The following is a 55,572-nucleotide window of genomic DNA, read 5'->3' as shown; positions in this document are numbered from 1 at the left end:
GGCCTCCTCGGGGGACAGGTCGGTGTGCAGGGCGCAGCCGGCCAGCAGAGCGGGCCCGCCGGCACCGTCGAAGAGTTCGTCGCCGAGTTTGCGGACCGGCACCACCAGGCGCCGCGCCAGTCGCAGCGCGCCGGCCACCCGTAGCCGACGCAGCAGACCCAGCCCGCCGCGTACCGGTGGGAACGGCGAGGTGATCGCCTCCAGCATCGGCTCGGCCACGTCGAGCCAGTCGGTGTACGCGTCGAGCCAGCGCTTGCCGTCACCGGGGGCAAACTGCTCCAGCGAGGCGGCCGTGACGTCCGGATTCCGGTTGATCACCGCGGACCGGCCGTCCGGCAGCAGGTGCGCCAGCACGTCCGGCGCATGCCGCCAGGACAACCCGTGCCGACCCAGGTCGAGGCCGCCCAGCACCGGTGAGGCGTACCCGAGGGGGTAGAACGAGCTGTACAGGTCGCTCAGGTAGCCGGGCGCGGTCACCTCGGCGGAGCGGACCGCGCCCCCGGGCACCGCGGTCGCCTCCAGCACCACCACCTCCCAACCGGCGTCCGCCAGCAGGTTGGCCGCCACCAGGCCGTTGTGGCCGGCCCCGATGACGACGGCATCCGCGCTCTGCGCGGAGGTGGTTGTCATCGGATCCGCCTACCCGGCGCGCAACCGGGCGAAACGCGTTTGCCTCGCCGAGGCCGGGGCATCCAGCGCCGCATGTACACGGTTGCGCAGCTGGTGGGCGGGGTGTGGGGCGCGGGCGGCGACGGTGGCGAACTGGTCGTGCGTGATCCGGCGGACGACTCGCCGGTCAGCACGGTGCCGGTGGCCACGGCCGACGAGGTCGGCAAGGCGACCCAGGCGGCACGCAACGCGGCGGCCCAGTGGGCGGCGACCGCGCCCGCCGAGCGGGCCGGAGCGCTGCACCGGGCCGCGGACGCGGTGGAGGCGGTCATCGAGGAGCTGTCGGCGGCCGTCACCGCGGAGATGGGCAAGCCGTTGGCGGACGCCCGCGGCGGCGTCGAGGCGGGCGTTGGCACCCTGCGACAGTACGCGGAGCTGGCCCCGCTACGCGGCGGGCGGACGCTGAACGGCGAAGCGGACGCACTCGACTTCCTGACCCCGCAGCCGCGCGGTGTCGTGGCCGCGATCACGCCCTGGAACGACCCGGTGGCGGTCTCCTGCGGACTGCTCGGCGCTGCCCTGGTCACCGGAAACGTGGTGCTCTACAAGCCGAGCGAACGGACACCGGCGACGGGCTGGCTGCTGGCGCGGGCGCTGGATCAGGCGTTACCGGCCGGCGTGTTGTCGCTGCTCACCGGCGGACCCGAGGTCGGTGCGGCGCTGGCAGCCCAGGAGGTCGACGTCGTGGCGCACGTGGGCTCCACCGCCACCGGGCGGGCGATCGCCGCCGCGGCGGCCCGCACCGGCGCGAAGGTGCTCCTGGAGAACGGGGGCAGCGACCCGTTGATCGTCGACGCGGGCGTCGACCCGGAGTGGGCGGCCGGTCAGGCCGCGCTCGGCGCGTTCGCCAACGCTGGGCAGATCTGCGTGGCCGTGGAGCGGATCTACGTGCACCGGGAGGTGGCCGAGGACTTCGTCGCCGCCCTGGTGCGGCACGCCGACGCGCTGCGGGTCGGGCCGGGGCGGGACCCCGGCACCGAACTGGGCCCGCTGGTCGACCGGCGGCACCGGGACCACGTGCACGGTCAGGTGGCCGCGGCGGTGGCGGCCGGCGCACAGGTCCGACTCGGCGGTGCGGTCCCGGACGGCCCGGGAGCGTTCTACCCGGCCACCGTGGTCACCGACTGCCGGCACGACATGCCGCTGGTGCGGGAGGAGACGTTCGGGCCGGTCGCCCCGGTGGTGGTGGTCGACTCCTTCGAGGAGGCTCTGCGCTGCGCAGCGGACTCCCCGTACGGGCTGGCCGCCACCGTGTTGACCGCGTCGATGGGTCACGCACAGCGGGCCTGGCGGGAGCTGCCGGTCGGCACCGTCAAGGTCAACGCGGTGTTCGGGGGCGCTCCGGGCGGTGCCGCGCACCCGCGCGGGGCCAGTGGGCAGGGCTTCGGGTACGGCCCGGAACTGCTGGACGAGTTCACGGCCACGAAGGCGGTGCACATCGAGGCGCCGGGCGGCGGCCACTGGTGAACGGTACGGGCGGACGCAGGGGTGGCGCGTCCGCCCGTACCGCGTCGGTGTGCCCCGGTGCGGTGGTGGTCAGCCCCCGCGAGCCTTGCGGGTGGCCCGGTCGTTGGCCTTCTCGATCGCCTTGACCAGGTCGGGCTTGGTCATGCTGGACCGGCCGGGTACGTCGAGTTTGCGGGCCACCGACATGAGGTGGTCCTTGGTGGCGTTGGCGTCCACTCCACCGGCGGTGGGGGCGCGCCGTTCCGGCCCGCCACCGGCGGCCTGCTGGTCGCTGGGGCCCTTGCGGCCCTTCGGCTCCCAGTGGTCGCCCACCTTCTCGAACTGGTGCTTCACCGCGGCGAAGGCGGTGCGGTGTGACCGCTCCCCCTCCCCGTAGGTCTCGACCGCCGAGTCGTGCGTCTTCTCCCAGGTGCGCTGCGCCTTCTCCGGGGAGCGTCGCAGCGTGCTGGGCAGGTCCTCGCGCCCGGGCATCTCGTCCTCCTCCGTGTCGACAGGGTCACCCTGACCGTTCCCCCGCGACGCGGCGGCAAACCATACGCGGCACCCGCGCGGCGCTGGGCGGGTTTGTCGATTTCGCGATCCGGGTACCGGCGGGCCAGGCCCGACCGGACGACCGGTCATCCGGTGGCCGGGGCGCAGGGAGCGGGCATGACGACCACAGAGCCCGGTACGACGCTCGACGGCGCACCGGGCAAGCAGGTGCCCCGACGGATGCGGCAGCTGAGCTGGCGGACCTGGCGTGGGGTGCTGGTCCGTAGCGTGCAGAACTTCGTCACCGACAACTGCTCCGACTGGGCGGCCGCGCTGACCTACTACGGGGTCCTGGCGCTCTTTCCGTCCGCCATCGTGGTGGTCGCCCTGGTCGGTCTGGTCTCCACCGGCGAGCAGACCCTGGACACGGTGGTCGACCTGGCCAACCAGGTGGGTGCCGGGTCGGTGGTGACCGACGACGACGGCGGCGTGGTCGGGGTGATCCGGTCCGTGGTGCTGCAGCAGAGCAACGCCAAGGTGCTGCTGAGCTTCGGCCTGCTCGGCGCGCTGTGGTCCGCGTCGGGCTTCATCGGCGCGTTCACCCGGGCCTCCAACGCGATCTACGGGGTGAGCGAGGGCCGGCCGGTCTGGAAGCTGCGACCGTTGCAGATCGGCCTGGCGGCGGTCACGTTGGTACTGCTCGCGGTGGTCGCCCTCGGTCTGATCGTCAGCGGCCCGGTCACCGACGCGGTCGGCGACCTGATCAACGCGGGGGGTCTGGCCCGTACGGTGTGGAGCGTGGCGAAGTGGCCGGTGCTCGCCATGGTGATGATGGTGTTGCTGTCCCTGCTGTTCTGGATCGCCCCGAACGTACGCCAGCCCCGCTTCCGCTGGCTCACCCCCGGCGGCGCGGTGGCTCTGTTCTCCTGGGCGGCGGTCTCCTTCGCCTTCGGCCTCTACGTGGCCACCTTCGCCTCGTACAAGACGACCTACGGCAGCCTCGGCGCGGCCATCGCGTTCCTCGTCTGGCTCTACCTGTCCAACTCGGCGCTGATGCTGGGGGTGCAGATCAACGCCCAGGTGCAGCGTGGGCGGCAGTTGCAGGCCGGTGACCCCGACCCGGAGGACCCGGTGCTGCCGCCACGCAAGCCCGCCGACGACTGACCCCGGTTCGGGGCCGGATGTCCGGTCCGGGGCCGGGCCGAGGGCCGGTTCGTGGCCCGGTGCCGGTTTACCGGGCAGGGGGCCGGGTAGCGCAGAAGGCATGGAGCGTGGCAACAGCAAGCACGGACCGAGGATCGACGAACAGATGAGTCAGGAGGTCAGCGGCCTCGTGCAGGGGCCGGGGACCGGCGGCTCTCGGGTCGATGAGTCGCGGGTGCCGGAACCGGCTGGCGAGGACCAGCCGGAGACGACCACCGCCCCGGCCGGCGACCTGCGCACCGGCACCCCACAGGGAATGAGTTCCACGGACGTCGAGCAGCGCAGCCGGCTCGGCCGGTTCATCTCGATGAGCGCGCTGCCGGGCGACCGCCTGATGCTCATCGCCAGCGCCCGCGAGAACGAGGCGCCGGACGACATCGTGGCGGCGCTGGAACGACTGCCCGAGGGCACCCTCTACCAGACGGTCTCCGAGGTGTGGGCCGCGCTCGGCAACAAGAACGAGACAACTCGCTGGTGAGAAGAATCGCCCCCCGATTCGATGACCGCCAGCGGCTGAAGGAGGTTCTCTCATGAGTGGCGTTACCGAACATGTGGAAGTTTCCGTGCCCGTACGCACCGCGTACGACCAGTGGACGCAGTTCGAGCAGTTCCCCGAGTTCATGGAGGGCGTGCAGGAGGTCCGGCAGCTCTCCGACACGATGACCCACTGGACGGTGGACATCGCCGGGGTGAAGCGCGAGTTCGACGCCGAGATCACCGAGCAGCTTCCCGACGAGCGGGTCGCCTGGCGCTCTACCGACGGCACCCAGCAGGCCGGCGTGGTGACCTTCCACCGCCTCGACGCGGACAAGACGCGGGTCACCCTGCAGCTTGAGTTCGAGCCGCACGGGGTCGTCGAGCAGGCCGGCGACAAGCTCGGCATCGTCGACCGGCGCGCCAAGGGCGACCTGGAGCGGTTCAAGACGTACATCGAGCGGCGCGGTCAGGAGACCGGCGCCTGGCGCGGATCGGTGGACCGCCCGCAACCGTGATCCTGAGCAGTGACACCGATGGCCGCCAGAATCCTGGCGGCCATCGCCGTTCCCGAGCCTGGTCGCGTGGCGCCGTTTGCGATCATCGCGCCCGGGTACGGCTGTAGACATGACCGACGACAACATCAGGGTGTGGCGGGACGAGGAGCGGCTTCCGTTGGAGGAGCTGGAGCGTGCCGTTTCGGGCTCCAGCCTCGACGGGGAAGCCGACGACGTGACCGGCAACGACGCCGGCGAGGAGGCAACGTTCGGGCACGGACCGGCCGCGTCGGACCGCGACGGGGCGGTCCGGGGCAACAGCCGGGAGGACACCGACCCGCAGCGCGCCTACCGTCCGTCCACCACCGGCCGGACCGGGCCGGACGTCTGAGTTTCCCGCCCGATCTGGGCGGGCAACGCCTGCGCGGGCGGACCGGCGGTGGGTCGGCGCGCGCCCCACTCGTGGAGCACGATCAACGCCAGCGCGAGTACCAGCAGGGCCGAGCCCAGCACCTGCACCGACGTGTTGCCGATCAGCACGCCCAGTCCGGCCGGGACGAGCGCCGCGCCGAGGCCCGAGGCGCCGATCTGCATCCCGATGGCCCGGTCCGCGTGCGCAGCGCCGACCCGTTCGGCGGTGGTGAGGGTGAGCAGCGGGAACACCGGCGCGGCGGCGAAACCGACCACGACCAGGCCGAGCACCGCCAGCACGGCCGGCCCGGGTACCGCGATCAGCGCCGCGCCCACGGCCATTCCGACCAGGCTGACGCGCAACACCAGCCCGGCCCCCAGTCGCTCGGCCACCACACCCTGCACCACCCGGCCGACGAAGAGGCTGCCCCAGTACGCGGAGACGCAGCCGCCAGCCAGCGCCGCGCTGAGCCCCCGCCCCTCGGTCAGCAGCAGGAACGCCCACAGGCCGGCGGACACCTCGATGGCCACGTACAGCGCGAAGGCGAGCAACCCCGACCAGACGGCCGGCAGTCGTAGCGTGTCCCGAACCGGAACCCGGACGACCGGTGCCGCGCCGTCCGCGCTGGTCGGGCCCGTTTCGACGGCGGCGCCCACCTCGGTGCCGGCCGTGGCGGACGCCTCGGTGCTCGCCGGGACGCCGCGGTGCCAGGCCCGCACGGTGAGCACGAACGCGGCGGCCAGAACGAGTTGGGCGGCAGCCACGATGCCGTACCCCCAGCGCCAGGCGAGCCCGGCGCTCAGCACCCCGGTCATGATCAGCGGGCCGATGGCCACGCCGAGGCCGAAGAAGGCATGCAGCCAATTCATGTGCCGGGCCCCGAAGGCCCCGGCGGCGTACGCGTTGAGCCCGGAGTCGACCGCGCCGGACCCGAGCCCGAGCAGCAGCGCACAGCCCACCAGCACCGCCAGCACGGGGCTCACGGAGTAGCCGGCCAGCGCGAGGCCAGCCAGCACAGTGCTGCCGGCGAGCAGGGCACCGACGCCGACCCGGGCCAGCGTGAAGCCTGCCAGCACGCTGGAGGTGAGATAGCCGACGGTGCCGGCGGTGAGCACCCACCCGACGGCCTCGGTCGGTACGCCGAAGTCGCTCCGGGTCGAGGGCCAGGCGACGCCGAGCAGCCCGTCCGGCAGACCGAGGCTGACGAACGCGAGGTAGGCCAGCAGGAGCTGCGTGGCGCGGGGGCGCGCGGGCGTGGTCGACACGAGACATCATCCTGCCGCAGGCGCACCCTAGTGCCGTAGGTGTCCAATCGCGCGCGGCGGAAAGAAATCGTGTCCGGACGGTCGAGAAAGCGGACAGCTCATCCAGAATCGGCCGATCGGAGGACGGCAAGCCGGCCGATTCGCGTAAGAATTTCGGGATGCATCAAGGCTCCGGAATCCTCTCGACGCGTCAGCGCCGGCTCGCCTGGCTCGGCTTCCTGCTCGCCGCGCTGCAGGCGCCCGTGTCCGCCAAGCTCGTCGCCGACGAGTCGTGGCTGTTCAGCCTCTGTGTCGCGCTGATGGTGGCAACCGTGATCATCGCTGATGACGCGGCGCGGCGACGCCCGGCCGACGCGACAAGCGACTAACCCCCGCTGCCCGGCCGGGCCTCGTGACCCGGTCGGCCCCGACTGCGGCGGCGTTCCTTCATCTCCGCCTCGTAGAGGTGGCGTCGCCCGCCCACCAGTTCGTCGCGGGCCTGCTGGTCCAACTCCCGGAACAGCGCGTGGTAGCCGTCGTCGAAGTCCTCGACGATCTGGAACGTCCACCGTCCGGCGATGACGTTGCGACCCAGCAGCTCCGTGTCGATCCGGTCGGCGAGCTGCGGATGCCCGGCGGCGCGGAACTGCTCCACCGCGTCGTCGAGCATGAGGTCGGCGTGGCCGATCAACTGGTGCAACGAGTACAGATGCCCCCGGGCCCGCTCCACGCACTCCAGCGCCTCGCTGAGCTTGCCGAGCGCGGCGACCGTCGCGTCGCTCACCTCGGGCGGTCGCCGGTGCTGCTCGTCCGGTCCGTCCGGCTGTTGTCCCATCGCGTGCCTCCGTGCTGTGTGCCGCCCTGTGCGCGCGGTTCTCCTGGTGCCCCGTCTGTGCCGGATCAACCCCCGCGGCCAGGACTGGTCGTCCAGGTGGCGCAGGCGACACCCGCCGGGCGGCCGAGGTCGACCCGGTGACCCGTCGGTTAACCTCGGTCACCATGCGTGTGCCGTTCACCCGGGTCGTCTCCCGTACCGCCGTCGACTCGGCGCGGTTCACCCTGGCCGCCCTCACCGTCTCCGTGGGCTCCGCCGGGCTCGCCGCCGCCGCCGCGCGACCAGAGCTGCTGGCCCTCGTCGACCAGCACGCGGCCGCCGTGCGGGACAGCCTCGACGGTGACAGCCAGCCGCTGACCGCCGCGGCCCTCGCCGGCTACGCCGAGGGGGTCCGCGCGGCTGCCCTGGAGCACGGGTGGGCGCCGCCGGAGGGGTCGGTGGACTGGAGCCAACCGGAGTGGCTGCTCACCCGCCTGCTCGCGGTCTGCGCGCTGGCCCGCTCGCTCGACCGGGCCTGACGGGGACGGGGAGGGCATCCCGCGTCGTCCGCGGAACACCCTCCCCACCCGCCGTTCCTCTTGCCGCGCTACGAGCGGTACTGCTGGGCTTCGTCCACCTGAGGCATGGCCTGGGTGCGGTCGCCCCCACGGTCGGCCATCTGCCGCTCCACGTCGCTACGCCCGGCCGCATTGGCCTGACGCTGTTGCTGCACCGCCTGAGCTTCCCGGGCCGCCCGCTGCAGCCAGCCGTCCCAGCGGCTCTGCATCGGCTTCACGAGACCGCCACCGACACCGACGACCAGAATGCCGCCCACCGTGGCGAGCACCGCGATCAGCACCGGGGTCGTCACCGTGGTGGCGATACCCACCTGGTTCAGCGCGGCGATGATGCCGAGCGCGATGATGAAGATCGCTGTCAGGTCGGCCAGGACCTTGCCGTACGAGAGTCCTCCCAGCGCCCCGGTGACCAGATCCCGGACGGCGTTGGCGATCGCGGCCGCCACCACCACGATGACGATCGCGATGAACGCACGCGGCAGCCAGGACACCACGCCGCGGATCAGGTCACTGATCGCGTTGGGCCCCCAGACTCCGAACGCGAACTGCAGCGTGAACAGCAGTACCGCGTAGTACGCCAGTCTGGCCAGAATGTCGGAGGCGTCGTACTTCGTTCTCTCCAGGGCCCGTTTGATGCCACCGCGTTCGACCGCCTGGTCGAAGTGCACCCGTTCTAGCACCGTATCCACGATCTTGAGGACGGCTCGGGCGATGAGCCAGCCGACCACGAGGATGACGATGAAGGCCACTGCCTTCGGGATGAAGAGCAGCACCGACCTCCAGGTGTCGGCGATGGCATCGCCGATGTCGGCCTGCCGGACCGCGAGGGTTTTCAGCATGATGTCCCTCCTGTCGCATGGACTGCGCCGGGCGCATACCCGGCTACCGGTCTGGCAGTCCGCGCAACGCGCCGCGTTTTTTGCGGCAGGCCGCCGGACAGGGGCCCTGAACTGCCCGAACGGCCACCGCGACAGGGAAAGCGACGGCCCGCCGCCATGATCGGATGCCTTTTCCGGTCAGCCGACTAGGCTGCGAACATGCCAGGAACGGTTGGGCGAGTCCCCACGCCAGCAACTCCGGTCCCGGGCGCATCCACCGGGCCCGGGACGGCTGCTGACGTGCTCGCCCACGACTGGGCCGGCACCCCGCTGGGTCCGCCCGAGGGCTGGGACGTGGCGATCAGGGCCGTGGTCGACCTGATCCTCGCCTCGCCGATGCCGATGGCCCTGGCGTACGGCGACGACCACGTCCTGCTCTACAACGCCGGCTACGCCGAGCTGCTGGGCACCAAACACCCGAGCGCCCTCGGCCGCCCGGCCGCCGAGGTGTTCGCCGAGATCTGGGCGCTGCCCGGCGTCGGCCAGGTGTTCGAGCGCACGTACCGGCAGGGCGTGCCGTTCCTGGAGAAGGAATCCACCCTGCCGTTGGTCCGTGGGCACTCCGCGACGGTGGAGCAGGCGGTCTTCACCCGGGGCTACTCGCCGGTGCGCGACAGCGCCGGGCAGATCGTCGGCACGTTGACGGTCGCGGCCGAGACCACTCACGTCACCGAGCAGTTACAGAGCCTCAGCGAGGTGGCCGCGGCGCTCGCCGGCACGCTCACCCTCGACGACGTGGCCCGGGTGGCGCTGCGGTACGCGATCACCACCTTCGACCCCGACCAGGTCTCGTTCGCGGTCGACGAGGGCGGCGGCGGCTGGCGGATGGTGCGCCGGGTCCGCGGCGAGTTGCTGGACGAGGCCGACGAGCGGCTTCCCCCGCTCTGGCGACGTGCCCCGGCGGGCTGGACGGCCCCGGTGGTGCAGGCGGCACACTCCGGCGGCCCGTCCTTCCTCAGCGATGGGCAACCGCTGCGGGAGATCGCGGTGGACCGCCACGACCAGAAGATCCGCTCGATGGCGGCGCTGCCCCTGGGCACCTCGGTGGTCCGCGGCGGGCTGGCGGTCGGCTACCAGGGGCCGCACACCTGGTCGCCCGCCGAGCGGGCGCTGTTGGCCGCGTCGGCGGAGTTGATCGGCCAGGCCGCCGAGCGGGCCCGCCGGTTCGAGACCCAGCACGGCACCGCCCAACTGTTGCAACGCAGCATGTTGCCGGAACACCTGCCAGACCTGCCCCGGTTGCGGGTCGCGGCCCGCTACGACCCAGGGGTGGACGGCAACGCCGCCGGCGGTGACTTCTACGACGCGTTCCTGCTGCCCAGCGGCGCGCTCGGCGTGGTGCTGGGCGACGTCGCCGGCCACGACGTGCAGGCCGCCGCGCGGATGGGGCAGGTCCGGGCCGCCTTGCGCGCGCTGGCCCTGGCCGACCCGGCGCCCGACGCGGTGCTGGCCGGGTTGGACCGGCTGGTGACCAGCCTGGGCGCGGAGGCCGGCACGTACGAACTCTTCGTCACCGTGGTGTTCGGGGTGATCGACGCGGAGCGGCGGGAGTTGACCCTGGCCAGCGCCGGCCACCCCGCGCCGTTGATCCGCCGCGGCGACCCGGAAGGCCGCTCGCACGCCGAGTACGTCGACGTGCCGGCTGGTCCCCCGCTGGGTCTGGGCGGCCGGCCGGGCACCATCACGGTCGCGTTCCGCCCCGGTGACACCCTGCTGCTGTTCAGCGACGGGGTCGTGGAGCGTCGGCGGCAGAGCCTCAGCACCGGGCTGGCCACCCTCGGCGACGCCGTCGCCAAGGCCGGCAGCGGCGACCCTCGCGCGCTCTGCGCGGTGGCCACCGCAGCGGTACCGGGCAGCACGGAGGACGACGTGGCCGTGCTGGCAGTGGAGCACGCGCTCAAGCCGAGTCGTTCGGCGAGCATGGAGGTACCCGCCGAGCCGACCGCGCCCAGCCGGGTTCGGCACTGGATGACCGGCCAGCTCACCGATTGGCAGGTGTCGGAGTCGGTGATCGGGGCTGCGGTGCTCTGCACCAGCGAGCTGACCACCAACGCGTTGCTGCACGCCGGCACGGCCGCCCGCGTGGAGATCGACCTCAGCCCCGAGCGGCTTCTGGTCTCGGTCGCCGATTCCGGCACCCGGGGCACCGTGACGCGAACCCGCACCGACACGTTGAGCAGTCGTGGGCGCGGTCTCGGCCTGATCGAGGAGCTCAGTGACGCCTGGGGCACCGACCCGTCGGTCCGCGGCTCCACGGTCTGGTTCGAGATCCTCACCCCGCCAGCCGAGCGCCCCTGAGACCACCCGAACGGGCAGGAGGACGCCCATGCGTACCGACGGGCCCGCCGGGGTTCTCTTCGACGTGGACGGCACCCTGGTCGACACCACCTATCTGCACACCGTGAGTTGGTGGGAGGCGTTGCGCCAGACCGACCAGCCGGTGCCGATGGCGGTGGTGCACCGCTCGATCGGGATGGGCTCGGACCGGCTCCTGGACCATCTGCTCGGCCCTGAGCGGGACCGGGAGGCCGACACGAGGCTGCGCGACGCGCACGACACCCTGTACGCCGAGTACTGGGAACGACTCACGCCGCTGCCCCGGGCGGCGGACCTGCTGCGCGCCTGCGCCGAGCGAGGGCTACGGGTGGTGCTCGCCACCTCGGCCTCGGAACCCGAGGTCGGCGCGCTGCGTCAGGCGCTGGCCGCCGATGACGTGATCGACACCATCACCTCCTCGGCGGACGCCCAGCAGAGCAAGCCGGCGCCGGACATCCTGGTCGCCGCGCTGGCAAAGTCCGGGTTGACCGCCGAGCGGGTGGTCTTCGTCGGCGACTCGGTGTGGGACGTCGTCGCGGCCAGCGCGTTGAGCATCCCCTGCGTGGGGCTGACCTGCGGCGGCACCAGCCGCGGCGAACTCGCCGGTGCCGGCGCGGTGGCGGTGTACGACGACCCGGCCGCACTGCTGGATGAACTGGCAGACTCGCCGCTCACCCGGCCGAGGTGAGCCTCACTCCGGTTCTCCGGCCCGTACGCGCATAGCCGGAGTCCCTCCGGGGCATGGTCTGTCACCACCTGCCCCGCGCCCCGCGGGTGCGGCTGAAGGGTGGTGCCGTGGAGCCGGTAGACGTGGCGTTCGCGCTGGTGGGCTTGGGTGCTCTGCTCGCGGGCGTCCTGCCGCGGGTGCTGGAGCGGCGTCCACTGTCCATGCCGATCGCCTTCCTGGCCCTCGGCATGCTGGTGTTCCTGCTGCCGGTCGGGCTGCCGACCCCGGACCCGCTGGCCCACCCGGAGCTGACCACCCACCTCACCGAGATCGGCGTGATCGTCGCGCTGATGGGTGCCGGGCTCAAGATCGACCGTCCGTTGAGTTGGCGGCGGTGGTCGTCCACCTGGCGCCTGCTGGCGATCGCGATGCCACTGTGCATCGCGGCGGTGGCGCTGCTCGGGTGGTGGTGGGCGGGGCTGGTACCGGCCGCCGCGCTGTTGTTGGGCGCGGCGCTGGCCCCGACCGATCCGGTGCTCGCCGCCGACGTACAGGTCGGCGAGCCGACGGACGTGGAAGATTCCGAGGACGAGGTCCGCTTCGCGTTGACGTCCGAAGCTGGCCTCAACGACGGGCTGGCGTTCCCGTTCGTCTACGCCGCCATCGCCATCGCCTCGACCAGCCTCGCTCCGCGCGACTGGTTCGCCGAGTGGTTCGCCGTGGACGTGCTCTGGAAGGTGGGTGTCGGGGTCGGGGGTGGCCTGCTCATCGGCTGGCTGCTCGGCAAGTTGTTCTTCCGTGCGCCCAGCGAGCTGCGCTTGGCCCGGCACGCCGAGGGTTTCCTGGCGCTGGCCGCCACGTTCCTGGCGTACGGGCTGGTGGAGGTCGTCGGCGGGTACGGCTTCCTGGCGGTGTTCGTGGCCGCGCGCGCGATCCGGGCGGCCGAGCGGACCCACGAGTTCCATTCGGTGCTGCACGACTTCGCCGAGCAGGTCGAACGGCTGCTCACCCTGGTGCTGTTGCTGCTGCTCGGCGGCGCGATCGTGGGTGGTCTGCTGGTGCCGCTGACCTGGCCGGCGGCCGCCGCCGGGCTGGCGCTGGTGTTCGTGATCCGGCCGCTGATCGGCTGGTTGTCGCTGCGCGGCGCACCGGGACGGCCGGCTGAGCAATGGGTCATCTCGTTGTTCGGCATCCGCGGCGTCGGCTCGTTCTACTACCTCGCGTATGCCACCACGAAGGCCGACTTCCCGCAGGCCGAGCTGCTCTGGGCGACCGCCGGGCTGGTGGTGCTCGTCTCCGTGGTGGTGCATGGCATCACGGCGACTCCGGTCATGCAACTGCTGGACTCCGCGGGCGAGCGGACCTCCGACCCGGCCGAACGTGACACCGACGCCCGCCCGGTCGCCACCGCCGGGCACGCCTAGGGTCCTTCGACTCGCCGCCGGACACGCGCTCGGCCGCGACGTCACCCGCCGTCCTGATCGTCCGCGCCGGGGGCCAGGAAAGATCCGGTCAGTGTCGAGGCCGCAGGCCCCGCGGGAAGCTTGTCCGGGTCGAGGACCATGTCGATGGCGGCAATGCGATCGTCGTGCACGGTGAAGCCGACGACGGCGACAAGTTTGCCGCTCCGGTCGCGTGCGACGACGCCGGCGACCCCGTTGACCATCGCGGGAGCGCACAGGCGCGCGAACCGTGGCCCGGCGTCGGCGGCCCGTGCAGCCACGGCGCGAGCGCCGGTGAGCAGGGCGGGTGCGAGCCGAGCACGGCGTCCGTGGTCGGAGCGGAACACGACGTCGGGGGCCAGCAGGGCAAGCAGGGCGTCGAAGTCACCGGCACGGGCAGCGGCCAGAAACGCGTCGACGACACGTCGCTGGGCGGGCAGGCCGGCGCGGGGCTGCGGGGCATGCTCGCGCAGTCGCCGCCGGGCCCGGCTGGCCAGTTGCCGGGTGGCCGCCGGTGTGCGCCCCACGACGACGGCCACCTGCTCGAACGGCATACCGAACATGTCGTGCAGCACCACCGCGAGCCGCTCGGCAGGCTCAAGGCTGTCGAGCACCACGAGCAAGGCGATGCCGACCGCGTCGGTGTGCAGGGTGGCTTCCTCCGGATCGCCGTACTCGCTGACGAGCGGCTCCCAGGTCGCGCTCAACTGCTCGCGGCGCGCCTGGCGGGCCCGCAGCATGTCGATGCACACCCGACCGACCAGGGTGGTCAGCCACGCCGCCGGGTTGGTGATCAGGGCCGGATCGGCGCGCGTGGTGCGCAGCCACGCCTCCTGCAGCGCGTCATCGACCTCAGTCAACGACCCCAGCAGCCGATAGGCGACGGCCCGCAGACGCGGGCGGTGCTGCGCCATCTGCTCGGCGAACCACTCCTGGTCGTCCATCTCCCTATTTCCCGAACGCTTCCCGCCGCAGCATCGCCAATAGTGTCGGAGCGCCCTCCGCGGTGGTGACAGCCACGGTCCGCCCGACCCACGCAGTGTCCGTGGCCTGAGCGAGCAGGCAGGCCGCCAGGTCCTCGCGGCTGGTGAAGATGCCGTCGGAACGATTCTCGGAGAGTCGGTAGCGAGTGACGCTGGCACTGTCGAAGAGCCCCGACGGGCGCACGATCGTCCAGTCGAGGTTGCTGTCCCGCACCTGCCTCTCCATGGCGCGCATGTCGTCGTAGGTGGACTTGCCGATCGTGGCGGTGACCAACGGCTGAATGACGCGGTTGAGCAGGAAACCGCCCTCGGCGTGGTGATGCGGCTCGGTGGCACTGGAACTGACCACGACGAGCCGCCGCACACCCGCACGGCGCATCGCGGCCAGGACCGTCGCGGTGCCTCGGCTGTAAACCAGCACCGGTTGCCGAGTGAACGGCACTCCAAGCGTCGACAGCACCGCGTCGGCGCCGTCCACCGGGGCATCCACGGTCACGTCGGCGGCCACCACCTCCAACCCCGGGCCCTTCACCGGGAACGATTCCGGCTGCCGGGTCACCGCCCGTACGTCGTGGCCGGCGTCCAGCGCCTGCTGTACCAGGCGACGACCCGTGGCCCCGTTCGCGCCGAGAACGACGATACGCATCTGGTGTGCTCCCCTCCCGAAGTGGCTTTCCACAGTGACGTCGGTCGGCGCCGATCGTTTGTGACAAGGCACAGGTCGCGGCGGTCCGGCGCGGGCGGAGGCTGGGTCGGATAGTGGCGGTCAGCCGAGCCGGGCGGCGATCGCGCGGCCAAGGTCCCGACCGGAGCGCCAGGCGCTCTGCACCCGGGGCTTGCCGAACGCGTCGCCGGCCAGGCCGATCCCGTCGGCGTCCAGGTGGTGGCTGGCACCGGCGGTGTTGCTGGTCGGCTTCGCGTACGTCCAGCGGTGCACGTGCACGTCGACGGCCTGCTCCGGCAACCCCAGCAGGTCCCGGACGGCCTGCTCGACCGCCGGGCCGGCCCCGCTGGGTTGGGCCAGGTGTCGGGCGGCGAACTCCGGCACGGTGTGCGCGACGAGCACCGGCGCGCCGTCACCGCGCCGGTCGCCGTCGTCGCAGACGAGGTTGAGGACCGGATGGTCGTTGACGAACGCACCGCGGAAGTCCGGCCAGCGCCGGCTCGGAAAGCGCAGCACCGCGGCCAGTGACGGCGACCAGTGCTGCGCCTGTACGACCTGGGTGGCGGCGGTCAGGGCCGGGGCAAGCAGCAGGGCGGCCTGTGGGCCCGGCATGGCCAGGGCGACCGCCGCGCACGACTCGCCGTCCACGGCCGGACCGGGGTCCACGCTGAGCACCAGCCGGTCGACGGTCACCGGCACCGCGCCGGCCAGGTGCTCGACCAGCGAGCGCAGCCCTTTCGGGGCGGCGAAGCGCATCGGCCCGGGCACGTCGTGCTGCCCACTCTGGTCGTACGCCTGGAAGGTGTCGGTCCATTCGCGGACCAGGCCGGCGGCGCGCCACTGCTCGACCACGGCGACGAAGTCCGGGTCGGTGGCGGTGAAGTACGCCGCGCCGATGTCCGCTGGCCGGCCCTCGAAGCGTTTGCTGGCCATCCGGCCGCCGCAGACGTGGCCCCGCTCCCGGACCTGCACCGGCACCCCGGCCCGGGTCAGCTCCACCGCACAGGCCACCCCTGCGATGCCCGCCCCGACCACCACCACGTTCGCCCGGTCCACGCTCATCCGGCGATCCTAGGTGGCGGCGAGCGGGCAGGCATGAAGGAGCAGAGATCAGGGTAATGGCACACCTGTTCGAAGAGAGGGAGATGACGATGACCGACCGAGGCAACGAGCAGGCCGACCAGAGCGCCGCGATCAAGGACCCGGACGAGTGGGTCACCGGTGACGAACCACCCACCGCGGCCCAGGAGTCCTACCTGAGCACCCTGGCCCGGGAAGCCCACGCGGAGCTGCCGCCCGACCTGACCAAGGCCGAGGCCTCCAAGCGCATCGACGAGCTCCAGGCAGAAACAGGCCGTGGCCAGTAACCCCCTGCCCCACGCGATCTTGCACTTTCTGTCGCGACAGAAGCGCACATAAGGCACGAACCAGCGACAACAACTGCAAGATCGCGGGGTGGGGGTGGGGGTGGGGGGTAGGGACGGGGGTTAGAGGCGGGGTAGGCGGTGCAGCTCTACCTTGGTGGGGCGGCCGTTGTTGATTTCCGCGGTTAGGTAGGTGGCGTGGGGTTGGGAGCGGCGGTCGGTGGGTGAACCGGGGTTGAGCAGGCGCAGCCCACCAGGCGCCTCGGTGTCCCAGGGGATGTGCGAGTGCCCGAAGACGAGCAGGTCGACGTCGGGAAAACGGGCCGCACACCGCTCTTCGCGACCGGTTCGTGGCCCGGTCTCGTGCACGACGGCGACCCGCAGGCCGTCGAGTTCCACCCTGGCCACCTCCGGCAGCCGGGCGCGCAGCGCGGGGCCGTCGTTGTTGCCGTACACCCCGATCAGTCGGCGCGAGCGCACGGTCATCGCGTCGAGCAGCACCTCGTCCACCCAGTCACCGGCATGAACCACCACGTCCGCCTCATCGATGGCCGCCCAGAGGGGCCCGGGCAGATCCCGGGCCCGCTTCGGTACGTGGGTGTCCGCCGTGAGCACCAGCCGCATCCCGGCATTGTCCCCCGGCGGGCCCCGCCGTCACCGCACGCCACGGACTCCAGCGCCCACGACCCGCTATTCGGTACGCGTCGGGGTGAAGTGCGCCGGGGGCATGCCGCATTCGCGCAGCGCCGGGTCCAGCTCGACGTCGCTGAGCACACCGGCGGCGTTGATCAGGCCGATGTGCGAGAACGCCTGGGGGAAGTTGCCCAACTGCTCGCCGGTCGACGGGTCGATCTGCTCGGCGAACAACCCCAGGTCGTTGACCCGTCCCGCCAGCGCGCGGAACAGCTCATGCGCCCGGTCCAACTCACCGCCCAACGCGAGGCAACTCACCAGCCAGAACGAACAGATGACGAAGCCCGCCGGGTCGCCGTCCCAGCGCCGTAGCAGGCCGTTGTGTGAGAGCCGCCGCTCCACCGCGCGGATCGTCGCGCGCATCCGCGGGTCATCGGCCCGCAGGAACCCCACCAGCGGCATCACCAGCACCGACGCGTCCAACTCGTCGGAATCGAAAATCCCGGTGTACGACTGGAGCCGGTCGCTCCAGCCTCGCTCCAGCACCGCCGCCCGCACCTCGTCGCGGGCCGCCGTCCAGCGGGCCAGGTCCTCCGGCCCGCCGAGCCGGTCGCCGAAGCGGATCGCCCGATCCAGGGCGACCCAGCACTCCACCTTCGAGGACACGTGGTGGTGTTGGACTCCCCGCTCCTCCCACATCCCCGCGTCCGGCAGCTTCCAGTCCTGCTCGGCCTGGTCGGCGAGCACCCGGAGCAGGTGGTAGACGTCCGGGTCGAAGGGCTCCAGCTTGTCGCGCATCAGCCAGGCGGCATCCATGGCGGCGCCGTAGATGTCGCTCTGCCGCTGCTGCCACGCATCATTGCCGATCATCACCGGCGGGCTGTCGCGGTAACCGCCGAGCTGCGCCAGGCGATGCTCGGTGAGGTCCCGCTCCCCCAGCACCCCGTACATGATGGGCACCGGGCTGTCATCGACCCGGCCCATCGCCCGACCCAACCAGGCGAACTGCCGCCGCACCTCGTCGTAGCACGCCGACCGCCACAGAGCCCGCAGCGTGTGGCTGAAGTCGCGCACCCAGACGTAGCGGTAGTCGTAGTTGCGGTTCCCGCCGAGTTTCTCCGGCAGCGAGGTGGTCACCGAGGCCACCACCGCGCCGCTGGGCCGGTACGTCATGCCCTGCACCACCAGCCCGCTGCGCCGCACCTGATCGGCATAGAGGCCCTGGTACCCGTGGTCGTCGGCCCAGGACTGCCAGCCGGCGACGGTGTCGGCGATGGTCTGATCGGCGTCCGGTACCTCGGGCAGTGGAGCGTCGTAGGTAGGGGCGTACCCGAGCGAGAAGTTGTGGGTCGCGCCGGCGCGGACGATGAACGTCGCCGCGGCCTCGCCGTCGCCGGTCGTTAACCGCACGTCGCTGCGGAACGTGAGCCGCGCGGCCCCGGCGATGGCCTCCAGCATGTCGTCCCGCTCGGCCAGGTACGCGATGGTGCGCCCGTACTCGAAGCGCGGCCGGTAGTGCACCCGCACCGGCACCTCACCCGAGATGCCCTGCACGCTGCGGACCAGCACCTGCGGTGGGCGCATCCCGATGTCGTGGCCACGCGAGCCGGGCTCGAAGGCGAGCGCGTCGGTCAGCGCGACCTCCCCCTGCACGGTGCGGAAGACGGTCCGCAACACCAGGGTGTTGTCGAGGTAGCAGCGTTCGACGGTGAAGTCACCCTCGGGTCGGATCGACCAGTGCCCGGCGTCGTCGTCGAGCAGCCGCCCGAACACCGACGGGGCGTCGAACCGGCCCGGGCACCACCAGTTCACCGAGCCCGTGGTGTCCACCAACGCCGCGGTGCGGCCGTCGGCGAGGAACCCGTAATCGCTGATCTGTCCGCTCTCCACCTGACTGCCTACCCGGGCCGTCCGCGCGCATTCCCCCAGGAAGGGACAGCACTCGGCGTGCCCCCTGGCGTTACCGGTCGCCGTGCGCGGGAACCCGGGACGCTGACGAGGGAGGATGCTCATGACGTCAGCTTCGGGGCCGACCGCAGCGTGGCAGCCCGGCACACAAGGTGGCGACCTGCTTCCATCCGGTCCGGCCGGCCGCCTGTCAACGCCGTCCGGTGACGGCCACGGGCCGGAAAGCGGCCCGCCTACCGTGACGATCGGCTCGTACCCGGACTATCCGGCCGCGCAGCGCGTCGTCGACTATCTGGCCGACAACCGCTTCCCGGTGGAGCACAGTGCCATCGTCGGGACCAACCTCACCCTGGTGGAGACGGTGCTCGGGCGGATGACCACCGGTCGAGCCGGCCTGCTCGGCGCCGGTACCGGCGCCTGGTTCGGACTCTTCATCGGCCTGCTGTTCGGCATCTTCACCGTCGGCAACTGGCTGGCCGTGATCCTGGTCGGGTTGGTCATCGGCGCGATCTGGGGTGCCGTGTTCGGCGCGGTCGCGCACGCGATGACGGGCGGGCAGCGCGACTTCACCTCGGCCAGTTCACTGCGCGCCGGCCAGTACGCGGTGACCGTCGACGCGCAACTCGCCGACCAGGCCCGACAACTGCTGGCCCGGATGGGGATGCCCAGCGCGGCCACGAACGCCGGCTGAGCGACGATCGACCGGCCGCCCGTCCCGGCAGTACTCGGGGCGGGCGGCCGTTCAGTCGTGGTACGCCATCTCGCCGGCCCGCAGCGGCACGTCGACCCGGTTCTCCGGCGGTGCCAGTGGGCAGGCCCAGCGGTCGTCGTACGCGCAGCTCGGGTTGTAGAGGTAGTTGGCGTCCAGCCGGACCCGGTCGCCGGGCAGCAGCTCGACGCCCCGACCGAAGGTGCCCTTCACGGTGTCGGTGAGGTACCGGCCTCCCCCGTAGGTCTCCTGTCCGCAGGTGCCGTCGCGCAGCGGCACGAACAGCCCTCCCCCGTACGCCTCGATCCACCAGAGGGTCAACGGCCCCCACGGCGTGTCGGCCACCGCGACCCGTCGGTACGCGACCACGCCGTCCGGGCCGCCCGTGTCGACGCGCAGCTCGCCACTTGCCGAGCGCAGCGGCGCCTCCACCACGGCGTCCGGATTGGCGGGGAAGTAGCGCACTCCGGGGAAGTCAGCTCGGTCCGCCGTCGGGATCGGGCTCTGCGGGTGGGTGGCGAACAGCTCGTCGCGCCCCGCGCGGAACCCGGTCAGGTCGACGTCGGACAGGTACAGCCGGGCCACCCTCTCCCGCCAGTCGGCCAGCTCCAGATCATCCACACCACCGAGCCTATGCCGTCGTGGTGTCGCACCTCAGCGTGGCGGCCAGTTGGCCAGGACGGCGTCGAGGGCGTCCAGGGTGCGGGTCCACGAGTCGTCCGTGGCGCGCGGGGTGTGGCGGAACCCGCCGGTCTTCTCCAGGCTGACAAAGCCGTGGAAGGTGCTGTGCATCATCCGTACCGCGTCGGTCTGGTCGGGTTCGGCGAGCCGGTAGCCGCGCAGGATCGCCCGGGTCATCTCGGCGTGCCGGACGCCCGCGCTCGTGGCGGCCGTTTCCGGGTCGAGGTCGATCTGCATGGCGGCGTACCGGCCCGGGTGCTGCCTCGCGTAGTCCCGGTACGCGTCGGCGAACGCGACCAGCGCATCCTTGCCGGCACGGCCGGCCAGCGCGGCGGCGACCCGGTCGGCCAACTCCGCCAGTGCCAGCAGGGCGATCCTGACCCGCAGGTCCTGGGCGTTCTTGATGTGGAAGTACAGGCTCGCGTCCTTCACGCCGAAGTGGCGCGCGAGCGCGGCGACGGTCACGTTCTCCACGCCCACCTCGTCGGCCAGCTCGGCCGCGGCCAGCGTCAGGCGCTCGACGGTCACCCCTGCACGTGCCACGCGGCACACCCCAAACCTAGTGACGTTATTTGTTTGCCTAGGGTGGCTAGGCTACTACCTATGCTAGCCGTAACCGAATCCACCATCCGCGCGTCCTTCGTCAACACCACCCAGGGCGAGGCGAAGCGGCTGACCGTACCGAACGATCTTGAGATGCGCCCCTGGCACGACCTCGACTTCCTCGGCTGGCGGGACCCCGCCGCGCCGCAGCGGGCCTACCTGATCGCCGAGTCCGACGACCGACTGGTCGGGGTGGCGCTGCGCGCCGCGCCGCAGCAGACGGGACGTGTCCGGCGCAGCATGTGCTCGTTCTGCCTGACCACGCACACCGGCGACGGCGTCTCGCTGATGACCGCGCGCAAGGCCGGGTCCGGTGGGCGGCAGGGCAACTCGGTGGGCGCGTACATCTGCTCCGACCTGGCCTGCTCGCTCTACCTGCGGGGCAAGAAGCACGCCGGCCCCCGCATGCACGAAACCCTGACCCTGCCGGAGAAGATCGATCGGACCAGGACCGCCCTCGCGGCGTTCCTCCGCAAGGTCACCGAGTGACGGCGGCAGGCCCCCGACCGCTTTCCGACTAGCGGTCGGTGGCCAGGCGGGCGTGCAGGTGCTCGTCGTAGCGGCGGCCGTCGCCGTACCTGTACGACTCGCGCAGTGTCCCCTCGGCCGGGTAGCCGGCCCGGTCGGCGACCCGGCAGGAGGCCGGGTTGGCCACCGCGTGACACAACTCCACCCGGTGCAGCCGCAGGTCGGTGAATGCCCAGTCGGTGAGCCGGACGACGGCGCGTCCCGCCACCTGACGTCCGCGCGCCGCCGGCACCGTCCAGTAGCCGATGGAGGCGTCGCCGTCGTGGATGCGGTGCAGCGACACCGAGCCCAGCAGCTTGCCGTCGGCCGCCGAGGTCACCGCCATCGAGACGTGGCTGCCGGCGGACCAGTCGGCCCGGCGGCGGACCCAGAGCAGCGCGACCTCGTCGTCGATCGGGTCACCACCCTGCGGGTTCCACTGGGCGATGTCCGGGTCGTTCAGGGCATCGCGCACCGCTGGGGCGTCCTCCTCCCGCCAGGGACGCAGCAACAGGTCGGCGGTGGTGAGCTCCACATGTTCCACGAGGCCGGAGTCTGGCACACCACATCGCCGCACGCCTCTGAATTATCGCCACCTTCCTTCAAAGCTGCACGACTTGAGCCTCCGTTGACGAGGACGTGATCCACGCAACGCTCAACGGCATTATTTAAATTTTGAAAGAGTGCTACGGTCGTGGACATGACCGAGAGCCTGGACAGCATCCGAGGGGCCGCCTGGCGCGCCTACATCGAGGCCAGCCAGCGTCTCTACACCCAACTGGAAGAGGACCTGCGCGCCGACAGCGATCTCAGCTTCGCTGACTACCACGTGCTGGTCCTGCTCTCCGAGGCGCCGGGGCAGCGGCTGCGGATGGGCGAGCTGGCCAGCCGGCTCATCTTCTCGCCCAGCCGACTGACGTACCAGATCTCCTCCATGCAACGTCGAGGCATGGTCAGCAAGGAGCCCTGCCCGGACGACCGGCGCGGCAGCGAGGCTGTGCTCACCGCCGCCGGGCTGCTCGCGCTGTCCGAAGCCGCACCCCACCATCTGGCATCGGTGCGTACCCACCTGATGGACGACCTCGACGACGCCGAGGTCGCCTGCCTCACCCGGGTCTTCGACCGACTCGGTCACCGCCTGCGGGCGGCCCAGGTCACGTCGTCCTCCCACGCCACACGTTAAGGAGCATCCGATGCCCGCGATCACCGTCGACAACGTCGTTGTCCTGCCGCGCCTGCCCCGACTCGACGAGACCACCACGTTCCGCAAGGTCCGCAAGGTGACCACCGCGCCCACCGGCTTCGAGGGCGAGGGCTTCCCGGTCCGTCGAGCCTTCGCCGGGGTGTCGACCACCGACCTGGACCCGTTCATCCACCTCGACCAGATGGGCGAGGTCGACTACGCGCCGGGCGAGCCCAAGGGCACCCCGTGGCACCCGCACCGCGGCTTCGAGACCGTCACGTACATCATCGACGGCGTCTTCGACCACCAGGACTCGAACGGCGGCGGCGGCACCATCACCGACGGCGACACGCAGTGGATGACGGCGGGCAGCGGCCTGTTGCACATCGAGGCGCCGCCGGAGCACCTGGTGGTCAGCGGCGGGCTGTTCCACGGCACCCAGCTCTGGGTCAACCTGCCCCGCTCGGCCAAGATGAACCCGCCCCGCTACCAGGACATCCGGGGTCGGGAGTCGGCGCTTCTCACCACGCCCGACGGTGGCGCGCTCATCCGGGTCATCGCCGGTGAGATCGCCGGGCACCGCGGCCCGGGTTCGACCTTCACCCCGATCACCATCACGCACGTCACCGTGCAGCCGGGGGCGCAGGTCGACCTGCCCTGGCAGCCCGATTTCAACGCCCTGGTGTACGTGCTCGGCGGTCGCGGCACGGTCGGCACCGACCGGCGGCCGGTGCGCACCGGCCAGCTCGCGGTGCACGGTCCAGGCGACGCGTTGCGCTTCAGCGCCGACACCGCGCAGGACAGCAACACCCCGGCGCTGGACCTCTACATCATGGGCGGCAAGCCGATCCGGGAGCCCGTGGCGCAGTACGGCCCATTCGTGATGAACACCCGTGACGAGCTGGTCCAGGCGTTCGAGGACTTTCAGGCCGGGCGACTCGGCGTGATCCCCACCGAGCGGCTGCCGCACACGGGCGGCCAGGGCACCCGGCCCTGACCACACGCAACAACTGAGGTCGGCGTCGGCGCCTCCGGGTCACCCGGGGGCGCCGACGCCGCCTCAGGAGACCGCGAATATCCCGGCCACCCCCAGAATCACCATCACCAACACCGCTACCAGCGCACCCCGTTCGCTCTCCACCGCCGGCTCGCGGTACTCGGTCACGGGATTCGTCGTGTCGCGGGGCATAGTGTGGCCTCCTGGGCTGTTGTCGCGTCGCTTCCGATGGGCGTTAGCCAGGTCTCCGGTCGGCCGGGCTGGCGTGCGGACCCGCGTCGGGGGTCCTACCGTGAGGACGTTGCCGACCTCCAGGGGGCTGGACGTTGCCGTTGCAGGACTGGTTCCTCACCGCGCAGGAACGCGCCAACCCGGTCTCTGGGTTACCCGTCTGGACCACGGGAAACCTCGCCGAGCCGTTGATTCACGGTGCCGCCTACTTCGACCGACTGGTCGACGAGGTGGAGGCGCTGGGCCCCGGCGACCACCTGTTCTTCACCGACTGGCGGGGCGACCCGGACCAACGGCTGCGCCCGGACGGCCCGACCGTGGCCCAGCTCTTCGCCCAGGCGGCCCAACGCGGCGTGCTGGTCAAGGGACTGATCTGGCGCTCGCACCTCGACGCGCTCGCCTACAGCGAGGCGGAGAACCGCGACCTCAGCGAGACGATCTCAGCGGCCGGCGGCGAGGTGCTGCTCGACCAGCGGGTCCGGCGCGGCGGCTCGCACCACCAGAAGCTCGTGGTGCTACGACACCCGGGCGCACCGGAACGGGACATAGCGTTCGCCGGTGGGATCGACCTGTGTCACAGCCGACGCGACGACGCCGCGCACCACGGCGACCCGCAGCCGGTGCAGATGTCCCCCCGGTACGGACCCACCCCGCCCTGGCACGACGTGCAGCTCGCGGTGCGCGGGCCGGTCGTCGGGGCGTTGGACACCCTGTTCCGGGAACGCTGGACCGACCCGATGCCCCTGGACTCGGAGAACCCGATGGCCTACCTGCGGGATCGGTTGCGCGGCTCGGACCTGCGCCCCGACCCGCTGCCCGAGCAACCGGCCGATCCGCCGCCCTGTGGTCCGCACCAGATCCAGGTGCTGCGCACCTACCCCGCCGTCCGCCCGCGCTACTCGTTCGCACCCGACGGCGAGCGGACCGTGGCCCGGGGTTACACCAAGGCGGTACGCCGTGCCCGCCGACTCATCTACCTGGAGGACCAGTACCTCTGGTCGGCCGAGGTCGCGGACCTGTTCGCACGCGCACTGCGGGACAACCCGGAGCTGCACCTGATCGCCGTCGTGCCCCGGCACCCGGACGTGGACGGCAGGCTGGCGCTACCGCCGAACATGGTCGGGCGCGAGCAGGCGCTGTCGTTGTGCGAGCGGGCCGCCCCGGACCGGGTGCACGTGTTCGACGTGGAGAACCACGCCGGCGACCCGGTCTACGTGCACGCGAAGGTGTGCGTGGTCGACGACGTCTGGGCCAGCGTGGGCAGCGACAACTTCAACCGCCGATCCTGGACACACGACAGCGAGTTGTCGTGCGCGGTGCTCGACGACACCCGCGACCAGCGGGAGCCCACCGACCCCGCAGGTCAGGGCGACGGTGCGCGGGCCTTCGCCCGGGACCTGCGACTGCGGCTCTGGCGCGAGCACCTGGACCGTGACCCGGACGGCGCGGACGACGCCGACCTGCTCGACCCGGCGGACGCCGTCGCGGCCGTCACGGCCGCCGCCGACGCGCTGCAACAGTGGTACGACGACGGCCAGGTCGGCGAGCGGCCACCCGGACGGCTGCGCCCGCACCGCCCCGAGCGGCTGCCGTGGTACACCCGAGCCTGGGCGTTGCCGGTGTACCGGTTGGTCTACGACCCGGACGGCAGGCCGCTGCGGGCGAGACTCGCCGGCACCTGGTGAAGTGGTCGGGTCGGCTCCATCGCGCCGACGACCGGGTGCACGCTCAGCCCACCGGGGTACGCGAACGAGGAGCGCGGCGAGTAGTAGCCGAAGCCGATGCTCAGCGGGTTTGCCGGGCGGAGCGCGTACACCGGGTGCCCGGGCTGGAGGAACTCCACCGACTCGATCTCGAACGGGGCGACCGGCTCGGCGACGAACGGGTAGACCGAGCTGATGAGTTGGCCGTCGCGGCGCGTGAAGTAGCGGTGGTGCCCGCTGCTGATCACGTGACCGGTCTCCCCCACTCGGCACCGTGCCCGGATGAGCGGCGTCCCGTCGATCTCCGTCTCGGAGAGCAGCTCCTCGCCATCGAGGTCGAACCGGGTGCGGCCGGCGACGACCGGGGCACCGCGAGCGGCAGCGTACTCACGCACGCGCCGGCTGGAGGCCACGTAGGTGGTCCACCAGCCACCCGGGTTGAGCCCGCCGGGCGCGTCGACGCCCAGCAGCGATATACCGAGGTAGGTCAGTGAGTACGCGCCGAAGCCGGAGGTCTGTGTCTCGTCCTCGACGATGTACTGGTTGAGGAACACCTGCCGGTCGGGGCGGGGGCTCAGCCCGGGCGGAACCAGTGCGCTGACCGCGTCCGGGTCGGCCGGGAGCCAGCTGAAGTAGAGCGTGCGACTGTTCACGACGAGCTGGGGAGCGGCTGGATCGAGCACGGTGCCTCCGAACCGGATGTGTACACGCGACGCTACGGCGGGTCCCGCCAGCGGGACAACGACAGATAGGCGACACTCCTGCCCAGATGTCGGATTTCATCTTGACCGCTCGGCCTGAGCCGAGGGGACTGACCGGCGAGCCGGGTCACCGACCGGCGGCAGGGCGTGGCCCGGAAAACGGGTAAGGGTCATCACAACCCTCCCAACTTCTGTCCCATTTACCCCTTTTCTTACTCAACACCCCTTAAGTACATCAGCCTTTCGGCTAGATTTCGGGGAGACGATCAGGTTAAGGTGAGTCCCGAACGGCCCATTGGAAGCTAAACCAAAAGCGTTACGCCTTTTTGTCCGCGGACGAGGTGCAGGGAGGACCACCCATGACCGCGCCAACGATCACCGAGCAGCGGAGCACCGCTACCAAGGCCCCCGCCAAGCTTGACCCACGCGCTCTCACCGACAGCGCCGCAGACCTGCTGAACGCGATGGCCGCGCTGCCCGCGAACCACCCGTCCCGGGCCGCACTGCGGGACCGGGCGATCGAAGCCTGGCTGCCGCTGGCCAACCACCTGGCCCACCGCTACAGCGGGCGCGGCGAGCCGACCGATGACCTGGCCCAGACCGCTGCGGTCGGCCTGATCAAGGCCATCGACAAGTTCGACCCGTCCCGCGGCGTCGACTTCGCCGGGTACGCGATCCCCACCATCATCGGCGAGCTCAAGCGGCACTTCCGGGACCGCACCTGGGACATCCGGGTGCCCCGCCGGCTCCAGGAGCTGCGGCTGGCCATCTCCGACGCCAACAGCTCGCTCCTGCAGACCCTCGGCCGCTCGCCGACGGTCGCCGACATCGCCGCCCACCTCAAGCTCACCGAGGAAGAGGTGCTGGAGGGCCTGGAGGGCGCCCGCGCGTACAACGCGGTGTCGCTGTCCACCCCGACCGGTGACGGCGAGCGCGCCACCGAGCTGGGCGACATGCTCGGCGGCGAGGACAACGAGTTCGAGCTGGCTGAGCTGCGCGTCGCTCTCGGCCCGGCACTGGCCACCCTCGACGAGCGCGAGCAGAAGATCCTCACGCTGCGCTTCTACGGCAACCTGACCCAGTCGCAGATCGCCGACCAGATCGGCGTCTCGCAGATGCACGTCTCGCGGCTGCTGACCCGGGCGCTGACCAAGCTGCGCGGCCAGCTCGACGGCACGTACTGAGTATTTGATTCACGCGGAAGGGCCGGGTCCGTCGGACCCGGCCCTCTTGCGCGCCCGCGTTGTCACGCGTACGTGACACACCTTCGAAAGGCGCCCCGCCGAACGTCAACGGCGGGTCACCGACCGCCCGGCTCCCGCCACATCGGCCAGAACGGCGTCCCGTCGGGCACCCGGAACGGCTCGCCGGCCAGGTAGCTGTGCTTGGCATACAGGTCCCGGCTGCGCGGGCTGCTCGCCTCGAGGTACGCCGGCATCCCGTTGGCGTCCAGCCAGGCGTGGTGCTGCCGCAGCAGAGCGGTGCCCAACCCCTGACCCTGCCGGTCCGGCTGGGTCGCCAGGAACGCCAGGTGGTGGTGATCCGGATGCGGGTGGTTCGCCGCGAACAGCTCGTCGAGATGCTGGAACCGGTCGGTCCACTCGCCACAGGCGGCGGCCAGGCGGGCGTCGTAGTCCGCCGGCGGCGGGGACGGCTCCCCGACCGACGGGAACCAGACCGCGACCGAGGCCCGGTCCGCCGTGGCGTACACCATGCCGTGCCGCATCGCGTGCCCGACCAGGATCTCGAAGTCCCCCGCCAGCACGGCCTCCCGCTTGCTCGGGTCGGGCACCAGCCAGTACGTCACCTCAAGGGCCGTGAACGCCTCGGCGATCCGGTTGGCCACCAGGGCGGTCTCCTCCGGCCCGAGTTGCTCGATGGTCACGCTCATCGGGTCACCTCCACCGTGGCCGGCGCTTCCGGCTTCACCGCAGCGGTGGCGCTCGCCGCGCCGAGGCCGATCCGGGCGTACGTGTCCGGGCGGTTACCGCGCAGCACCAGCGCCCAGACGATGCCCAGCACGGCCGCCACCGGGTACACGGCCGGCAGCGCCCAGCGCAGGGTGGAGTCCGGCGCGACGCCGAGCAGGTTGGCGAAGTTCGACACGGCCAGCCAGATGATCACGAAGAGCGCGATGGTGGCCACACCGGGTGCGACGGCCCGCCGCCAGAGGTTCTCGCCGCCGCCGGAGCGGGCGAAGTAGACGATCACCGCCACCGAGGTGGTGGCGATCAGCAGCAGGACGCCGAACCCGCCGGTGGTGCCGCCCCAGAAGAACAGCTTGACCACCGGGTCCCAGCCGTTGACCGCGTACAGCAGGATGACCACCAGACCGAGGACGCTCTGCGCCACCGAGGCGGCGCGCGGCGCTCCGGTACGCACCGAGGTCTGCCCGAACACTGCGGGGAGCACCCGCTCCCGACCGAGCGCGAACGTGTAGCGGGCCGTGGTGTTGTGGAACGAGATCATCGCGGCCAGCACAGAGGTGAGGAACAACGCCTGCCCGATGGTGACGGCGGTGTCGCCGAGCTGGGCGGCGGCCAGGTTGAAGATCAGCTCGACGCCCTGCTCACCGGCCTGGGCGGCGATCTGGTCCGGCCCGACGGCGACCGTCATGGTCCAGGACGACAGCGCGTACAGCCCGGCGATGATCGCCACCGAGAGGTAGGTGGCCAGCGGAACCGTCCGCTTCGGGTCCTTGCTCTCCTCGCTGAAGACGACCGCGGACTCGAAGCCGACGAAGCCGAGGATGGCCAGCACCAGCACCGCGCCGACCCCCGGCACGAAGAGGTTGTCCGGCGAGAACGTGGCGAAGCTGACCTGACCGCCGGCCGGGTTGCCGATCTGCCCCAGGTCGAAGATGAGGATCACCACGATCTCGGCGATCAGCAGTGCGGCCAGGACCAGGCCGTTGAGGTCCACCCGGAGCAGGCCGAGCAGGCCGACCAACGCCCACGCCACCAGGGCCACGACGGCCCAGTGCGGGTGCCCGCCGAAGATCCGGTCGAGCACCGGCTCGGCCGCGATACCGATGGTGCCGTACAGCCCTACCTGCAGCGCGTTGTACGCGATCAGTGCGATCCAGGCCGCGCCGACGCCGGCCGGTCGGCCCAGTCCGCGGGAGATGTAGGCGTAGAAGGCGCCGGCGTTCTCCACCCTGCGGGACATCGCCACGTAGCCCACCGAGAACAGGGCGAGCACCGCGCCGACCAGCAGGAAGGCCAGCGGAATGCCGGTCACCCCGATGACGCCGTAGCCGGTGGTGACGACGCCGGCCACCACGGTCAACGGCGCGGCGGCGGAGAGCACGAAGAAGATCACCGAGGGGATCCCGAGACGGCCTCGGGCCAGGGCTTCGGAGACGTTGCTGGGTCGGTCGACTGTCGATGTCGGGGGCATGCGACTACTCCAGTTGTCGAGGCGAGGGGGTAGGGGTTGGCGGGGGATCAGGGGACGCCGCGCAGCACGGCGGCGCCGACGGCAGCCTCGGTGTGCCCGACGAGCTCCTTCAGGGGTGCCGGCAGCGCGGGGATGAGGAGGTTCAGCCGGTGGTGCGCTCGGGGGCCAGCGCTCCACAGCACCTCACGGGTCAGCCCCGCGGCCACGACCAGCCCGAGCAGGAGGGCGTCCGGCACACTCGGTGGGTCCGGCCGGTCGAGCAGGGCCCGCAGCCGGGTGGCCGGCCAGGCCACCGCGTTGAGGTCGATCGGCAGGTAGTTGACCGAGGTGCGCAGCAGCCGGCGGTTCTCCTGGCGGCGCAGCACACCGGCGCGGGCCAGCCGCTCCCCTACCGAGGTCGTCGCGCTCTGCGCCAGGAAGCTGAGCCAGGTACGCAGTTCCTGGTGCTGAAACTCGCCGATGAGTTGGTCGAGCACGGTGTGCGCCAGCGCGTCCGCTGGCGGTCGCCGGTCGATGACGGTGACCCGCCCCGACGAGACGGTGATGTGTCCATAGAGGAGCAACTCGCCGAGCAGCCCGCCGGCCAACCCGAGCCCGGTCGCGGCCGCATGCAGTTTGGCCTTGCCACGGCTGTCGTTGTGTGCGATCAGAAAGAACTCGTCGGCGATGAGCAACGGTCCTCCCACAACGGTGTGTCCACAGTGATCGCGACCGGGAAAGGATGCACCGACAGCTACTGCAACGCAACTCCCAGATTTGAAAGTTGCACTCCGTGCAGGCGCGACCTGCGGATCTTGTCGTGGCAGACTCGGACGGTGACCGCCACCCCCGCCATCCGACCCGCCGCCAGCCCTACCGTGCGCCGTCGACGCATCGCCCGGGAGCTCCGCCAGCTTCGGGAACGCGAGGGCATGACGCTCGATGTGGCCGCCCGCCAGCTCGACATGTCGAAGAGCAATCTCTCCCGGATCGAGAACGCGCAGATCGGCATCAAGCCGCGCGACGTCCGGGCGGCGCTCGCGCTCTACCAGGTGACCGGTTCGGACGCCGAGGCGCTGATCGAGATCGCCCGAGGGGCACAGCAGCGCGGCTGGTGGCAGAACTACAGCGACGTGCTGCCGGAGTGGTTCGAGTTCTATGTCGGGCTGGAGGCCGAGGCGGCGACGCTGCGCTCGTACGAGGCCGAGTCGGTGCCCGGGCTGTTCCAGACCGAGGCGTACGCGCGGGAGATCTTCCGGCGCACCGCGGGCGAGGACGGCCTGGAGCGCAAGGTCGCCGCCCGGCTGCGCCGCCAGGAGGTGCTGAGCCGCGAGGACCCGGTCCAGTTGTCGATGGTTCTCAACGAGGCGGTGCTGCTGCGCCCGGTTGGCGGCCCCGCGGTGATGGCCGAACAGCTGGCCCACATGAGTCGCATCGCGCAGTTACCCAACGTGAGAATCCAGGTACTTCCATTCGCGACCGGTGGGCATCCCGCGATGAGCACGCCGTACGTGATCCTCAACTTCGCCGATGCCGCCGACGCGTCCGTGGTTTACCTGGATAACCTCACGATGGGGCTGGCGCTGGAGGATGCCGATCATGTGCTCGGGTATAGCCTTCTGCACGAGGAGCTGTGCCGGATGGCGCTCGATCCAGCGGCGTCGTTGACCCGCCTCGAGGATGCTTCTCGTAACTTTGCGTGACCGCTTCTGCGGCACGCCGACGCAGACGAGAGGTAACGGGGATGACGGCGTACGACCTGACCCGAGCAGACTGGCGCACCAGCGCGCGCAGCAGTGGCAACGGCAACTGCGTGGAGGTCGCGACGACCAGCGGTCAGGTCGCTGTCCGGGACAGCAAGGACCGCTCCGGCCCGGTGCTCGCCTTCGGCCCGGTGGCCTGGCGGGCCTTCGTGCTCGGCGTCGGCGAGGTCCGTCGCCAGTGAGGCGCCCGCGCCGGTGCGAGACTGGGCCGTGCTCTCCGACGTAACCCTGGACCTGCCGGTACGCCCGGTGCTGCCGACGCTGGTCGCGGCGCTCGACGCGGCCGGGACCGGCGTCCTGGTCGCCCCACCGGGCACCGGCAAGACCACTCTCGCGCCGCTGGCCGTGGCCGACCGGGTGACCGGTCGGGTGGTGATCGCCCAACCCCGCCGGGTGGCGGCCCGTGCCGCCGCACGACGGATGGCGGAGCTGCTCGGCGAGCGGGTCGGCGAACGCGTCGGATACGCGGTCCGCGGTGAGCGCCGGGTCGGCCCGGCAACGCGGGTGGAGGTGGTCACCACCGGCCTGCTGGTCCGGCGGCTGCACCACGACCCGGAACTGCCCGGCACCGGCGCCGTGCTGCTCGACGAGGTCCACGAACGTCAGCTCGACGCGGACCTCGCGCTGGCCTTCACTGTGGAGGCCCGAGCCACCCTCCGGCCGGACCTGTGGCTGCTGGCGATGTCGGCGACCCCGGACACCGACCGGTTCGCCGCGTTGCTCGGCGGGTCCGTCCCGGCCCCGGTGGTACGGGCCGACTCGGCGCTGCACGCGGTGCAGCGGATCTGGGCACCGCCGGCACGCCCGATCGCCCCGCCCGGGGCCGGGCCGGTGGACCGGGCCCTGCTCGACCACGTGGCCGCCACCGTTCGCCGGGCACTGCGCGAGCACGACGGCGACGTGCTGGTCTTCCTGCCCGGGGCCGGCGAGATCGCGGCGGTCACCGGGCGGCTAAGCGACCTGCGGGACACCGTGGCGCTGCTGCCGCTGCACGGCCGTCAACGCGGCTCCGAGCAGGACGCTGCGCTGCGTCCCGCTGACCGGCGGCGGGTGGTGCTGGCCACCGCGCTGGCCGAGACCAGCCTGACCGTCCCGGGTGTACGGGTCGTGGTGGACGCCGGACTGTCCCGGGTGCCCCGCATCGACCTGGCCCGCGGACTCGGTGCGCTCGTCACCGTGCCGGTCTCCCGGGCCGCCGCCACCCAGCGGGCTGGCCGGGCTGGCCGGGAGGCCCCCGGGTACGTCTATCGCTGCTGGTCCGCGGCGACCCACGAGCGGCTGCCCGCCCGGGCCGAGCCGGAGGTCGCCACCGCCGACCTGACCGGCTTCGCGCTGGAGCTGGCCGCCTGGGGCCAGTCGGACGGCGTCGGGCTCGCGCTGCCCGACGTGCCGCCCGTCGCCGCGATGACGGTGGCCCGGGACACCCTGCGAACCCTGGGCGCGGTCGACGCCGACGGTCGGATCACCGCACGCGGTCGGTCGATCGCCGCCGCCGGCGCGCACCCGAGGCTGGCCCGGGCGCTGCTCGACGGCGCCGGTCGGGTCGGCGCCGACCGGGCCGCCGAGGTCGTCGCCCTGCTCGCCGAGGAGAGCGCGGCCGGCCCCGGTGACGACCTGGTCGCCGGCTGGCGTCGGCTGCGCGCCGGCGTCGACGCGGGCGCGACCGCCCGCTGGCGCACCGAGGTACGCCGGCTGCGCGCCGCGCTGCCCGCCGGCTCCCCGCCCGACGGCCGATCCGACAGCAGCCGAACCGACCGAGCGGGCGGCCCGGCGATCGGGGGACGAGCCGGCTCGGGTGGGCTGAGCGACGATCTCGCCGCCGGGTTGCTCGTCGGTCTGGCGTACCCGGAACGGTTGGCGCGGGTGCGACGGCCGGGCGGATCGGCGTACCTGATGACCGGCGGGACCGCCGCGGAGCTGGCGGCCGGGTCGGGGCTGGCCGGATCCGACTGGCTGGCGGTGGCCGTCGCGGACCGCACCCCCGGCACGCCGTCGGCCCGGATCCGCCGGGCCTCGCCGGTGGACGAGGCGACGGCCCGGGAGGCGGCCGGCCCGCTGCTGCGCACGAGCCGCGAGGTCGGCTGGTCCGACGGTGACGTGGTGGCGCGGGAGGTGACCCGGCTGGGCGCGATCGAGCTGCTCCAGCGGCGGCTGGACCGGCCGGACCGGGCGGAGGTCGCGGCGGCGTTGCTGACCGGTCTTCGCCAGGAAGGGCTGGGTTTGCTGACCTGGACGCCGGCGGCGCGGGCACTGCGCGAGCGGCTCGCGTTCCTCCGGCACCACCTGGGTGACCCGTGGCCGGAGGTCGGCGACGAGGCGTTGTTCGACGCCGCGCCGACCTGGCTGGGCCCGGAGTTGGCCGCCGGCCGGCGCCGCGCCGACCTGGCCCGGGTGGACGTCACGTCGGCGCTGCGCCGGCTGCTGCCCTGGGCGCAGGCCGCCCGCCTGGACGAGCTGGCCCCGGAGCGGATCGAGGTGCCGAGTGGCTCTCGGGTCCGGGTGGACTACACCGACCCGGTCGCGCCGGTGCTCGCGGTGAAGCTTCAGGAGACGTTCGGCTGGTCGACGGCACCCCGTGTCGGCGACGGGCGGGCGCCGGTGCTGCTGCACCTGCTCTCCCCCGCGGGCCGGCCGGTGGCGGTCACCGCTGATCTGGCGTCGTTCTGGCGCACCGGCTACCCGCAGGTCCGTGCCGAGTTGCGCGGGCGCTATCCCCGGCACCCGTGGCCGGAGGATCCGGTGACGGCGACGCCCACCCGGCACGCCACACCACGCCGACGCTGAGCGCCGGCCTACTCCTCCAGAACGTCGGCGACCACCACTGTGACGTTGTCCGGTGCGCCGGCGTGCAGTGCCAGGTCTATCAGCTTGCCCGTGCAGGCGGCCCGATCCGGGTAGTCGGTCAGCACCTCGGTGAGGGTGTCCGGGCGGACGACGTTGGAGAGGCCGTCGCTGCACAGCAGCCACCGGTCGCCGACCCGGGGCACCATCGTGGAGTACGACGGCGTGACCTCGTCGCCCTGCAGCGCCTGGGTGACGACTGCTCGGCGCGGGTGACTGCTGGCCTGGTCGGGGGTTATCACGCCCTGGTCCACCAGCATCTGGACGAACGTGTCGTCCCGGGTGATCTGCTTGAGCACGCCCTCGCGGAACAGGTAGGCCCGGGAGTCGCCGACGTGCGCGAGGGCCAGGCAGCTGCCGGTACGGGCGAAGAGCAGGGCGGTCAGTGTGGTGCCCATGCCCTGGCGCTCGGGATCCTCGGTGACCGCCTGGCGGATTCGGGAGGTGGCCAGCGCGATGCCACCTTCGAGCGCGGCGACCAGGGCGTCCTCGGGGGTTTCCACGTCCAGCGGGGCGACCGCGTCGATGGTGAGGGCACTGGCCAGGTCGCCGGCTGCCATCCCGCCCATGCCGTCGGCGACGGCGACGAGCCAGTTGCCGGCGTGCAGGGCGTCCTGGTTTCCGCTGCGGATCAGCCCACGGTCGCTCGTTCCCACGGAACGCAGCTTCAGGGTCATGGGAGGCAGCCTGCCAGGCGAAGGGCGCAGTTGTCTCTAGGAGATCAGGACGACGGCGCGTGGCGCGGCCAATCTCACGTCCCCCGCGTCGGCGCGTCGGCGCCCCCTGGAGGGCTGGCCGCCCTCGTCGGACGCCAAAAGCCATCCAACCAGATCAATTGACATGACGAACCGACGCTGGAAACATCGAGCCGATACCTGGGAGCGCTCCCAGGAATCGACCACCCCCACCGTCCCACTTCCCGTCCCGGAAGGACTCCCCGTGACGCCATCCCGACGCCGCCTCCTGCTGGCCGCGGCGACCACCCTGGCCCTCACCGGCGCGGGCGCCGGCGCGGCCCATGCCGACCCGCCACCGGACGCCCCCGAGCAGATCGACAACGGCGATTTCAGCGCCGGAGTGACCCCCTGGTTCTCCTACGGCACCGGCCCGCTCGCCGTCACCGACGGGCGGCTCTGCACCACCGTCGCCGGCGGGCTGGCCAACCCCTGGGACGCCGGTATCGGCCAGGACGGGGTGCCGCTGGTCGCCGGCGCCGAATACACCCTCGGCTTCGCCGTCTCCGCCACCCCCGGCACCGCGGTCAAGGCCGTACTGCAACTCGGCACCGCCCCCTACACCACGTACGCGGCCGTGGACGCCACCGCGACCGGCACCGCCCAACGGGTCGAGCAGACCTTCACCGTCCCGGACGGCAACCCCAGCGCCCAACTGATCTTCCAGGTCGGCGGCAGCGCCGAGACGCAGACCGTCTGCCTGGACGACGTCTCGCTGCGCGGCGGTGAACCACCCGAGCCGTACGAGCCGGACACCGGGCCACGGGTGCGCGTCAACCAGGTCGGCTACCTGCCCGGCGGTCCGAAGAACGCCACCGTCGTCACCGACGCCACCGAGGCGCTGCCCTGGCAGCTGCGCTCGGCCGGCGGCGCCGTCGTGGCCAGCGGCACCACCACCGCTCGCGGCGTCGACGCCGCCTCCGGGCAGAACGTGCACACGGTCGACTTCTCCAGCTACCGCACCGTCGGAAGTGGGCTGACGCTCACCGTGGACGGCGAGACCAGCCACCCGTTCGACATCTCCGGCGCTGTCTACCAGCAGCTCCGCTCCGACTCGTTGCAGTTCTTCTACGCCCAGCGCAGCGGCATTGCCATCGACGGCGACCTCATCGGCGACGAGTACGCGCGCCCCGCCGGCCACCTCGGCGTGGCACCCAACCAGGGCGACACCAGCGTGCCCTGCCAGCCGGGCGTCTGCGACTACTCCCTGGACGTGCGCGGCGGCTGGTACGACGCCGGCGACCACGGCAAGTACGTGGTCAACGGCGGCATCGCCACCTATCAACTCCTGAACACCTTCGAGCGGACCAGGACGGCGGCCACCGCGGCCGGCGGCGCCGCGCTGGGCGACAGCACGCTGCGGGTCCCGGAGCGCGGCAACGACGTGCCGGACATCTTGGACGAAGCCCGCTGGGAGCTGGAGTTCCTGCTCCGCATGCAGGTGCCGGCCGGCAAGCCGCTGGCCGGCATGGCCCACCACAAGATCCACGACCGCAACTGGACCGGCCTGCCGCTCGCCCCGCACGCCGACCCGCAGCCCCGCGAGCTGCACCCGCCGTCGACCGCGGCCACCCTCAACCTGGCCGCCACCGCCGCCCAGTGCGCGCGGCTCTACGCCCCCTACGACGCGACCTTCGCGGGCCGCTGCGCCACCGCCGCGAAGACGGCCTACACGGCGGCCAAGGCCAACCCCGCGGTGTACGCCAGCCCGAACGACAGCACCGGCGGCGGCGCGTACGACGACACAAACGTCACCGACGAGTTCTACTGGGCGGCGGTCGAGCTGTACCTGACCACCGGTGCGCAGAACTACCTGACCGACCTGACCGCCTCGCCGCACCACACCGGCAACGTGTTCGACCCGCGGGGCTTCGGCTGGCAGAGCGTCGCCGCGCTGGGTCGCCTCGACCTGGCCACCGTGCCGAACGGGCTGCCCGCCGCCGATCTGGCCCGGGTGCGCGCGTCGGTCACCACCGCCGCCGACGCGTACCTCGCCGAACTGCGCCGGCAGGCGTACGGGCTGCCGATGCCCGGGGACGCCAACAGCTACTTCTGGGGCGGCAACAGCAACGTCATCAACAACGCCGTCGTGCTGGCCACCGCCTTCGACCTGACCCGCAACGCCAGCTACCGCGATGGTGCGGTGCAGGCGGCGGACTACCTGCTCGGGCGCAACGCGCTGAACATCTCCTATGTCACCGGGTGGGGCGAGCACGCGGCGCAGAACCAGCACAGCCGGATCTTCGGCCACCAGCTCGACCCGAGCCTGCCCCGCCCGCCCGCCGGCTCCCTCGCCGGCGGTCCGAACGCGGCCCTGCAGGACCCGTTCGCGGCGCAACTGCTCGCCGGCTGCGCGCCGATGTTCTGCTACGTCGACGACATCAACTCGTACGCGACCAACGAGGTGGCGATCAACTGGAACTCGGCGCTGGTCTGGATCGCCTCGTACCTGGCCGACCAGGGTGACGCCGGCGCGGTGCCGGCCACCACCTGCGCGGTGCGCTACACCAACTACGGCACCTGGCAGGGCGGCACCGGGTTCACCGCGCAGGTGGCCGTGCACAACACCGGTGCCACGACCGTCAACGGCTGGAGCGTGCGGTTCGCGTTCACCGGCGACCAGCGGGTACGCGAGGCGTGGCTGGCGAAGGTCACCCAGTCGGGTGCGACGGTGACCGCGCGCAACGAGTCGTACAACGCGCGGATCTCACCCGGAGGCACGGTGACGTTCGGCTTCAACGCGACGACCTCCGGCGGTGCCAACCCCAACCCCGGCCTGGTCACCGTCAACGGCGCGGCCTGCTCGCTGACCTGACGCCACTCGTGGTGGTGGCCGCCCGCGGGGGCGGCCACCACCCCGGGCGGTGATCCGCACAGTTTCGGCGACATGGCGGTATCCGCCGGGCGGGATACCCCCACATCGGCGACATGGAGTCGATCAGCGAGCCGCGGCCAGCGGTTAGCCGATCTCCTCGTCGACGTAGCACCATCGCCAGGCCTCGCCGGGCTGAGCCGAGCGGATCACCGGGTGGCCGGTGGATGCGAAGTGCTTGCTCGCGTGCTGGTTCGGCGACGAGTCGCAGCAGCCGACCTGTCCGCAGCTCAGGCAGGTGCGCAGGTGCACCCAGTAGGTTTCCCCGATGGCGACGCAGTCCGCGCACTCGTCGGGGGTGCGTGCCTCAGCGGCACCCGCCTCGGTCAGGTGCTGACAGCTCACTTCTCGACCTCCCGCAGCAACGACTCCTCCAGGTCCAGGTCACGATAGGCCTGCACCAGCACCTCCTCAGGGATCCGACCGGAGTCCCGGGCAGCCCGGAACACGTCCCGCTCGGCGTCGATCATCTCTTGTCGTAGCCGACCGTACGCCTGCGACGGCGTCTCCCGCTCGGTGCCACCGAGCCGTTCCCAGGCCAGGTTGTTGCGATCCTCCAGGGCACGGCGCAGCCGGCCCACCACCGCCTCGGGTGCGCTGTCGGCCAACTCGTCGAGGCGGTCCTGGGCGGCCCGGCTGGCCTGCTGCTGCACCCCGGCCGCCGACAACGCGTCCTGCATTGGGTCGTCCTGGGGCAGCTTCAACCGACGGGCGACCAACGGCAGCGTGGCTCCCTGACCGACCAGGGTGACCACGATCACCGCGAAGGCCAGCCAGATGAACAGGGCCCGGGGGTACGACTCGTCGCCGGCCAGGGTCAGCGGCAGGGCCAACGCCGCCGCCAGGGTCACCACGCCCCGCATACCGGCCCAGCCGATGATGATCGGAAACTTCGGTGACGGCCTCTCGTCCCGGCGGCGGACCCGGGGCACCAACCGGGCCAGGTAGGTGGCCGGGAAGAGCCAGATGAACCGGGTCAGGAAGACGGCGGCGAGCACCGCGAAGGTGATCAGGATGAGCGAGCCGGCCGGCTCGTCGAGGTCGCGCAGCACCTCCCGGAGTTGGAGCCCGACCAGCAGGAAGACCAACCCCTCCAGCAGGAAACGGACCAGCCGCCAGAACGCGCCGATCTGCAGGCGGGACGCCGCCGACAGCAGCTGTGGCAGCTTGTGGCCGAGCACCAGACCGGTGACGACCACCGCGACCACACCGGAGGAGTGCACCGCCTCGGCGGCGAACACCACCGCGAACGGGATGATCAACGACAACGCGTTGTCCAGCACCGGGTCGGTGATCCGCCGATGCAGGAAGCCGAAGACCAACGCGCCGAGCGTGCCGATCAGGATGCCGCCGCCGGTGGCCCGCAGCACCTCGATGGTGACGTCGGCGGCGCCGACGGCCGAGCCGGCGGTGGCCATGGTGGCGACCCGCAGCAGCACCAGCGCGGTCGCGTCGTTGACCAGGCTTTCGCCCTCCAGGATGGTGACCACCCGGCGGGGCAGCCCGACCCGGCGCGCGACCGCGGTGGCGGCCACCGCGTCCGGCGGGGCGACGACCGCGCCGAGGGCCAGGCAGATCGCGAACGGCACCTGCGGCAGCAACAGGTGCAGCACCAACCCGACCACGAACGCGGTGAACAGCACCAGGCCGACCGCGAGCAGCAGGATGGGCCGGATGTTGTTCTTGAACGCCGGCACCGAGGTCTCCAGCGCGGCGACGTAGAGCAGCGGCGGCAGAATGCCGACCAGCACCAGGTCCGGGTCGAGCTCGACATGTGGAACGCCCGGCACGAAGGAGAGCGCCAGACCGAGGACGACCAGCACGATCGGCGCGAGCAGGCCGAGCCGGCGGGCCAGCGCGGCACCCAGGGTGGCGATCGCCAGGAACACGACGACCGGAAACAGGCTTTCCATGGGGTACGAGCCTAGGGGTCGGCCGGTCCGGACCTCGATCAGCCAGTCGGCCGCAGCTTCGGCAGCACCTCGGCGCCGAACGCGTCGATGAAGCCGCGCTGCTCCTGCCCGACGTGGTGCAGGGCGATCTGGTCGAAGCCGAGCCCGACGTACTCCTCCAGCCAGCCGACGTGCCGACCCAGGTCCGCCGAGACGTTCACCACCTCGGCGACCCGCTGCGCCGGCACGTCGGCGGAGACGACGTCGAAGTGCTCGGCGGTCTCCAGGTCCCAGCAGACCGGCGGGGCGAAGACGTTGCTGCGCCACTGGTCGTACGCGAGCGCCTCGGCCTGCGCCTGCTCCGGCGCCCACGAGACGTGCACCTGCAGGTGCAGCGGGCCGCGCCCGCCAGCGTCCCGGTACGCGTCGATCATCTCGCGCAGGTGCGCCACGGGGGCGTTGACGGTGATCAGGCCATCGGCCCACTCGGCGCACCAGCGGGCGGTCGCCACGCTGACGGCGGCGCCGATCAGCGCGGGTGGTTCCTCGGGGCGGGTCCACAGTCGGGCCCGATCCACCCGGACCAGGCCGTCGTGGCTGACCTCCTCGCCGGCCAGCAGCGCCCGGATCACGTCGACGCACTCACGCAGCCGGGCGGCGCGTACGTCCTTGCGCGGCCACGGGTCGCCGGTGATGTGCTCGTTGCTGGCCTCGCCGGTGCCCAGCGCCGCCCAGAACCGGCCCGGGTACATCACGCCGAGGGTGCCGATCGCCTGCGCGATGATCGCCGGGTGGTATCGCTGGCCGGGCGCGTTGACCACGCCGAACGGCATACCGGTGGCCTGCAGCGCGGAACCCAGCCACGACCAGGCGAAGCCGGACTCACCCTGCCGGGCGCTCCACGGGGAGAAGTGGTCGGAGCACATGGCGGCGTCGAAGCCGGCCCGCTCGGCGTGTTTCACCGCCTCCAACAGGGCGCGTGGACCGATCTGCTCATGCGAGGAGTGGAAACCGAAGAGCGTCATGCCCGCACTTCCTACCCACGACCGCCCGCCCTGATGCGTGCCGCGGCGCAGGCTCCCCAGGAAGCTACTCGGCGTGCGCGCCCGCTCCGGCCGAGGCGGCGCCCTCCCCCACCCAGACCGTCTTGGTGTTGCAGAACTCCCGCATACCCAGCGCCGACAACTCCCGCCCGTAACCGGAGTTCTTCACCCCGCCGAACGGCAACTCCGGATAGGACGTGGTCATCCCGTTGATGAAGACGTTGCCCGCGTCCAGGTCGGTGGCGAAGCGCTCCTGCTCGGCCGGATCCCGCGTCCACGCGTTCGAGCCGAGCCCGAAACTGGTGCCGTTGGCGACCTCGATCGCCTCCTCGTACGACGACACCCGGAACAGTCCGGCGACCGGGCCGAAGACCTCCTCGGACCACATCCGCATCTGCGGGGTGAGGTCGGTGACGACGGTCGGCGGGTAGTACCAGCCGTCGCCGGTCGGTGGTTCGCCCCCGCAGAGCACGGTCGCGCCGTTGTCCGCCGCGTCGCGGACCTGGGCGTGCACCTCGTCGCGGCCACGCTCACTGGCCAGTGGTCCCACGTCGGTGTTCGGGTCCATTGGATCGCCGACCCGCAGTGCGGCCATGTTCGCGGCGAACTTCTCGGCGAAGGCGTCGAAGACGTCGGTGTGCACGATGAACCGTTTCGCGGCGATGCAGGACTGGCCGTTGTTCTGACAGCGGGCGGTGGTGGCCACCTCGGCGGCCCGGTCCAGGTCGGCCGAGGGCATCACCACGAAGGGGTCGCTGCCGCCGAGTTCGAGGACGGTCTTCTTCAGCTCCCGCCCGGCGATCTGCGCGATGGACCGGCCGGCGGGCTCGCTGCCGGTGAGCGTGGCGGCGCGTACGCGGGGGTCGGCGAGGATCCGCTCGACCGCCTCCGAGCCGACCAGCACGGTGGTGAAGGCCCCCTCGGGGAAGCCGGCCCGGCGAAACACGTCCTCCAGCAGCAGCGCGGTCTGCGGCACGTTCGAGGCGTGCTTGAGCAGACCGGTGTTGCCGGCCATCAGCGCCGGCGCGGCGAAGCGCATCACCTGCCAGAGCGGGAAGTTCCACGGCATGACCGCGAGCACGACGCCGATCGGCTGGTAGCGGATGAACGCCTGGACCGCCTTCACGGCGGCCGCGTCGGCCGGCTCGTCGGCGAGGAACGCCGGTGCCCTGTCGGCGTAGAAGCGGGCGGCGGTGGCGCACTTGGTCACCTCGGCCTGCGCGGCGACGTACGTCTTGCCCATCTCCGTGGTCATGATCCGGGCGATCTCGTCGCGCTCGGCGTCGAGCAGGTCGGCCGCGGCGTTCATCCACCGGGCGCGCTGGTCGACGGTGGTGTCCCGCAGCTGCCGGTACGCGAGGTCGGTGCGCTCGATGGCACCGTCGAGTTGCTCGGTGGACATCGCCTCGTAGGTCTTGAGCACCTGTCCGGTGGCGGGGTTGGTGGTGGCGATGTGGGGCATCTCGTCCTCCTGTCACTCGAACAACGAGTGTCGTACGCCCGGCTCCTCGCGGCGGCGGGCGGCGCGGCGGCGCTGGATCACGACCAGGTCGACCACGGCGACCACAGCGAAGATCGCACAGACTACGCCGAGCCAGGCGATGCCGGCCCAGAACGCCAGCACCGCGAAGATGACCATGATCACCAACCCGAAGCCGGCGAGGGTGAGCCGGAGGTTCAGCGCGCTGTTCGCGTGGCCGACCGTGCCACGGGCACGCCGGGGCTGCGATCTCGTCATACCCCTCGACCTACCCCCGATCGGCGGTGTTAACCGGCGCCGTGCGTTCCCACCCCGCGGTGTGGCGGTGTGCTGGGGCCGCACCGAGGTGCGGCGGTGTGCTGGGGCCGCACCGAGGTGCGGCGGTGTGCTGTGGCACATCCATTCGCGCCGCAGCCCGGTCGACCGCAGGATGGGCCCATGTCAATGACCCTCGCCGTGCCGGTGACCGTCGCCATCGCCCGCCGTGTCGATCCGGGCCGGGCCAGCGAGATGGTGGCCTGGATGCGGGCCGGCACCGCGCTGGCCGAGGCGTTTCCCGGATTCCTCGGGGCCGGGTGGGTGCAGAGCGGCCCCGGTTCGCCGGAGTGGCACATGCTCTACCGCTTCGCCGACGCCGAGACGCTGCGCCGCTGGGAGGAGTCGCCGCAGCGGCACTGGTGGCTCAGCTCGGCGCAGGGCATCGTCGAGCACACCCGGGTCGAGCGACGGACCGGGATCGAGGGCTGGTTCGACCCGCCGCTGGAGCACTCGGTGGAGCCGGTTGCGCCCGCGTCGCCGCCGAGGTGGAAGCAGGCGGTGACGATCTGGCTGGCGTTCTTTCCGCTGAGCCTCAGCGCCACCCTGCTGACCAGTCATTTCCTCGCCGCCGTGCCGTTGGCGGCGCGGGTGCTGCTGATGACGCTCTGCCTGACCCCGCTGATGACCTACCTGGTGCTGCCCCGGATCACCCGGGCGCTGCACTGGTGGCTGCACGGCCAGCGGGCACCGTGGCGGGATTAAAGCATCCTTCCGACGCTGTCACCGACGCTCTGCCGCATACCCGACAGCAACTTCCCGACACAGCAGGTCCTGCGCATAGAGTTACCGCGCTGTCGCTCTGTGCTGCGGAACGGGGGATGCCATGCCTCGACGGTGGGTCACCGCCCTGGCCTGTGTCGCGGCGCTCGTCGCACTGGCCTGCGAGGGCGGCACCTCCGCGACACCCCGCCCCACCAAGAGCAACCCGCCGTCGAGCGGGCCGGGCGGCATCGCCGCGCTCGGCGACTCGATCAGCACCGGCTTCGCCTCCTGCCTGGTGCTCACCTCCTGCGAGCGCAACTCCTGGTCGACCGGGGACGGCCTGCGGGTGCAGAGCCACTACCGGCGGCTGCTCGAGCAGAGTTCGGCGATCCGCGACCGGACCTACAACCACGCCCGCTCCGGCGCCCGCGCGGACGCCCTGGAGGGTCAGGCCCAGGCAGCGGTACGCGACCGCCCCGACTACGTCACGGTGCTGATCGGCGCCAACGACGTCTGCCGGGGCGGGGTGGACGCGATGACGCCGGTGGCCACGTTCCGGGCCGACGTCGACCGGGGTCTGCGGGTGCTGCGCACCGGCCGACCGAAGGCCCGCGTGCTGGTGGCGAGCATCCCCGACCTGTACCGACTCTGGGAGGTCGGGCACGACGACGCCCGGGTGGTACGCGCGTGGCGACGGGGCATCTGCCCGGCCCTGCTGGCCGAGGCGACCTCGACAGCGCCCGCCGACCGGGCGCGCCGGGCCGCCGTCCGGGACCGGATCGACGCGTACAACGCCGAGCTGGTGGCGGCCTGCCGGGCGTACGGCTCACGCTGCCGTCACGACGGCGGCGCGGTGCACAAGGTCCGGTTCACCCTGGACCTGCTCAACCCGCTGGACTGGTTCCACCCCAACGCCACCGGCCAGGGCCGGATCGCCGAGGTGACCTGGCGCGCCTCCGGCCTGGCGAGCTGACTTCCCCGGCCGGGACGGTCAGGGTTGGCGGGGCTCCGGCACGGCGGTGCCCCGTGAGCGGTAGAGCGCCCGGGAACGCTGCGCGAGGTCCTTCGTAGCCGACGAGTTGGCCCAGGTGCCGAGCACGATGGCCGCACCAGGGACGATCTTGGCGACGATTCGCTTGGCGGCCCGAACGCCGGCCATCTGGGCCAGCCGGACGCCGAGCTGCAGCATCACCCGACCGAGCGGGCGCTGGCCGCCCAGACCGAACAGCGCGTCGGCGCGTTCCCGGCCGGCGGCCACGCCGAGCGCCAGTCGGGCGCTCTCGGCGACCTTGTGCACGCGCTGAAGCACCAGCAGGTCGGTGGCCCGGTCACTGTGCAGCGGGTCGACGTCGTACGCGGCGGCGATGTGCAGCACCATCCGTGCCTGGGTCCAGGCCAGCACGCCCACGTCGATCACGGCGCCGGGCAGCCCGGCCGCTCCGGAGACCGCGCCGGACAGGCGGGCCAGGTTGACGAACTTGCGGGCCGCCTGGTCGGCCAGGACATCGGCCGACACCCCGGGCTGCTCGGCTCGGGCCCGGCTGGCCCACTGCACGGCTTCCGGCCCGAGCCGGCGAACCGCCTCCAGGGCGAGGTGCTCCGGGGCGTACTGCGGGTCGTCGCGCATCCGGTCCCAGAGCCGGGCCGGCGGACCCTCGGGGGCGTCCACCGGCCCAACCGGCAGGTTGGCGGACGGTTGGGGAGTGGGGGCGGCGGGCTGGCCGCCGACGGGCGGGGTGTCGTTCACCGGGTCTCCGCAGGGTGGGAACGGCGGACAGGGCGGCCGATGGAGCCTTTCAGCGGCGGCGGTTGGACAGCCGGGCCGCCAGCCCCTTGAGCTTCTGCTGGTTGCCAGGCTTGGCCATCTCCCGACGACCTCGCTCGACCAGCTGCTGCCCCTTCGGTGATCTCAGGAACGTGGTGATCCGCTGCATCAGTGACATGGCGTCCTCCTGTCGATGGTCCCTCTGTCATGTGTACCCCGAACCCGCAACACATGTACCCGGGATGCGACAGCCTCAACCCTGACCGTCCATAGTGGGCGGTACGTTACCGCCCCGACGGCAGGATGGCGTCGACGACCCTGGTGGCCCGCCACTCGTGCTGCTGGTAGAACTCGGGGTACGCGGAGACCTGCACCGCCTGGGCGGCGTCGGTGAGCCGCATGTGCTCCCAGCCGGGCACCTGCTCCAGCGCGGTGAGGAACTGCCGGGTGGCGAACTCGGGGTCCATCAACCGGCCCACCGGGCCCCAGCCGCTGCTGGACCGCTGCTGGAACAGCCCGACCGAGTCGTGGTCCCAGCCGACGCCCTGGTGCGGGTAGTCCTGCGACTCGGGCAGCACACCGCTGGCCACGTTGTAGAGGTTGCTCTCCTGCATGGCGGTGGCGACCGCGATCACCAGACCTCGGCGCGGCACCCCCATCTTGCGGCCGGCGCGGACGATCGCCTCGGCGTTCTTCATCTGATCCTTGTCCAGCCCGGCGACGGGTGCCGGGGCAGTGGGGCGGGCCGGGGCGGCCTTGCGTGCCGGCGCCGTGGTGTCCGGGTCGCTGGGGGTCGCCGTGGCGGACGGGGCGGCAGCGGACGTGGTCGGGGCAGCGGCACGATCGAGACCACGGGAGGCGGCGCTCTGCTGCTCGGCGCGCTGCGCCAGCTCGGAGCTGGCGAGCGGGCCACCTCGGTTCGCCGAACCGGGCTTCTCGTCGCAGACCTGCGCGACGGCGGCCAGGCCGAGGCAGCAGACCACACCGGTGGCCAGCGCCATCTGGGCCCGGCGTCGACCGGTCAGGTCCCGGACGTACGTCCGGAGCCGAGTCGCGGCGGTTGTCCGTTCGGTTGAGGTGCCGTCCTCCGTATCGGCGGTCGGGCTGCTCGGGGCGTACGGGTCGTCGAGGGTGCCGTCGTCACGCATCAACCGAGGCTAGGCAGGGGGAAACCCTGATTACGCACGGTGATCACGTGGCGCTCGCCACAGATCGGGGCCACTCTGGTGGACGACCTGGGCGGGTCGACGCGCCCGGGGAACGTACCTCGCATACCGGATCAAGCTGGCGGCGCACGCAGACCGGGATGGTCAATGATGACCAGGGGCATTTGTCCACCAGCCCTGACATGATCGACAAACTCGGCCTTTGGGCCGAACCAGCCCTCAGCCGATCGGTCGATCGAACCGACCTGGCGGCGTAATCAGGTGATTAGTCCGGTCACGCCCATCCCCCGGGCGACGGATCGCCCGACGCAGGAATGCACCAGGATGGCGGGTACGTTGCCCGAACGGGTGCCCTCCGTCGCGTCGGCGCCCCGCAGGCACATTTCAGGGAGGTCCGTACCGGTGCTCGACCCACACGAGCTCTACCAGCTCACCGAAGATCTGCCCGACCTCGGGCAACCGGTCCTGATCCAGGCCCTCACCGGGTTCGTGGACGCCGGCAACGCCAGCCGGCTGGCGCGCGAGCAGCTGCTCACCTCGCTGGAGGGACAGCCGATCGCCACCTTCGACGTCGACCAGCTCTTCGACTACCGGTCGCGACGGCCGGTGATGACCTTCGTCGAGGACCACTGGGAGAGCGTCGACGCGCCCAAGCTGGAGCTGCACCTGCTGCACGACGACGACGAAACCCCGTTCCTGCTGCTCACCGGCCCGGAGCCGGACCTGCAGTGGGAGCGGTTCGTGGCCGCCGTCGCCGGGCTGGCCGCCCGCCTGGACGTTCGGCTCACCGTGGGGCTCAACTCCATCCCGATGGCGGTGCCGCACACCCGGCCGACCGGGGTGACCGCGCACGCGACCCGCCCCGAGCTGATCGGCGGGTACGAGCCCTGGCTGCAGCGCGTCCAGGTGCCCGGCAGCGTCGGTCACCTGCTGGAGTTCCGCCTCGGCGAGCAGGGCCGCGACGCGCTGGGCTTCGCCGCCCACGTGCCGCACTACGTGGCGCAGACCGAATACCCGGCCGCCGCCGAGGTGCTGCTCAGCTCGGTGTCACGCAGCACCGGGCTGCTGCTGCCCGGCGACGGGCTGCGCTCGGCCGCCGAGGTGGTCCGGGTGGAGATCGACCGCCAGGTCGCCCAGACCGAGGACGCCGCCGCCCTGGTCCAGGCACTCGAGGAGCAGTACGACGCGTTCGCCCGAGGTCGGGGCGAGAAGAGCCTGCTCGCCCCGGATGCCGGGCCGCTGCCCACGGCCGACGAACTCGGCGCGGAACTGGAGCGCTTCCTGGCCGAGCAGACCCGACCCGGCGACACCCCGGGCAGCTGACCCGGCGTACCGGGGGCGGATGCGGCAGGCTGGGGGCATGCGCCTGGCGACCTGGAACGTCAACTCGGTGAAGGCCCGCCTACCCCGGCTGTTGGAGTGGCTGGCCGACACCGGGCCGGACGTCGTCTGCCTGCAGGAGACGAAGTGCCCGGACGGCGCCTTTCCGGTGAGCGAGGTGGGCGAGCTGGGCTACACCGTGGCCAGCCACAGCGACGGCCGGTGGAACGGGGTCGCCATCCTGTCCCGGGTCGGGCTGGACGACGTCCGGGTCGGGTTCGCCGGGGAGCCCGGCTTCCCCGACCCGGAGGCCCGTGCCATCTCCGCCACCTGCGACGGGGTGCGGGTCTGGTCGGTGTACGTGCCCAACGGCCGGACGCCGGAAGACCCGCACTACGCGTACAAGTTGGCCTGGTTCGCGGCGCTGCGCGACGCGTTGGAGGCGGAGCTGGCCAGTGGGCTCCCGCTGGCGGTCAGCGGCGACTTCAACGTCGCCCCGACCGACGCCGACGTCTGGGACCCGGCGGTCTTCACCCACTCCACGCACGTCACCCCGGCCGAGCGGGCAGCCCTCGCCGCGCTGCGCGACCTGGGCCTCAGCGACATCGTGCCCACCCCGATGAAGGGGCCACACCCCTTCACCTACTGGGACTACCGGGCCGGGATGTTCCACCAGAACAAGGGCATGCGGATCGACCTGGTGTACGCGTCCGCGCCGTTCGCCCGGGCGGTCAGCTCGGCATACGTGGACCGGGAGGCCCGGAAGGGCAAAGGCCCCTCCGACCACGCGCCGATCGTGGTCGACGCGGAACTGGTGCCGGTGGTCGAGGCGTTCTGAGCTCGCTCGGTCGCCCCGATGCCGTGGGTGGTGGCTAGGGTGGGCAGATGGCAGTCGTGAAGATCAACGCAATCGAGGTCCCGCCCGGCGCCGGCGCGGAGTTGGAGAAGCGGTTCGCCGCCCGAGCCGGCACGGTGGAAAACTCCCCCGGCTTCCTCGGCTTCGAGCTGCTCCGTCCGGTGGCCGGCGAGACCCGCTACTTCGTCTACACGAAGTGGGAGAGCGAAGAGGCGTACCAGGCCTGGGCCGCCGGCCCGTCGCGCGCCGCCCACGCGACCGCCCCCGGCGAGAAGCCACGCCCGCCGGTCTCCAGCGGCGCCAGCCTCCTGGAGTTCGAGGTGGCGCTGCACGTCCCCCAGCCCTAGCACCTCCCCGCCGGCTGTCAGACACGGACGAATTCCCCGCCTCGACGCAGCAGTCTCACCGGAAGTGCGCTGATCTTGGCCAAGCCACGACAGGTCGGGGCGATTCAGGCGCATTGGGCGCGTCGAGGCGGGCGTGGAGCGGTACCCGGCGCCTCGATCGTGCTCGATCCTGGATCTAGTTCCCTCCCTGCGGCAAGAGGCCACTACATCCTTGTTCGAGCACGACCTTGACCAGGCCCGGCGCGGTGCAGTTCGGAGGATTCGTCGTCTCGGTCGCAGCAGTCGGTGTGACCGGGCGTAAGGGTTCCCGCGCCACCTCCCCCGGCGACAAGCTCCGCCCACCGGTCTCTACCGTCCCCAGCCTGCTGAATTCGAGGTGGCCCTGCACGTCCCCCAGCCCTAGGTGCGCCGAGGATCCGGCACCACCGCCAAACCGGGCCGGGCCGGACGTTTCCGTTGATAGCGTCGAAGCGGCCCGAGCGGTAGCGGGCCATCAGTCGCCCTGCCGGCACAGGCCGTCCGGCCGGGCGGTCCCAGGAAGGTGCGGGGGTCTGGCCATGTTCGACGGCTTCGAAGAATTCGACATCGAGACCTCCGGCACGACGATCCACGGACGCCGTGGCGGGAGCGGGCCACCCGTTCTACTCCTGCACGGCATTCCCGAAACGCATCTCATGTGGCATCGGATCGCGCCGCAGCTTGCCGAGAAGTTCACCGTCGTCGCCACCGACCTGCGCGGCTGGGGCGACAGCGGCAAACCGCCGAGCACCGCCGATCACGAGCCGTACGGCATGCGAGCCATCGCCCGCGACCAGATCGAGGTGATGCGGAGTCTGGGCCACGAGCAGTTCCAGCTCGTCGGCCACGACCGCGGGGCCCGCTGCGCGTACCGTCTCGCGCTGGACGCACCCGACACTGTCACTCGGCTCGCCGTGATGGACGTCGTTCCCATCGGCGACGTCTACAACCACGCCGACAAGACGTTCAGCCTCTCCTACTGGGTCTGGTCCTTCCTGGCGGCGCCGGCGCCGGTGCCCGAACGGTTCATCGACGCGGCGCCCGCGGTGCTCGTCGACTTCATGCTCGACACCTGGCCCGAGGTGAAGGACGCCTTCCCGCCCGAGGTGCGGGCGGCGTACGTCAGGCAGTTCAGCGACCCCGCGACGGTCCACGCGATCTGCGAGGAGTTCCGCGCGGCCGCGACGCTGGACTACCAGCAGGACGAGGCGGACCGAGGCCACCGGAGGATCGCCTGCCCGGTGCTGTTTCTCTGGAGTCAACGCGGTCAGGTCGCGAAGCTCTTCGACGACCCGCTCGCGATCTGGCGGGAGTGGGCCGACGACGTACGCGGCGAGCCGGTCCCGGTCGGGCACTTCATTCCGGAAGAGGCCCCGGAGCAGACACTCCGCCAACTCCTGGACTTCCTGAGCTGACCGTGTCGATCACGCCCGGGGGCAAGGTCAGGGCTTGCGGGAGGACTGCAGGGTGGCGAAGGCGATGACGTTGTCGGCGTAGCCGGTACGGCCACCGATGAACTGCCCGCCGCAGGTGATCAGCCGCAGCCCGGGCGGCCCGTCGTTGCCGTAGATCCGCTCGCCGGGCAGTTGGTCCTTCGGGAAGTGCTCGACGGTGTCGACCCGGAACACCACCACCGTCTCGTCCGCCCGGGCCACCTCGATCAGGTCGCCGGGGTGCAGCTTGCCCAGGTCGTAGAAGACCGACGGGCCGGTCTTGGTGTCCACGTGCCCGACGATCACCGCCGGGCCAGGCTCGCCCGGCGTTGGCCCACGGTCGTACCAGCCGGTCTCGTTGTGCCGTTCCAACGGCGGTACGGCGATCGAGCCGTCCCGCGCCTGCCCGACGGGTGCCACCGGCGCGCTGACCTTGATCGCCGGGACCGACAGGCGCACCGGCCGGCTCGCCGACAACCCGACCGACTCGCTGCGGGCCGGCCGGTCACCGCCGGCTGGGGCCAGGTCGAACGGGCCGACCGAGCGGCCGAGCCCTGCCCCGGTCGCGAAGACCCCGGCCAGCACCAGCACCACGGCCAGCGGCACCGACCAGGGGCTGCGGCCGGGCGGACGACTACGCCGAGGCGTAACGGCGGTCGGCGGGCGAGCAGCCACTGCCGGGCGATCGGCCACCAGCGGGCGGTCGTCCCGCGGTAGGCGGTCATCCTCCAGCCAGCGGTCGTCCCGCGGAGGGCGGTCGTCCCGTGCGGGCCGGGCACCGGGAGACGGGCGGGCACCGGAAGACGGCCGAGCACCGGAAGACGGCCGAGCACCGGAAGACGAGCGGGCGCCGGAAGACGAGCGGGCGGCTGGGGACGGGCGCGCACCGGCCGGCGGGCCGGAAGCGCCTGGTTGGCGGGATCCGGGCGGCGGCGGGGGGTGGAAGATCTCCATGGCGGCCTCAGTGACGCGTGGCGCCACGGACGGAACGTGGCCGGCGCAGCGCCACCACGGCGAGGATCAGCCCGGTGATGGTCAGCGCCGCGCCGCCGGGCAGCAGCAGTTTGCCGGTGATCCCGCCAGCGCCCCCACCGAAGCCGGTGGCCGGACCACGACTGGGTTGGACCGGGACCTTCTTGACCACCTGGAGCATGGTTGACGCGGTCTCGCCGTCGCGGCACTCCAGCTTGACCCGGTAGTTGCCGGGACGGGTGCGCTCGCGCACCATCGGCGCGGCGGTGAGCACCCCGCGCTGCGGCTGCACCCCGACCGCGCCGAAGGCGTCGGAGACGACGGTGGCGCCCACCGAGTTGTCCCGACAACTGGCCCGGATCCCGACCAGGTACCCGGGCTGCACCGTGCTGGGGCTCACCTCGACGAAGATGTCCAAGGACGGCGCCGGTTGCCCCGCGCCACCGGGCGGACCTCCGGGCTGCGGGGCGGGCGCGGCAACAACGTGCTGGAGGGCGCCGGACGTCGAGCGCACGACACCGGCGGGCTGGAACGCGGCAACCGGCGCGGCAAACGCGGGGGCGGCGGCCAGCAGGGGGCCGGTGAGCACGGTCACCACCGACAGGATCACGCCGCTTCGGGTCACTGTCACGATGCCCCCTCTCGACGCCGTGCGGCCGAGTCGGGCAGTGGAGCAACCGACCTGCCGTACCAGTTGGATCCTCTCATTTCCGGTCGCACATCACATCCGATTCGCCGGCGGCTTCGCGTACGCTCGGGTCGCTGTGACCGCCATCGACCATGACCCCGCCGTCCCGCCCGCGAGCCGGACGATCCGCACGTTCCACCCCCGTCGGGGTCGGATGAGCGACCGGCAGAACGACGCGCTGGAACGGCTGTGGCCCGCGTACGGCCTGGATGTGCCGGACGGACCGGTCGTGCCCGTCGACCTGGCCGACCTGTTCGGTCGCCGGGCGCCGGTGGTGTTGGAGATCGGCTCGGGCATGGGCGACAGCACCGCTGCGATGGCTGCCGCTGACCCGGATCGAGATTATCTGGCGGTCGAGGTGCACACGCCGGGAATCGCCAACCTGCTCGACCTGGTGGACCGGCACGGCCTGGGCAACGTACGGGTGGCCCGGGGCGACGCGTTGTCCCTGGTCAGAGGCTTGCCCGACGATGCACTAGACGCTGTGCACGTGTTCTTTCCGGACCCGTGGCCGAAGGCCCGCCACCACAAGCGGCGGATCATCCAGCCGGGGCACGTGGCGCTGCTCCGGTCCCGGTTGCGGCCCGGCGGGATGCTGCACTGCGCGACCGACTGGGCCGAGTACGCCGAGGCGATGCGGGAGACCCTGGAGGCGGACCCGGGGCTGGTGGACGCTTACGGCGGCTTCGCGCCGCGTCCGGCGCACCGCCCGGTGACGAAGTTCGAGCGGCGGGCGATCACGGCCGGCCGACCGGTCGCGGACCTGCTCTACCGCCGACGGTGACCAGCAGGCCGGCCACGGCACCCGGACGGCGGTCCGGCGGAGCCTCCGGGACAGCCGGCCGGCGGCCCGACGGGGCGTCCGTGACACCCGAACGGGAGTACGGCGGCCAGCGGGTTGGCGCGTGGGGGCATGATCCAGGCACCATGGACAGGCTATGACGCTCACCGCCGCGCTGCCGACAAGCGCCGACCCCGACACCCTCTTCGACGCGTTCGCCACTTGGGCGAAGGAGCGCGGCCTCGACCTCTACCCCCATCAGGAGGAGGCGGTCATCGAGATCGTCTCCGGCGCCAACCTGATCATGAACACGCCCACCGGCTCGGGTAAGAGCCTGGTGGCGGTCGCCGCGCACTTCGCGGCCCTCGCGGACAGCCGGACGACCTTCTACACCGCGCCGATCAAGGCGCTGGTGTCGGAGAAGTTCTTCGCTCTCTGCGAGGTCTTCGGCGCCGAGAACGTCGGCATGCTCACCGGCGACGCCAGCGTCAACGCCGACGCCCCGATCATCTGCTGCACCGCGGAGATCCTGGCGAACCTGGCGCTGCGCGAGGGCGCGAAGGCCGACGTCGGCCAGGTGATCATGGACGAGTTCCACTTCTACGCCGAGCCCGACCGGGGTTGGGCCTGGCAGGTGCCGATCATCGAGCTGCCGCAGGCCCAGTTCATCCTGATGTCCGCCACCCTGGGGGACACGACCCGGTTCGTCGACGACCTCACCCGGCGTACCGGGCGGCCGACCGCCGTCGTGCGCTCGGCGGAGCGGCCGGTTCCGCTGATCTTCTCGTACGCGATGACGCCGATGCACGAGACGCTCGAGGAGCTGCTGGAGACCAAGCAGGCCCCGGTGTACGTGGTGCACTTCACCCAGGCCGCCGCGCTGGAACGCGCCCAGGCGCTGATGAGCGTCAACGTCTGCAGCCGCGCCGAGAAGGACATGATCGCCGAGGCGATCGGTGGCTTCCGGTTCACGTCCGGCTTCGGCAAGACGCTGTCCCGACTGGTCCGCCACGGCATCGGTGTGCACCACGCCGGCATGTTGCCCAAGTACCGCCGACTGGTCGAGACCCTCGCCCAGGCCGGCCTGCTGAAGGTCATCTGCGGCACCGACACCCTCGGCGTCGGCATCAACGTGCCGATCCGGACCGTGCTCTTCACCGGCCTGTCCAAGTACGACGGGGTCCGTACCCGGCTGCTCAAGAACCGCGAGTTCCACCAGATCGCCGGGCGGGCCGGTCGGGCCGGTTACGACACCATCGGTCGGGTCGTGGTGCAGGCCCCCGAGCACGTCATCGACAACGAGAAGGCCCTCGCCAAGGCCGGCGACGACCCGAAGAAGCGGCGCAAGGTGGTCCGCAAGAAGCCGCCGGAGGGTTCGATCGGCTGGGGCCAGCCCACGTTCGACCGGCTGGTCGACGCCGAGCCGGAGCCACTGACCTCCAGCTTCCAGGTCAGCCACTCGATGCTGCTCAACGTCATCGGCCGGCCCGGTGACGCCTTCACCGCGATGCGGCACCTGCTCACCGACAACCACGAGGACGCCACCGCGCAGCACCGGCACATTCGCCGGGCGATCGCCATCTACCGGGCGCTGCGCGCCGGCGGGGTCGTCGAGGAACTGCCCGAGCCGGACGAGACCGGCCGACGGATCCGGCTCACCGTCGACCTCCAGCTCGACTTCGCCCTCAACCAGCCGCTCTCCCCCCTCGCCCTGGCCACCGTCGAGCTGCTCGACGCCGAGTCCCCGTCGTACGCCCTGGACGTCCTCTCGGTCGTCGAGTCGATCCTCGACGACCCCCGGCAGATCCTGTCCGCGCAGCAGTTCAAGGCGCGCGGCGAGGCGGTCGCCGCGATGAAGGCGGAGGGCATCGAGTACGAGGCACGCCTCGAACTGCTCGACGAGGTGACCCACCCGAAGCCCCTCGCGGAGCTGCTGGAGGCCGCGTACGAGATGTACCGGCAGGGGCACCCCTGGGTCGCCGACCACCAACTCTCCCCTAAGGCCGTCGTCCGCGACATGTACGAGCGGGCCATGACCTTCACCGAGTACGTGCAGTTCTACGGGCTGACCCGCTCGGAGGGCCTCGTCCTGCGCTACCTGGCCGACGCGTACAAGACGCTGCGGCAGACCGTGCCCGAGGACGCCAAGACCGAGGAGCTGATCGACCTCATCGAGTGGTTGGGTGAGCTGGTCCGCCAGGTCGATTCCAGCCTCATCGACGAGTGGGAGCGGCTACGCAACCCGTCCGACGTGGCCGAGGTTGCCCAGGCGCACGCCGCCCTGACCGACCGGCCGCCCGCGGTGACCCGCAACGCGCGCGCGTTCCGGGTGCTGGTGCGCAACGCGCTGTTCCGCCGAGTGGAGCTCGCCGCGCTGCGCCGCTGGGACCTGCTCGCCGAGTTGGACGCCGGCGACGGCTGGGACTACGACGCGTGGGCCGAGGCGTTGGCGCCGTACTTCGAGGCGTACGACTCGCTCGGCGTCGGGCCGGACGCCCGCGGGCCCGCGCTGCTCATGATCGAGCAGGGCCGGGAACGCTGGACCGTGCGGCAGATCTTCGACGACCCGGACGGCGACCACGACTGGGGCATCAGCGCCGAGATCGACCTGGTCGCCTCGGACGAGGTCGGTGCCGCGGTCGTCCGGATCACCGACGTCGGCCAGCTCTAGCAGAGCACCTCGACAGGGGGTCGTCCGCACGCTGGACGGCCCCCTTTGTCGTGTCTTCCGCACCCTCATTTCCGGTGGGCGATGTCAGACCCGTCGATTAGAATGTATGTACTAATAGAGATCCTGACCTGCAGGATTACGACCTCGGGAGGACGCCCGTGACCGCGCCCGCCGCCACGCCCCTCACGCCCTACGCCACCCTGCTCGGCTTCACCCGCTACGTCGACCGCACCGGCCCCACGAAGGCGAACTTCGTTGGCGGTCTGCGCAAGCAGCGGGCCAGCCGGTCCGGCTTCAACCCGCACGGCCAGTTCGTCAAGGCGCTCAAGGCCGACATCGCCTTCCACACCGGCGGCACCCACCTGACCGGGGTGGTCGACGTGGTCAAGCCACGGTGGCGCCCGCTCTACCAGGCCCTCGTGCCCGGCGCCACGGCCTGGCTGCACTCCCTCGGCGAGCCAGCCTCCATCGATTTGGCCCAGACCCGCGACGCCCTGGCCATGCTGGGCGACCTGCCCGTCAAGATCAACCCC

At 71.8% G+C, this 55,572-nt stretch carries 58 protein-coding genes (2 of these 58 cut by a window edge); 30 read left to right on the top strand and 28 right to left on the bottom strand.

The genetic code is table 11. The features are described from left to right. Window positions 1-630: the beginning of a phytoene desaturase family protein gene (locus HNR20_RS24615; RefSeq protein WP_184184221.1), read on the bottom strand. 981 nt of this gene lie to the left of the window's left edge; the window shows 630 of its 1,611 coding nt (coding positions 1-630); the start codon lies at window positions 628-630; its stop codon lies off the left edge, out of view. Between the two features lie 72 nt (window positions 631-702). On the opposite strand from HNR20_RS24615, the gene HNR20_RS24610 reads away from it, so the two are divergent. Continuing rightward, window positions 703-2,136: an aldehyde dehydrogenase family protein gene (locus HNR20_RS24610; RefSeq protein ID WP_184184218.1), complete on the top strand. Its 1,434-nt coding sequence runs from the start codon at window positions 703-705 to the stop codon at window positions 2,134-2,136. 69 nt (window positions 2,137-2,205) lie between these two features. Here the strand turns inward: HNR20_RS24610 and HNR20_RS24605 are convergent, their stop codons facing one another. Further along, window positions 2,206-2,607, bottom strand: coding sequence for a ChaB family protein (locus HNR20_RS24605; protein ID WP_184184216.1), 402 nt, complete (start codon window positions 2,605-2,607; stop codon window positions 2,206-2,208). Window positions 2,608-2,784: 177 nt separating this feature from the next. Between HNR20_RS24605 and HNR20_RS24600 the strand changes: the two genes are divergently transcribed. From HNR20_RS24600 to HNR20_RS24585, 4 genes are all read left to right on the top strand, one after another. Beyond that, the gene (locus tag HNR20_RS24600) at window positions 2,785-3,771 is read left to right on the top strand and encodes a YihY/virulence factor BrkB family protein (protein ID WP_184184213.1); all 987 of its coding nucleotides are present in this window, start codon (window positions 2,785-2,787) and stop codon (window positions 3,769-3,771) included. Between the two features lie 100 nt (window positions 3,772-3,871). Continuing rightward, window positions 3,872-4,288, top strand: coding sequence for a DUF2795 domain-containing protein (locus HNR20_RS24595; RefSeq protein ID WP_184184210.1), 417 nt, complete (start codon window positions 3,872-3,874; stop codon window positions 4,286-4,288). A gap of 52 nt (window positions 4,289-4,340) precedes the next feature. Next, a complete protein-coding gene (locus tag HNR20_RS24590) occupies window positions 4,341-4,802 on the top strand; it encodes an SRPBCC family protein (RefSeq protein WP_184184207.1) in 462 nt (153 codons plus the stop codon). Window positions 4,803-4,911: 109 nt separating this feature from the next. Then, window positions 4,912-5,172, top strand: a complete 261-nt coding sequence (locus tag HNR20_RS24585) for a hypothetical protein (RefSeq protein WP_184184204.1) — start codon at window positions 4,912-4,914, stop codon at window positions 5,170-5,172. Here HNR20_RS24585 and HNR20_RS24580 read toward each other — a convergent pair. After that, window positions 5,130-6,458, bottom strand: a complete 1,329-nt coding sequence (locus tag HNR20_RS24580) for an MFS transporter (RefSeq protein ID WP_184184201.1) — start codon at window positions 6,456-6,458, stop codon at window positions 5,130-5,132. The genes HNR20_RS24585 and HNR20_RS24580 overlap by 43 nt on opposite strands. A gap of 158 nt (window positions 6,459-6,616) precedes the next feature. Here HNR20_RS24580 and HNR20_RS24575 point away from each other — a divergent pair, with 158 nt between their 5' ends. Then, window positions 6,617-6,826 (top strand): hypothetical protein, encoded by a 210-nt coding sequence (locus tag HNR20_RS24575; RefSeq protein WP_184184197.1) that lies wholly within the window; start codon window positions 6,617-6,619, stop codon window positions 6,824-6,826. Here HNR20_RS24575 and HNR20_RS24570 read toward each other — a convergent pair. After that, complete coding sequence (locus HNR20_RS24570; protein WP_184184194.1) at window positions 6,823-7,272, bottom strand: hypothetical protein; 450 nt, start codon at window positions 7,270-7,272, stop codon at window positions 6,823-6,825. The genes HNR20_RS24575 and HNR20_RS24570 overlap by 4 nt on opposite strands. Before the next feature lie 164 nt (window positions 7,273-7,436). Between HNR20_RS24570 and HNR20_RS24565 the strand changes: the two genes are divergently transcribed. Next, window positions 7,437-7,790, top strand: a complete 354-nt coding sequence (locus HNR20_RS24565) for a DUF6401 family natural product biosynthesis protein (RefSeq protein WP_184184191.1) — start codon at window positions 7,437-7,439, stop codon at window positions 7,788-7,790. Between the two features lie 68 nt (window positions 7,791-7,858). On the opposite strand, the gene HNR20_RS24560 is transcribed toward HNR20_RS24565, so the two are convergent. Beyond that, a complete protein-coding gene (locus tag HNR20_RS24560) occupies window positions 7,859-8,668 on the bottom strand; it encodes a mechanosensitive ion channel family protein (RefSeq protein ID WP_184184188.1) in 810 nt (269 codons plus the stop codon). Between the two features lie 198 nt (window positions 8,669-8,866). Between HNR20_RS24560 and HNR20_RS24555 the strand changes: the two genes are divergently transcribed. The 3 genes from HNR20_RS24555 (at window position 8,867) to HNR20_RS24545 (ending at window position 13,114) form a co-directional block, all read left to right on the top strand. Further along, on the top strand, window positions 8,867-11,005 hold the full coding sequence (locus HNR20_RS24555; protein WP_184184185.1) for an ATP-binding SpoIIE family protein phosphatase: 2,139 nt from the start codon (window positions 8,867-8,869) through the stop codon (window positions 11,003-11,005). 28 nt (window positions 11,006-11,033) lie between these two features. Then, window positions 11,034-11,711, top strand: coding sequence for an HAD family hydrolase (locus HNR20_RS24550; protein ID WP_184184182.1), 678 nt, complete (start codon window positions 11,034-11,036; stop codon window positions 11,709-11,711). Window positions 11,712-11,818: 107 nt separating this feature from the next. Beyond that, window positions 11,819-13,114, top strand: a complete 1,296-nt coding sequence (locus HNR20_RS24545; protein WP_184184179.1) for a cation:proton antiporter — start codon at window positions 11,819-11,821, stop codon at window positions 13,112-13,114. 41 nt (window positions 13,115-13,155) lie between these two features. Here the strand turns inward: HNR20_RS24545 and HNR20_RS24540 are convergent, their stop codons facing one another. From HNR20_RS24540 to HNR20_RS24530, 3 genes are all read right to left on the bottom strand, one after another. Next, a complete protein-coding gene (locus tag HNR20_RS24540; protein ID WP_221309898.1) occupies window positions 13,156-14,076 on the bottom strand; it encodes a sigma-70 family RNA polymerase sigma factor in 921 nt (306 codons plus the stop codon). Between the two features lie 4 nt (window positions 14,077-14,080). Beyond that, the gene (locus tag HNR20_RS24535; protein WP_184184176.1) at window positions 14,081-14,761 is read right to left on the bottom strand and encodes an NAD(P)-dependent oxidoreductase; all 681 of its coding nucleotides are present in this window, start codon (window positions 14,759-14,761) and stop codon (window positions 14,081-14,083) included. Window positions 14,762-14,881: 120 nt separating this feature from the next. After that, window positions 14,882-15,820, bottom strand: a complete 939-nt coding sequence (locus HNR20_RS24530; RefSeq protein WP_184188920.1) for an NAD(P)/FAD-dependent oxidoreductase — start codon at window positions 15,818-15,820, stop codon at window positions 14,882-14,884. A gap of 110 nt (window positions 15,821-15,930) precedes the next feature. Here HNR20_RS24530 and HNR20_RS24525 point away from each other — a divergent pair, with 110 nt between their 5' ends. Continuing rightward, window positions 15,931-16,146, top strand: coding sequence for a DUF3072 domain-containing protein (locus HNR20_RS24525; RefSeq protein ID WP_184184173.1), 216 nt, complete (start codon window positions 15,931-15,933; stop codon window positions 16,144-16,146). A 120-nt stretch (window positions 16,147-16,266) separates the two neighbouring features. On the opposite strand, the gene HNR20_RS24520 is transcribed toward HNR20_RS24525, so the two are convergent. Next, window positions 16,267-16,767 (bottom strand): metallophosphoesterase family protein, encoded by a 501-nt coding sequence (locus HNR20_RS24520; RefSeq protein ID WP_184184170.1) that lies wholly within the window; start codon window positions 16,765-16,767, stop codon window positions 16,267-16,269. A 66-nt stretch (window positions 16,768-16,833) separates the two neighbouring features. Then, the gene (locus tag HNR20_RS24515) at window positions 16,834-18,666 is read right to left on the bottom strand and encodes a glycoside hydrolase family 15 protein (protein WP_184184167.1); all 1,833 of its coding nucleotides are present in this window, start codon (window positions 18,664-18,666) and stop codon (window positions 16,834-16,836) included. A 121-nt stretch (window positions 18,667-18,787) separates the two neighbouring features. Between HNR20_RS24515 and HNR20_RS24510 the strand changes: the two genes are divergently transcribed. After that, window positions 18,788-19,375: a YflT domain-containing protein gene (locus HNR20_RS24510; RefSeq protein ID WP_184184164.1), complete on the top strand. Its 588-nt coding sequence runs from the start codon at window positions 18,788-18,790 to the stop codon at window positions 19,373-19,375. Between the two features lie 51 nt (window positions 19,376-19,426). Here HNR20_RS24510 and HNR20_RS24505 read toward each other — a convergent pair whose 3' ends face one another. Both HNR20_RS24505 and HNR20_RS24500 read right to left on the bottom strand, forming a co-directional pair. Next, a complete protein-coding gene (locus tag HNR20_RS24505) occupies window positions 19,427-20,014 on the bottom strand; it encodes a DUF1684 domain-containing protein (protein WP_184184161.1) in 588 nt (195 codons plus the stop codon). Window positions 20,015-20,047: 33 nt separating this feature from the next. Next, window positions 20,048-20,617, bottom strand: a complete 570-nt coding sequence (locus HNR20_RS24500) for a TetR/AcrR family transcriptional regulator (protein ID WP_184184158.1) — start codon at window positions 20,615-20,617, stop codon at window positions 20,048-20,050. Between the two features lie 60 nt (window positions 20,618-20,677). Here HNR20_RS24500 and HNR20_RS24495 point away from each other — a divergent pair, with 60 nt between their 5' ends. Further along, entirely contained in the window at window positions 20,678-21,166 is a 489-nt protein-coding gene (locus tag HNR20_RS24495) for an FBP domain-containing protein (protein WP_184184155.1), read from the top strand. A 28-nt stretch (window positions 21,167-21,194) separates the two neighbouring features. On the opposite strand, the gene HNR20_RS24490 is transcribed toward HNR20_RS24495, so the two are convergent. Next, a complete protein-coding gene (locus HNR20_RS24490; RefSeq protein ID WP_184184152.1) occupies window positions 21,195-21,728 on the bottom strand; it encodes a GNAT family N-acetyltransferase in 534 nt (177 codons plus the stop codon). 156 nt (window positions 21,729-21,884) lie between these two features. Between HNR20_RS24490 and HNR20_RS24485 the strand changes: the two genes are divergently transcribed. From HNR20_RS24485 to HNR20_RS24475, 3 genes are all read left to right on the top strand, one after another. Then, on the top strand, window positions 21,885-22,367 hold the full coding sequence (locus HNR20_RS24485; protein ID WP_184184149.1) for a MarR family winged helix-turn-helix transcriptional regulator: 483 nt from the start codon (window positions 21,885-21,887) through the stop codon (window positions 22,365-22,367). A gap of 10 nt (window positions 22,368-22,377) precedes the next feature. Then, entirely contained in the window at window positions 22,378-23,364 is a 987-nt protein-coding gene (locus HNR20_RS24480; protein WP_184184147.1) for a pirin family protein, read from the top strand. A gap of 326 nt (window positions 23,365-23,690) precedes the next feature. Next, a complete protein-coding gene (locus HNR20_RS24475) occupies window positions 23,691-25,280 on the top strand; it encodes a phospholipase D family protein (RefSeq protein ID WP_184184144.1) in 1,590 nt (529 codons plus the stop codon). On the opposite strand, the gene HNR20_RS24470 is transcribed toward HNR20_RS24475, so the two are convergent. After that, complete coding sequence (locus tag HNR20_RS24470; RefSeq protein ID WP_184184141.1) at window positions 25,229-25,981, bottom strand: hypothetical protein; 753 nt, start codon at window positions 25,979-25,981, stop codon at window positions 25,229-25,231. The two genes, HNR20_RS24475 and HNR20_RS24470, sit on opposite strands and share 52 nt — an antisense overlap. A gap of 377 nt (window positions 25,982-26,358) precedes the next feature. Here HNR20_RS24470 and HNR20_RS24465 point away from each other — a divergent pair, with 377 nt between their 5' ends. Beyond that, window positions 26,359-27,183 (top strand): SigB/SigF/SigG family RNA polymerase sigma factor, encoded by an 825-nt coding sequence (locus HNR20_RS24465; protein ID WP_184184136.1) that lies wholly within the window; start codon window positions 26,359-26,361, stop codon window positions 27,181-27,183. Window positions 27,184-27,299: 116 nt separating this feature from the next. Here the strand turns inward: HNR20_RS24465 and HNR20_RS24460 are convergent, their stop codons facing one another. The 3 genes from HNR20_RS24460 to HNR20_RS24450 are packed head-to-tail and all read right to left on the bottom strand — an operon-like array spanning window position 27,300 to window position 30,072. Then, on the bottom strand, window positions 27,300-27,890 hold the full coding sequence (locus HNR20_RS24460) for a GNAT family N-acetyltransferase (RefSeq protein ID WP_184184133.1): 591 nt from the start codon (window positions 27,888-27,890) through the stop codon (window positions 27,300-27,302). Beyond that, entirely contained in the window at window positions 27,887-29,398 is a 1,512-nt protein-coding gene (locus HNR20_RS24455) for an APC family permease (RefSeq protein ID WP_184184130.1), read from the bottom strand. Before HNR20_RS24455 ends, HNR20_RS24460 begins: the two co-directional genes overlap by 4 nt. Before the next feature lie 47 nt (window positions 29,399-29,445). After that, window positions 29,446-30,072: a GOLPH3/VPS74 family protein gene (locus tag HNR20_RS24450; RefSeq protein ID WP_184188918.1), complete on the bottom strand. Its 627-nt coding sequence runs from the start codon at window positions 30,070-30,072 to the stop codon at window positions 29,446-29,448. Between the two features lie 183 nt (window positions 30,073-30,255). Between HNR20_RS24450 and HNR20_RS24445 the strand changes: the two genes are divergently transcribed. The 3 genes from HNR20_RS24445 to hrpB are packed head-to-tail and all read left to right on the top strand — an operon-like array spanning window position 30,256 to window position 33,924. Further along, on the top strand, window positions 30,256-31,080 hold the full coding sequence (locus HNR20_RS24445) for a helix-turn-helix domain-containing protein (RefSeq protein WP_268240357.1): 825 nt from the start codon (window positions 30,256-30,258) through the stop codon (window positions 31,078-31,080). A 41-nt stretch (window positions 31,081-31,121) separates the two neighbouring features. Continuing rightward, a complete protein-coding gene (locus tag HNR20_RS24440) occupies window positions 31,122-31,322 on the top strand; it encodes a DUF397 domain-containing protein (protein ID WP_184184127.1) in 201 nt (66 codons plus the stop codon). Between the two features lie 28 nt (window positions 31,323-31,350). Beyond that, window positions 31,351-33,924 carry an ATP-dependent helicase HrpB gene (hrpB, locus tag HNR20_RS24435; RefSeq protein WP_184188912.1) on the top strand — a complete coding sequence of 858 codons (2,574 nt, stop codon included), beginning with the start codon at window positions 31,351-31,353 and terminating at the stop codon, window positions 33,922-33,924. An 8-nt stretch (window positions 33,925-33,932) separates the two neighbouring features. Here hrpB and HNR20_RS24430 read toward each other — a convergent pair whose 3' ends face one another. Further along, window positions 33,933-34,658 carry a PP2C family protein-serine/threonine phosphatase gene (locus HNR20_RS24430; protein ID WP_184184124.1) on the bottom strand — a complete coding sequence of 242 codons (726 nt, stop codon included), beginning with the start codon at window positions 34,656-34,658 and terminating at the stop codon, window positions 33,933-33,935. Between the two features lie 262 nt (window positions 34,659-34,920). Between HNR20_RS24430 and HNR20_RS24425 the strand changes: the two genes are divergently transcribed. Further along, complete coding sequence (locus HNR20_RS24425; protein WP_184184121.1) at window positions 34,921-37,530, top strand: glycoside hydrolase family 9 protein; 2,610 nt, start codon at window positions 34,921-34,923, stop codon at window positions 37,528-37,530. Between the two features lie 144 nt (window positions 37,531-37,674). Here the strand turns inward: HNR20_RS24425 and HNR20_RS24420 are convergent, their stop codons facing one another. The 5 genes from HNR20_RS24420 to HNR20_RS24400 all read right to left on the bottom strand — a co-directional run bounded on the left by HNR20_RS24420 (window position 37,675) and on the right by HNR20_RS24400 (window position 42,260). Beyond that, a complete protein-coding gene (locus HNR20_RS24420; RefSeq protein ID WP_184184118.1) occupies window positions 37,675-37,932 on the bottom strand; it encodes a UBP-type zinc finger domain-containing protein in 258 nt (85 codons plus the stop codon). Further along, window positions 37,929-39,500, bottom strand: coding sequence for a Na+/H+ antiporter (locus tag HNR20_RS24415; protein WP_184184115.1), 1,572 nt, complete (start codon window positions 39,498-39,500; stop codon window positions 37,929-37,931). Before HNR20_RS24415 ends, HNR20_RS24420 begins: the two co-directional genes overlap by 4 nt. 38 nt (window positions 39,501-39,538) lie before the next feature. Next, entirely contained in the window at window positions 39,539-40,504 is a 966-nt protein-coding gene (locus HNR20_RS24410; protein ID WP_184184112.1) for a TIGR03885 family FMN-dependent LLM class oxidoreductase, read from the bottom strand. A gap of 64 nt (window positions 40,505-40,568) precedes the next feature. Next, entirely contained in the window at window positions 40,569-41,984 is a 1,416-nt protein-coding gene (locus tag HNR20_RS24405; protein ID WP_184184109.1) for an NADP-dependent succinic semialdehyde dehydrogenase, read from the bottom strand. 12 nt (window positions 41,985-41,996) lie between these two features. Further along, window positions 41,997-42,260, bottom strand: a complete 264-nt coding sequence (locus HNR20_RS24400; RefSeq protein WP_184184106.1) for a DUF6343 family protein — start codon at window positions 42,258-42,260, stop codon at window positions 41,997-41,999. A 180-nt stretch (window positions 42,261-42,440) separates the two neighbouring features. On the opposite strand from HNR20_RS24400, the gene HNR20_RS24395 reads away from it, so the two are divergent. Beyond that, complete coding sequence (locus tag HNR20_RS24395; protein ID WP_184184103.1) at window positions 42,441-43,022, top strand: antibiotic biosynthesis monooxygenase; 582 nt, start codon at window positions 42,441-42,443, stop codon at window positions 43,020-43,022. Window positions 43,023-43,143: 121 nt separating this feature from the next. Beyond that, window positions 43,144-43,995 carry a GDSL-type esterase/lipase family protein gene (locus HNR20_RS24390; protein ID WP_184184100.1) on the top strand — a complete coding sequence of 284 codons (852 nt, stop codon included), beginning with the start codon at window positions 43,144-43,146 and terminating at the stop codon, window positions 43,993-43,995. 18 nt (window positions 43,996-44,013) lie between these two features. Here HNR20_RS24390 and HNR20_RS24385 read toward each other — a convergent pair whose 3' ends face one another. The 3 genes from HNR20_RS24385 to HNR20_RS24375 form a co-directional block, all read right to left on the bottom strand. Then, entirely contained in the window at window positions 44,014-44,769 is a 756-nt protein-coding gene (locus HNR20_RS24385) for an EcsC family protein (RefSeq protein ID WP_184184098.1), read from the bottom strand. Window positions 44,770-44,818: 49 nt separating this feature from the next. Further along, window positions 44,819-44,965 (bottom strand): hypothetical protein, encoded by a 147-nt coding sequence (locus HNR20_RS24380; protein ID WP_167457721.1) that lies wholly within the window; start codon window positions 44,963-44,965, stop codon window positions 44,819-44,821. A gap of 106 nt (window positions 44,966-45,071) precedes the next feature. After that, window positions 45,072-45,935 carry a peptidase M23 gene (locus tag HNR20_RS24375; protein ID WP_184184095.1) on the bottom strand — a complete coding sequence of 288 codons (864 nt, stop codon included), beginning with the start codon at window positions 45,933-45,935 and terminating at the stop codon, window positions 45,072-45,074. Window positions 45,936-46,355: 420 nt separating this feature from the next. Between HNR20_RS24375 and HNR20_RS24370 the strand changes: the two genes are divergently transcribed. From HNR20_RS24370 to HNR20_RS24355, 4 genes are all read left to right on the top strand, one after another. Then, the gene (locus tag HNR20_RS24370; RefSeq protein WP_184184092.1) at window positions 46,356-47,276 is read left to right on the top strand and encodes a proteasome assembly chaperone family protein; all 921 of its coding nucleotides are present in this window, start codon (window positions 46,356-46,358) and stop codon (window positions 47,274-47,276) included. 37 nt (window positions 47,277-47,313) lie between these two features. Next, window positions 47,314-48,111, top strand: a complete 798-nt coding sequence (locus tag HNR20_RS24365) for an exodeoxyribonuclease III (RefSeq protein WP_184184089.1) — start codon at window positions 47,314-47,316, stop codon at window positions 48,109-48,111. A 47-nt stretch (window positions 48,112-48,158) separates the two neighbouring features. Further along, complete coding sequence (locus HNR20_RS24360; protein WP_184184085.1) at window positions 48,159-48,476, top strand: antibiotic biosynthesis monooxygenase family protein; 318 nt, start codon at window positions 48,159-48,161, stop codon at window positions 48,474-48,476. 557 nt (window positions 48,477-49,033) lie between these two features. Beyond that, window positions 49,034-49,909: an alpha/beta fold hydrolase gene (locus HNR20_RS24355; RefSeq protein WP_184184082.1), complete on the top strand. Its 876-nt coding sequence runs from the start codon at window positions 49,034-49,036 to the stop codon at window positions 49,907-49,909. 27 nt (window positions 49,910-49,936) lie between these two features. On the opposite strand, the gene HNR20_RS24350 is transcribed toward HNR20_RS24355, so the two are convergent. Further along, complete coding sequence (locus HNR20_RS24350; protein ID WP_229687345.1) at window positions 49,937-50,602, bottom strand: class F sortase; 666 nt, start codon at window positions 50,600-50,602, stop codon at window positions 49,937-49,939. A 286-nt stretch (window positions 50,603-50,888) separates the two neighbouring features. After that, window positions 50,889-51,533, bottom strand: coding sequence for a hypothetical protein (locus HNR20_RS24345; protein ID WP_184188909.1), 645 nt, complete (start codon window positions 51,531-51,533; stop codon window positions 50,889-50,891). Window positions 51,534-51,741: 208 nt separating this feature from the next. On the opposite strand from HNR20_RS24345, the gene trmB reads away from it, so the two are divergent. The 3 genes from trmB to HNR20_RS24330 all read left to right on the top strand — a co-directional run. Next, entirely contained in the window at window positions 51,742-52,371 is a 630-nt protein-coding gene (gene trmB, locus HNR20_RS24340; protein ID WP_221310991.1) for a tRNA (guanosine(46)-N7)-methyltransferase TrmB, read from the top strand. Window positions 52,372-52,525: 154 nt separating this feature from the next. Further along, complete coding sequence (locus tag HNR20_RS24335; RefSeq protein ID WP_184184073.1) at window positions 52,526-55,039, top strand: DEAD/DEAH box helicase; 2,514 nt, start codon at window positions 52,526-52,528, stop codon at window positions 55,037-55,039. Between the two features lie 158 nt (window positions 55,040-55,197). Next, window positions 55,198-55,572: the 5' portion of a hypothetical protein gene (locus HNR20_RS24330; RefSeq protein WP_184184070.1), read on the top strand. It continues 270 nt past the right edge of the window; 375 of the gene's 645 nt are visible here — the first part of the coding sequence; it begins with the start codon at window positions 55,198-55,200; its stop codon lies off the right edge, out of view.

The sequence above is a fragment of the Micromonospora parathelypteridis genome (genome assembly GCF_014201145.1).
Taxonomy (GTDB): domain Bacteria; phylum Actinomycetota; class Actinomycetes; order Mycobacteriales; family Micromonosporaceae; genus Micromonospora; species Micromonospora parathelypteridis.
This window is presented reverse-complemented; position numbering and strand designations above follow the sequence as displayed.

Excerpts from the sequence above, each read along its gene's own strand:
- HNR20_RS24610 (WP_184184218.1), top strand. The coding sequence starts at position 703 with ATGTACACGGTTGCGCAGCTGGTGGGCGGGGTGTGGGGCGCGGGCGGC.
- HNR20_RS24605 (WP_184184216.1), bottom strand. The coding sequence starts at position 2,607 with ATGCCCGGGCGCGAGGACCTGCCCAGCACGCTGCGACGCTCCCCGGAG.
- HNR20_RS24600 (WP_184184213.1), top strand. The coding sequence starts at position 2,785 with ATGACGACCACAGAGCCCGGTACGACGCTCGACGGCGCACCGGGCAAG.
- HNR20_RS24595 (WP_184184210.1), top strand. The coding sequence starts at position 3,872 with ATGGAGCGTGGCAACAGCAAGCACGGACCGAGGATCGACGAACAGATG.
- HNR20_RS24590 (WP_184184207.1), top strand. The coding sequence starts at position 4,341 with ATGAGTGGCGTTACCGAACATGTGGAAGTTTCCGTGCCCGTACGCACC.
- HNR20_RS24585 (WP_184184204.1), top strand. The coding sequence starts at position 4,912 with ATGACCGACGACAACATCAGGGTGTGGCGGGACGAGGAGCGGCTTCCG.
- HNR20_RS24575 (WP_184184197.1), top strand. The coding sequence starts at position 6,617 with ATGCATCAAGGCTCCGGAATCCTCTCGACGCGTCAGCGCCGGCTCGCC.
- HNR20_RS24570 (WP_184184194.1), bottom strand. The coding sequence starts at position 7,272 with ATGGGACAACAGCCGGACGGACCGGACGAGCAGCACCGGCGACCGCCC.
- HNR20_RS24565 (WP_184184191.1), top strand. The coding sequence starts at position 7,437 with ATGCGTGTGCCGTTCACCCGGGTCGTCTCCCGTACCGCCGTCGACTCG.
- HNR20_RS24560 (WP_184184188.1), bottom strand. The coding sequence starts at position 8,668 with ATGCTGAAAACCCTCGCGGTCCGGCAGGCCGACATCGGCGATGCCATC.
- HNR20_RS24555 (WP_184184185.1), top strand. The coding sequence starts at position 8,867 with ATGCCAGGAACGGTTGGGCGAGTCCCCACGCCAGCAACTCCGGTCCCG.
- HNR20_RS24550 (WP_184184182.1), top strand. The coding sequence starts at position 11,034 with ATGCGTACCGACGGGCCCGCCGGGGTTCTCTTCGACGTGGACGGCACC.
- HNR20_RS24540 (WP_221309898.1), bottom strand. The coding sequence starts at position 14,076 with ATGGACGACCAGGAGTGGTTCGCCGAGCAGATGGCGCAGCACCGCCCG.
- HNR20_RS24535 (WP_184184176.1), bottom strand. The coding sequence starts at position 14,761 with ATGCGTATCGTCGTTCTCGGCGCGAACGGGGCCACGGGTCGTCGCCTG.
- HNR20_RS24525 (WP_184184173.1), top strand. The coding sequence starts at position 15,931 with ATGACCGACCGAGGCAACGAGCAGGCCGACCAGAGCGCCGCGATCAAG.
- HNR20_RS24520 (WP_184184170.1), bottom strand. The coding sequence starts at position 16,767 with ATGCGGCTGGTGCTCACGGCGGACACCCACGTACCGAAGCGGGCCCGG.
- HNR20_RS24510 (WP_184184164.1), top strand. The coding sequence starts at position 18,788 with ATGACGTCAGCTTCGGGGCCGACCGCAGCGTGGCAGCCCGGCACACAA.
- HNR20_RS24495 (WP_184184155.1), top strand. The coding sequence starts at position 20,678 with ATGCTAGCCGTAACCGAATCCACCATCCGCGCGTCCTTCGTCAACACC.
- HNR20_RS24485 (WP_184184149.1), top strand. The coding sequence starts at position 21,885 with ATGACCGAGAGCCTGGACAGCATCCGAGGGGCCGCCTGGCGCGCCTAC.
- HNR20_RS24480 (WP_184184147.1), top strand. The coding sequence starts at position 22,378 with ATGCCCGCGATCACCGTCGACAACGTCGTTGTCCTGCCGCGCCTGCCC.
- HNR20_RS24465 (WP_184184136.1), top strand. The coding sequence starts at position 26,359 with ATGACCGCGCCAACGATCACCGAGCAGCGGAGCACCGCTACCAAGGCC.
- HNR20_RS24460 (WP_184184133.1), bottom strand. The coding sequence starts at position 27,890 with ATGAGCGTGACCATCGAGCAACTCGGGCCGGAGGAGACCGCCCTGGTG.
- HNR20_RS24455 (WP_184184130.1), bottom strand. The coding sequence starts at position 29,398 with ATGCCCCCGACATCGACAGTCGACCGACCCAGCAACGTCTCCGAAGCC.
- HNR20_RS24440 (WP_184184127.1), top strand. The coding sequence starts at position 31,122 with ATGACGGCGTACGACCTGACCCGAGCAGACTGGCGCACCAGCGCGCGC.
- HNR20_RS24430 (WP_184184124.1), bottom strand. The coding sequence starts at position 34,658 with ATGACCCTGAAGCTGCGTTCCGTGGGAACGAGCGACCGTGGGCTGATC.
- HNR20_RS24415 (WP_184184115.1), bottom strand. The coding sequence starts at position 39,500 with ATGGAAAGCCTGTTTCCGGTCGTCGTGTTCCTGGCGATCGCCACCCTG.
- HNR20_RS24410 (WP_184184112.1), bottom strand. The coding sequence starts at position 40,504 with ATGACGCTCTTCGGTTTCCACTCCTCGCATGAGCAGATCGGTCCACGC.
- HNR20_RS24405 (WP_184184109.1), bottom strand. The coding sequence starts at position 41,984 with ATGCCCCACATCGCCACCACCAACCCCGCCACCGGACAGGTGCTCAAG.
- HNR20_RS24400 (WP_184184106.1), bottom strand. The coding sequence starts at position 42,260 with ATGACGAGATCGCAGCCCCGGCGTGCCCGTGGCACGGTCGGCCACGCG.
- HNR20_RS24395 (WP_184184103.1), top strand. The coding sequence starts at position 42,441 with ATGTCAATGACCCTCGCCGTGCCGGTGACCGTCGCCATCGCCCGCCGT.
- HNR20_RS24390 (WP_184184100.1), top strand. The coding sequence starts at position 43,144 with ATGCCTCGACGGTGGGTCACCGCCCTGGCCTGTGTCGCGGCGCTCGTC.
- HNR20_RS24380 (WP_167457721.1), bottom strand. The coding sequence starts at position 44,965 with ATGTCACTGATGCAGCGGATCACCACGTTCCTGAGATCACCGAAGGGG.
- HNR20_RS24375 (WP_184184095.1), bottom strand. The coding sequence starts at position 45,935 with ATGCGTGACGACGGCACCCTCGACGACCCGTACGCCCCGAGCAGCCCG.
- HNR20_RS24365 (WP_184184089.1), top strand. The coding sequence starts at position 47,314 with ATGCGCCTGGCGACCTGGAACGTCAACTCGGTGAAGGCCCGCCTACCC.
- HNR20_RS24360 (WP_184184085.1), top strand. The coding sequence starts at position 48,159 with ATGGCAGTCGTGAAGATCAACGCAATCGAGGTCCCGCCCGGCGCCGGC.
- HNR20_RS24355 (WP_184184082.1), top strand. The coding sequence starts at position 49,034 with ATGTTCGACGGCTTCGAAGAATTCGACATCGAGACCTCCGGCACGACG.
- trmB (WP_221310991.1), top strand. The coding sequence starts at position 51,742 with ATGAGCGACCGGCAGAACGACGCGCTGGAACGGCTGTGGCCCGCGTAC.
- HNR20_RS24335 (WP_184184073.1), top strand. The coding sequence starts at position 52,526 with ATGACGCTCACCGCCGCGCTGCCGACAAGCGCCGACCCCGACACCCTC.